Here is a 57,493-nt window from a genome sequence, read left to right as displayed (position 1 = left end):
CTGCTTGACCTGCCCCACAACGGCCGGACCCGCGCCCGCGTGAGTCTGAATGCGGACGGGATCGCCCGGCGGCTGGAAGGCGGTACGGCCAATCTGGAAGCCCGTTTGCGGGCGCTGCGGAAGCTGGCCCTGCCGCGCGAACAGGGTGGGGGGCAGTATCCGGTCGGCGTGGTGCTGGCCCCGATTATGCCCATTCCGAACTGGCGCGAGCACTACACCGATTTGCTCGACCGGCTGGCCGCTGCGCTGGATTTCGATTGTGATCTGACGGTGGAGTTCATCACGCACCGGTTTACCGCCGGGAGCAAAGACGTTTTGCTGGAATGGTATCCCAACACCAGCCTGGATCTGGCGGAAGAAAACCGGGCTCAGAAACGGAATAAATTTGGGGGCGTCAAGTATGTCTACCGCCCGGAAGAGATGATCGCGCTTCGGTCATTTTTCTACGACGCATGGCGTCAACGTTTTCCGAAGGCCCCGATTATGTACTGGACCTGAGGACTTTGCAATCCCATCCCGTCGTGATAAAACCGCAAAACCGGCCTAAAGCCGGTTTTGCGGTTTTGAAGATGCGGTTTTTCCGGGTGGCTACGTCTTGGTTTTTTTGATCGTATACGTCCCGACTTCCTCGCCGTCGTCCCGAATCATCCGCAGATTCAGTTCTTTGGCGTTGGCGTGCAGCTTGATCAGCGTGCGGTTTCCTTCCAGCGGCCCTCCGCCGATGACAAGCGGGTACGGATGTGTCGCGTCCGGGTTGTGAATCCCGTAGCGGTGCGTGTGCCCCGACAGCACCAGATCGACTTTTCCTTTGGCAAACAGGGGCGCAAACAACGCGCGGTTGTGCAACGGCCCGTGCCAGTCGCCCGAATGAAAAGGCGGAATGTGAATGATGACAACCCGGTACGGCGCTTTTTTGAACGCGTCGGATTCGATCTCCTTTTCCAGCCAAGCGCGCTCTTTAACGCGGTACGGGTCATAAGCCGCCAAACCGCTGTACTCCCAGTTGTCGTCGGTTTTGTCCTCGCCCGAATCCATGATCACAAACCGCACCGGCCCCTGCGTAAAGGCGTAATAATAATCGTCCGTCGGATACTTGAAATAATCCGGAAGGTTGCGCGAAAAAGCACCCCGGGTTTCGTGGTTGCCCTGCGTCAGAATAAACGGCGTTTCCTTCGCAAAACAATCGACGGCGGGGCTGAGCAGGTGCTCGAAAACCTGTTGCTCGGTGTTGACATTGTCGAAGCAATCGCCGTTGAACACCACGAAGTCAAAATCCGGTTTGTTGCCGCTATAGCCGTGCCGGTAGAGGAGGTACGGAATGGTTTGCGGCCGGTCGTGGATGTCGTTGAAGATGACCAGCTTTACTTCTTCGTCGTTCAGCCCCGGGGTTTTAAAGGAATACACCGGACTTTTGATCGGTTCGGCGTACTCCACCTTGTGCGGCTGGAAATTCAGAATTTCGGACGACACGATCCGGTATTTGTACGCCGTACCCGGTTTCAGGTCGGGAATCGTAATCTTGTTGATTGTATTGTTGGCTTCGATGTGACCGTTGCGGTGCCGGTAGGCCTTCAGGCTCAGGCTGTTGCCAAAACCGTATTCCACCCAGCTCAGGCTGTTGTTTCTGGTCACCCACATCACCGTTGCCTCCGTCGGGCAAACGTGCTGTAAATAAGGGCCGGTTACAAACGCATTGGCTTCCTTAACGGACGGAACCGCGCCCAGGGCCGTGGGCGAAAGAGCCCCAAGGGCGCCGATTTTTGAAGCTTGTTCGAGAAACGATCGTCGGTTAAAGGACATAGGAAGTACGAGTAAAGAGTTGGCTCCGCTAAGGTAGGATGCGTCTGCCAACTCGTCACGGATAACGTATCATTTTTCACTCTTCAAACGCCAGTTCCCGCAGCATGTCCATCGTTACGTACTTCAAAACCGCCTGGTGGGTGCTGGCCAGCAAAACCGGGGGAGCCACGCCCGCTTCGTAGGCTTCGCGCCAGCGCAGGATGTGCAGGCACCAGCGGTCGCCGGGCTTCAGACCGGGAAAGCGGAGTTCGGGGCGGGGGGTGGTCAGGTCGTTGCCCCGTCGGCGCGAAAACGACAGAAATTGCTGGGTGACAATCGCGCAGACGAGGTGTTGACCATCGTTTTCTTCATCGGTACGGCAGAAACCGTCGCGGAAAAAACCGGTCATGGGTTTCTTACAGCAACAGGCCAGCGGAGTGCCGTAAACGTTGGTAGCAGACATACAGGGCGCAGGATGATAAGCGCCCCAAGTTAACGGATAACGGCCTTGATCACAACCGGCTGGTGGTCCGACGGATACCGCTGGTCTTTGGCATCCGTCAGAACGCCGTATTTCAGGACGTCGATGCCTTTCTTTACGAAAATATAATCGATGCGGTTTTTCATCGGCGCATCGTGCTTGAAGCTGTTGAAGGTACCGACGGGGCCGTAGGGTGGCTGGACCGTTACTTTGTAGGAATCATTCACGATCGTTTCGAGGGTTTTCACCTGTTCGGTTTCGGGCGTCGAGTTGAGGTCGCCAACCAGAATAACCGGTTCGTTTTTCGCGATTTCTTCAATTTTCTGTACCATGAGCTTGCCCGACTGCCGACGCGCTTCGACGCCCTGGTGATCGAAGTGAACGCTGAAGAAGTAAAATTTCTTTTTCGTCGTCTGATCCTGAAAATACGCCCACGAACAAATGCGGTTGCAGCAGGTCGCATCCCAGCCTTTGCCCGGTTTGTCAGGCGTTTCACTCAGCCAGAAATCGCCGGATTTCAGGACTTTAAAACGGTCTTTTTTGTAGAAAATCGCCGAGTGTTCGCCAGCCTGCTTGCCATCGTCGCGACCGGCGCCCAGAAACGCAAATTCATTGAGTTCGGCAATGCCGTCCAGCTGTTCACGCAAGCCTTCCTGCGTACCGAACAGGTCGATTTCGTGGAAACGGATCAGGGCTTTGACGTCCTCCTTGCGGTTGGGCCAGGCGTTGATGCCGTCGTTCTTGGTATTATACCGAATGTTGTAGGTGGCAACGGTGATCGGCGTATTTTTCTGGGAAAAACCGTCCTGGGTCATCAGGATGCTCGTTAGCAGGATTAGGATCGTTAGTTTCATAATTTGACGTTAGTTTTAAAAAATGTTTCGCGGAGAGTAGTGGAGCAAAAAGGAGGTTAGCAGCGTAAAATAAAACTTCGCTTAACTCCCTTTTTCTCCGCTACTCTCTGCGAAACAACTCGTTTACGCATTACCAACCCGGATTCTGCCCGATGGCCGGGTTCAGCAGCCGGTCGTTTTCGGGAATGGGGTAGAGGTAATATTTTTCATCCCATTTGCGCGGGATGTTGCTCAGCCAGGTCAGTTCGCCGGACGTGTCGTTCGACAGACGTTGCGGGTTCGGTACGCCGTTGACGGTTTCGGCCACGTTGATGTACGTCACGCCCGCCAGTTGCGTGGCCGGTTTTACTTTGTAGAACACCACGTCGTTTTTGCCGTCTTCGTTCAAATCCAGGGGTTTATCGAGCGCCGGAACGTAAAAACCGTTCCAGACCTGCTCCATCAACGCCCCGCGTTTCCAGCGAATCAGGTCCGGAAACCGGAAGCCTTCGAGCGCCAGTTCGATGCCGCGTTCGCGCCGGATTTCGAGCAGCGCTGGATCGGCAATGCCCGGAAAATAAGTGGCCTGCAAATACGGGTCGGCAACGGTCGGTTTGGCCGTCAGTCCGCCCGTGATTCCGGCCCGTTTCCGCAGGGCTCCGATGGTTTTGGTCCAGTCGGCGTCGGTAAAGGTACCTAACTCGGCTTTCGCTTCCGCAAAATTCAGCAAAATTTCGGCGTAGCGCATGATCGAGATCGAATTGTCGTTGCGGGTTCCGCCGTCGGCGTACGTGTCGTCGAGCGTCCATTTGATCGGCATATAGCCCGTGTAGGTGTACGAAAAAACCGGGGGAGCCGCTTCAACCGCCCCGCCGTTGATGCGGGTGTAGCCCGGTGTCCGGATGGTTTGCGAAAGCCGCTTGTCGCGTCCTTTCACTTCTTCCACGAACGTCAGCGTTTTATAACCCGGTTTGCCCGTAAACGGCGTTCCGTCGAGGTTCAGGTAGGTGTTGACAAACGTGCGGGTCAGGCTGACGCGGGCGCCGTAGGTGGCGCTGGTCCACCACCAGTTGGCGTCGTTGAACACGCTCAGGGCCGGATCGACCACCGCCGACAGCATGATTTCGTTGGTCACCGGCGTTTTGTTGATGAACAGTTGTCGGTACGATTTGTCGGTGCCGCCCGCTTCGTTCAGCGTAAAACCGCCTTCTTTCATCACCGCGTCGGCCGCGCTGGCGGCTTCGGTCAGCCACTTTTCGGCCGTGCCTTCGAGCTTGTAGGTGGTCTGGTATTTCCGGAACGTTCCTTCAAACAAACACACCCGCGACTTGAAGCCGTTGGCCACCGCTTTCGTAATCAGGGTGCGGGAGTTATCGGCGGTGGTGCGGATGTTTTGCGTGGCATAATTCAGATCCGCCAGCACCGAATCCATAACCATCACGCGCGAATCGCGGCCTTTGTACAAATCCTGGTCCGACACGCCCATGGCTTTGTTGATCCAGGGTACATCGCCAAACCGCTTCACTTTGTCGAAATAAAACAAGGCGCGGAAAAACCGGGCCAGCCCGATGTAGTGCCGCCGAACATCCACCGGAATGGCCGGATTGGTCGCGTTCTCAATGAAATAATTGATGTTCCGCAAGGCCGTCCACGACCAGCCCGTGCTCTGGCGGGGACCGTAAGCGCCGTCGCGAATCAAATCCGGAACCTGCGTGCGGGCCGCGAAATCGGCCATTTCGTCGCTCCGGATGATGTCGTTAGCGGTTGGCAACGCATCGTAAAATGAGTTGGCGTACAATTCCAGCCCTTTTTCACTGCCGAAAACGGCATCTTTGGTGGCCGTCGATTCCGGCACCTGTTCCAGTTCACTGCATCCGGCAAAGACCAGCCCGGCCAGGATAAGTCCTATATGTTGTAATTTCATGATGTTGCTGATTGGGGATTAAAAGGTAACGGACAGGCCCATCGTAAAACTCTTCAGAATCGGGTAGTTGTGCCCGTTTCCGCTGCCGCCGTCGGTCAATACCCGGTCGGAAGCGGTGGCGCTTTCCACGTCCAGGTCCCGCGTGCGTTTGTAGAGTGCGGCCCAAGTCCAGATGTTTTCGGCCGACACAAACACCCGGGCGCTGGTCATCCCGGCTTTGCTGATCAGCAGTTTCGGCAGGTTATAACCCAGTTGAATGTTTTTCAGCCGCAGGTACGCCAGACTTTGCAAATACCGGGTCTGTTCCTGCCGAAGCTCTCCCGCGCCGTTTTGGGCGACGTAACCCCGGTAGCGGGGCAGATACGCGTTCGGGTTGTCTTCCGACCAGATGTTGTCCAAATGCCAGGTTGGCAGGCGGTTGTACGGGCGGTTATACTGGCCCCAGAACGTGCCGGCTTCGGCACCCGGCCACCAGTCCTGCTTGCCCACGCCCTGGAAGAAGGCCGAGAAGAAGAAACTGTTCCAGTCGGCATTCAGCATAATTCCGTAGGTGTAGCGGGGCGTCGAGTTGCCGATGACCCGGCGGTCGCCCGGCTTATCGACGGTATTGTCGCCCGGATCGATCACGCCGTCACCGTTCAGATCGCGGAATTTAATGTCACCCGGCAGCAGCTGGTTCGTGTTCGACGCCTTGAACAGCGTCTGCTTCGCCGAGTTTTTAATGTCGTCGGCGGAGGTGAAAAAACCGTCGGTCGTGTAGCCCCAGATTTCACCCACGGTTTGTCCGGCGTAATAATCCGTCAGCCGGCGGTTCGGGTTGTTGAACTTGTCGATGCGCGCCGTATAATCGGCCATCGTCAGGCGCACTTCGTAGCCAAACGGTTTGGCGCCGACCGTGGCTTTGTCCCGCCAGCTCAACACCGCTTCCCAGCCTTTGGTGGTCAGGTCGGCGTAGTTGCCTTTTGGCACATCGGTTCCGAAAACGGCCGGCAACGTCATCCCGACCGTAAACATATCCGTCGTCTTCCGGATGTAAGCGTCGGCGTTCAGCGTCAGGCGGTTATTGAGCATGCCCAGGTCCAGACCCAGATCGGCGGTGGTGGACGTTTCCCAGGTCAAGCCGTCGGGAATCACGCTCGGCTGACCGGTTTTCTGGGGCCGCACACCGTTCAGAATCCGGCCGGATTGCGATATTGCAAATTTCTCCTGGAAAGCGTAGGAAGCGATGGTGCCGTTGCCCAGTGAACCGTACGAGCCTCTGATTTTCAGGTCGCTGATCAGTTTCGGCGACACTTTCCAGAAGGGTTCGTTGATCACGCGCCAGCCCGCCGAAACCGAGGGGAAGAATGCATACCGCTGGCCCGTCGGAAACTTCGATGAGCCGTCGTACCGACCGTTTACTTCCAGCAGATACCGGTCTTTAAAACCGTAGTTCAGGCGGTAAAAACCGCCGACAATGGCCCAGGTTTCGCGACCACCGCCCGTTGTGATGGCCTGGCCCAGCGCCAGGTTGAGGTCGTTGGCATCTTCATAAATCAGACCGTTGCGAATAACTTCCAGCCGCCGGTAGTTTGACGTTTCGTAGTTGTAACCGACCAGCGCCTTCAGGTAATGGTTTTCGTTGATCTTCGGCTCGTATTCGGCATACAGGTTGGTGGCCGTGTACAAGGTTTCCCGGTAAATGTTTTGCAGGTCGTTGGTGTTGGTTCCGACGTATTCGATCACCCCCGGTTTGCGGCTGTACGGCACCGGTACGCGCCGACGGTATTCGTTGTCGTCGGTATTCTGGAACGTGAAGTTACCGTTGACCCGGAACTGGTTATCGAAGAAATTGGTCGCAAAGTCGGCCGTGTTCCGGAACACGCGCTTGTCCATGTCGATGCCATTCTTGCCGTACCAGAAATCGCCAACGGTGTAAGCCGCTGAGTACGACAAGGTTCCGTCGGGGTTGAACATCGGTGACATGTTGTGGCCTTCGTCCGAAATGTTTCGCCAGATGCTGCCGCCCTCGCCCACGTTCAGCGGGTTGTGGTACTTCATCGACGAAAAGTCGGCGTTGTTCGACACCCGCAGCCACGGAAACACCTGCACCGAGCCTTTGGCCCGCAAACTCAGAATGTTGTAATCGTCGGAATTGTAGCGGAACAAACCGTCCTGCGAATAATACCGGCCGGTTACGTAGAAGTCGGCTTTGCCGCTGCTGCCCGACACCGACAGGTTGTGTTCCGTGGCGCTGTTGTTGTTTTTGTACAGCTCCCTGTACCAGTCGGTGCTGTGGTAATAGACGTATTCACCGCTGGTCGGGTCAACCTCGGTGCGCGGCAGGCTCGGATCGTTGTTGCGCCGTTCCAGTTCGGCCAGGTACGCGGGCGAAAACCGCACGGTTTTGTTTACATTCTGGGGTGTTTGCGAATAATCGTTCCAGGCCGACCAGCCTTCGTTGAACATTTTGGCAAACGTGTAGCCGTTCGTGACAAAATCCGGTACGCTCGTCGGGCTTTTGATCGAGTGATTCAGCGAATAGGTGACGCTGGTCCGGTCTTTGGCCGGGCTTTTGGTGGTGATCAGCACCACCCCGAACGCGCCCCGCGCTCCGTAAATAGCCGCCGAAGCCGCATCTTTCAGCACCGAAACCGAGGCTACGTCGTTGGGATTCAGGCGGCTGGGGTCGCCTTCCACGCCGTCGATCAGCACCAGCGCGTTGCCGCCCTGCCCAATCGAGGTGGTTCCCCGGATGTTATACGCGGGCGATTGCGTCGGTTTTCCGTCGCCCATGCGCAGGTTCAGGTTCGGAATCGTACCCTGTAAACCCTGCGTCAGGTTCGGCAGCGATCGGTTGTCGAGCACCTCACTCGTCACCTGATCAACGGCGCCGGTCAGGTTCACTTTCTTCTGCGTGCCGTAGCCCACCACCACAATTTCGCTCAGCGTTTTGGTATCCGGTTTTAGGGAGACGTTCAGGCTGGTGCGGTTGCCCACCACCACTTCCTGCGGTTCGTAGCCCACAAAACTAAACACCAGCACCGCGTTGGTTTCGGGAACGGCCAGCCGGTACGCGCCTTCTGAATCCGTGGTCGTTCCTTTCGATGATCCTTTCAGAATGACGCTGACGCCGGGTAATCCCTCGCCTTTTTCGCTGTCGGTTACGCGCCCTTCGAGGGTTACGTCGGCAGCGGCCGTTTGAACCGCCGTCTGCTCTTTTGACCTGGCCGATGCCAGGGGCTGACTATAGCCGTTAACCAGACAAGTGGTCAGCAGCAACGTCAGCAAGCACGAATTTCGTACCGGTTTTTTCATCGTGAGTGTGATAAAGAATGAAGTAATAACACGGATAAATTGAAGCCCAACCTGGGGCGTTTTCAGTAAAACAAAACTAGGTTTTACTAGGACTATTTTTTGTAAGTGCGCTCAATTATTTTCCCTGAATTTTATAAACAGGACAGGCTGAGCGCGTTGTAATTGCATTTTGATCCGGAAATAGATCAAAAGTAGCAACTGTCTTTTTAGTTAGTATTGAAACGGACCAGTTGGATAGTCAAAGAGGGACAGGCTGGCGAACGGGCCGGTTGAATCCGGTCGGGTTTAGTAATTGCGGTGCGAAGAAAGCAGATTGCTGGCGGTTCCGGTCGGTGGAGCGGGTTAAAAAATTGTGATTTTAAGCAGACAAAAAATTAAGAAATAGTAACGTGCCAGCGGTCTGCCGGTACGGATTAGATCCGGTTTTTGGAATCGATGAGGATGGTGACGGGGCCGTCGTTGACCAGGGCAACTTTCATGTACGCGCCAAACTCGCCGGTTTCGATCGGTTTGCCCAGATCGGCCGAAAGCTGCTGAATCAGTTGCTCGTAAAGCGGAACGGCGGTTTCGGGCCGGGCGGCTTCGATGAAGGAAGGCCGATTGCCTTTTTTAGTGTTGGCGTGGAGCGTAAACTGGCTGATGAGCAGGATGGACCCACCGACGGTTTTGAGATCCAGGTTCATTTTGCCCTCCGCATCCCCGAAAATCCGCATCCCGACAATCTTCTTGCTCAACCACTCGAGGTCTTCGCGGGTGTCGGTGTGGGTAATGCCCAGCAAAATGAGAAAACCGGTGTTAATCCGGCCTTTAACCCGACCGTCGATGGTGACGGATGCTTCGGAAACGCGCTGAATGACGGCAATCATGACGGTATTCGGTTTACGGTTTTTGGTTTACGCCGGGCCGTCGCTATGCCGGGCCGTCGTTACGGTAACGGACGCACGAAGGTGATCGGCTGAGTAAGAACGCATCAGTCCCGGCGGGCCACCGAAAACCGCATCCTGGAAACCGGAAGCGTTTAAATACTCAATATCAAACTGGCAATCAGGAAATAAACACCGATGCCGATCAGGTCATTGACGGTGGTGATGAAGGGGCCGGAGGCAATCGCCGGATTGATGCCGAACTGGTTGAGCACAATCGGGGTGATGGTTCCCATGAACGACGCGAGCAACACCACCGTCAGCAGGGCCAGCGACACCACCGGCACCAGACGCGGTTCGCCGATGAGCAGGCAATAGGAGCCCGCCAGCGAGCCAATGATCAGGCCGTTGATCAGCGCGACCAGCACCATTTTCGCCAGCCGCTGCCCGACGGTGGCGCTCAGGCCGGATTTTTCGGCCAGACTCTGTACGATGAGCGAAGCGGTTTGAATGCCGACGTTCCCGCCCGTCGATCCGATGATCGGGATGAAAGCCGCCAGTGCCGCGATTTTGCTCAACTGCGAATTAAACGTGTTGATGACGGTGGCCGCCAGCAGACTCCCGACCGCTCCGGCAATGAGCCAGGGCAAACGGGCGCCCACCAGTTTCCAGATCGTGTCGTCTTCTTCTTCCACGTCGCCCGTAATCCCGGTGATGGCCTGCATATCCAGTTCGGCCTGCTCGGTAATCACGTCCACCACGTCGTCGATGGTGATCTGGCCCAGCAGCCGCCCCTGCACATTGACCACCGGCACGGCTTCCAGGTCATAGCGTCGCATCACCTCGGCCACTTCCTGCACCGGGCGGTAGGTTTCGACAAAGATGATATCCTCTTCGTAGATGTCCGCGATTTTGGCATTCTTGCGCGCCAAGACAATTTTCTTCAGCGATACCCGGCCCACGAGTTTCTCGGCATCGTCAATGACGTACACCGAATACACATTTTCCACATTCTCCGCCTGTTGCCGGATTTCCTCGATGCACTGGTTGACCGTCAGGTTGAGGTTGATTTTGATCAATTCCTTCTGCATCAAACCGCCGGCCACGTCTTCGTCGTAGTGCAGCAGGTCGAGGATAAACCGGGCCTGTTCGCGGTCGGTCAGGAGGGCAATGACTTCTTCGCGGGTCTGGATGGGCTGTTCGTTGAGCAGATCGACGGCATCGTCCGAATCCATTTCGTCCACGTAATGCGCCAGTTCGTCGGACGTAAAACTTTGCAGAAACTCCCGGCGGTCGATCACCTCCAGATTCGCCAGAATTTCGGCGCCCACCTGTTTGTCGAGCAAGGCCAGCAGATACCGGGCTGATTCGGTATCCAGTTCGTAGAGAATTCCGGAAATATCGGCCGGATACAGCTCCTCCATCTCAGTCCGCAACGTGCTGTCGTCCTGGGTGTCGATGGCCGTCTGAATGTGCTCTACGTATTCTTTGGTAAGCTCGAAAGTCATTAGCTGAATGATGCATTAAAAAGGATGAACGATGAAGGCAAAGCGAATAAATTCATCGTTTATCATTCAGGGTTCATCATTAAAGTCGTTAGTTCAACAAATTCCGCTACGCCGAGCTGTTCGGCGCGTTTGTCCAGCAGGGGGTGCGACAGCAGGCTCTCCGGCGGGTTCAACGGTTTCAGGGCGTTTCGGAGCGTTTTCCGGCGGTTGTTAAAGCCTTGCTTAACCACCTGCAGGAATCTCTTTTCGTTGCAGGGCAGGGCCACCACGCTGTTCCGGCGCAGGCTGATCACGCCCGACTGCACGTTGGGCGGGGGCGAAAAAACGCTGGCATCGACCGTAAATTCGTATTTGATGTCGTAGTAGGCCTGCAGTAACACACTCAGAATCCCGTAGGCCTTATTCCCCGGTGGCGAAGCAATCCGCTGGGCCACTTCCTTTTGCAGCATACACACCACCTCGGGCACCTGCTGGCGGTTTTCTAATACTTTAAAGAGAATTTGCGACGAAATGTTATACGGAAAGTTGCCAATGATGGCCACCGGTTCCGTAAAAAGCGTCGACAAGTCCATCTGGAGAAAGTCGCCTTCCCGGATGCGGTTTTGTAAAACCGGGAAATGAGCGTTGAGGTAGGCAATGGATTCCGTATCGATTTCGACGACGTGCGTGGTGTACGGTTTGCCATCCTTCAGTAAAAACTGCGTCAGCACCCCCATCCCCGGGCCGATTTCCAGGACGGTTTGGTAGCCGTTATGCCCCGTCAGCAGATCGGCGATGCGTTCGGCAATGCTGAGGTCTTTTAAAAAATGCTGACCCAGGTGTTTTTTAGCCCGGACGGCATCATCTTTCCGGGATGCGGACCGGTCGGGCGGGGTTCGTTTTGATTTTTTTCCGTTGAAAGGCACAGGCATGTCCAGATCCGTTAAGAGTACAAAGGTATAGTTCTGCGTGATGAACGGCATAAAATTGATGGCATTTGCTGGTAGTTTTGGTTAATTTTACGACTTTCTGGCCCATAGTTAGTTATTCATGCAAAGGGGGGTTATCCATTATGATGAGTTGACCGAGTGCGGACTGTTCAAAGATGCCAGCGGGCACATCCACATTTTCCGAAAGGGTGATCCGGTTTATCATCACGTCTGGACCTACGGAACACCGGAAAAACCGCCCGTTGGTGCCCTGGTGTCATCCGGGCGGCTGGCACCGGTTCCGGCGCCGGTCGTTGAAAAACCGCCCACGGCAGCACCCCGAGTCAGTTCGACCGGCATGCCGGCCAACCGGATCGGTTTTCTCAACTGGGCCGGCCTGGCTCTGTCGGGCCTGGCGCTGCTGTTACTGATCAACATCGGGGGCGAACCCCGCAAAGACGGCACCGGCACCAATCCCAAACTGATCGAATCGCTGTGGGCGGTTGCGGCCGGTGGATTGCTGTTGATTGAACTCATTTATTTCAGCGTGGGCGCGGCCCGCTGGCGCATACGTACGAATTACTGGGGAATCGTCGTTTGTACAGTATTTGCCAGTCTGCTCATGAAAGGCTGCGATCATTATCAGGCCGACAAGGTTGCCGACGTGTACACCATTGTGCTGACCGTTTTGTTGCTGGTTGTCTATGTATTGCCCAAGCAGAAAAATGGGTGATTGCGTTTAGTAATTGGTTGCTAATCAGAGTCGGTTTTCAAAACCGGTTTCCCAAAACATAAAAATCCGACGTGCACAAACGAATGAATCTGTCATTTTTCCGGGCGAAGGGCCTTTTCGTATTCGTTCTTCTTGTCGTCCTTCAGGGGTGTGGCCGGAAAGAAAAAAAAGCCGAGAAACAACCCGAAGCCAAACCCGCCGGAATCAGCAACATCCTGTTTTTTATGGAAACCTCCGCCAGCATGGGCGGTTACCTGAAGGGAGAAACAAACTTTAAGGTGGCGGTTTCCGAAATTGTTACAAAACTGAATCAGGTGGCACCGGTCGAAGTCTGGACCATTGCCGGAAAACCGCAGCCGTTTGTGGGGGGCTACAATCAGTTCGTGGTCAATCTGGCCACGACACCGCTGGCCAACGAGCGCAGTTCGGAACTGCACAAAATTTTCAAACAGGTGGGCGAGAAGGCCAAAGGCAATACCGTCGCCCTGCTGGTGTCGGACTGCATTCTCTCGTTTCCGGATGCCGACATCAAAAAGAATCCCGAAATCAACCGCCAGAACGCGGAAAGCGTACTGAAAAGCCAGGTGAATGACCAGTTTGCCGCCCTGAAAAAGCTAGGGGTCAGCGCGACGGTGTTTGCCTACAGCTCCGGATTCAACGGGACATACTACGACTACCAGAACAGCAAACACAAACTGGCCGGCGAGTCGCGGCCGTTCTACATCTGGGTGATTGGCAAGCAGGAGCTGGTCAGCGATCTGAACCAGAAACTGAATGAGCTGCTGATTACCAAACCCGCCAAACAACTCGATTTTGGGGCCAGCGGTGCCCTGAAACAGTTCGATCTGTTTTTTGCGCTGAACAAAAAAGGCGACTGGCGGGCCGAAAAAGCGGGCCTTTCGGATGTGTCGGTGAAGCCCGCAGCCCCGGCCGAGTTTGCGGTGGGCGTGAACCTGGGCGGTTTGCCGGCCTACGCGCAGGCGGAAGAATACCTCAAGCAGAACATCGTCGTAACCGCTCCCAATGCCACCGTCAGGCTGGTCAACGTCCAGAAAAAAGAAAAAGTCCCGACCGAGCGGATCAAAGATCGCGAACTGAAACTGCTCAACCAGAATACGCACGTTTTGACGTTCCGGGTGGAAAAACTGTTTGACGAAAAAGCCGATGTCGCGATTAAATTGCCGGTCCGGTTTGATGACTGGTATGCCACCGGCTGGTCGACGATGGACGACCGTTCGGCCACGAGCCGGTTTAACAAAACCTTTGCGCTGGTTCACCTGATGAACGGCGTCAAGGAAGCGTATCAATCATCGACCAACGATTTTCTGGTCCTGAATCTTAATCTGGCGAAATAAATTCCCAACGGTGCCGCGACACCCAACTACTAACCTTCATCCCCATGTTTGTAACGCTCTATGAACTCTGGCTGGGCCAGAACAACGACCCCATCTACGCCGACGAAATTTTTACCCCGGTCGGACTCATTACGCTCTTGTTCTCACTGGCATTAGCGGCTTTGTTTTACCTGATTCTGGGTCGTTGGAAGTCGGTTTTTTACCGCACTTCCCACTGGGTTATTACACTGGTCGTGGCCGGTATTTTTGGGTATGCCTACGCGCTCTGGTACGCAATGGACGCCACCGACGCCGAGGATACCGACAGCTACATGCAGGGGTTTGGCGGGGTAAACTTATTGTACGCACTAATTTACTTCTTTCTTTTTTCGTTACTCCTGAAGCGGTTTTCCATTTTTGCGAAACGAACTCCTTTTTAACTTGTCTGAACCCGGATTCCACGATTTACCTAAGATGGCTACGCCAGAAATTTTTATCTCGTAGTTAATCCTTTAATCCGTGGAATCCGAGTTCAGAAATCAGCTATGAAACTATTTATCTTCGGTATTGGCGGGACCGGCGCCCGCGTTCTTCGCTCGCTGACCATGTTACTGGCGGCCGGTTCCAAAGCCCCCGCCGATCTGACCATTATTCCCATTCTGCTCGATATGGACATGCAGAACGGGGATACGGAACGGGCCTTGCGCGAAGTGGAGCTGTACCGTGCCATCCGCCGGGTGGCTTACAAAGACACGGCGGCCAGCCAGGGCACCCAGACCGAACGGCGGACCTTTTTTGCCACGCCCCTGCAACCGCTCGGCACGCTCCAGGCCGAAAACGCCCAGGAAAAAATCGGCGACTCGGTATTGCCGAAACTGACCGACCACGAAGGCACGTTTGAAGAGTTCCTGAGTGTCAGCAACATGGACGACATTGACCGCGAATTGCTGAAACTGCTTTACGACAACTCGGCCAAACCGACCAGCGCGGAATTGAAACTCAACCTGTCGGTGGGTTTCAAGGGCAATCCGAACATCGGCAGTGTGGTGTTCAATGCGCTGGAAGATTCGGCGGTGTATAAATACTTTACCGGTGCGTTTAACGACCAGACCGACCGGATTTTTCTGATCAGTTCCATCTTCGGCGGAACGGGTTCGGCCGGTTTTCCGCAACTGGTCAAGCTGTTGCAGCACCCCAGTCAGAAAATCCAGATTCGCAATGCCAAGAAGGGCGCCGTCACGGTGATGCCGTATTTTGCGCTGGAGGAAAACAGCCAGAGCGCCATTGACCAAAACCGGTTTTTGTCGAAAACCAAGGCGGCTTTGTCCTACTACCAGACGCAGGTGAACCTCGACGCGCTGTATTACATCGGCGACCGGCCCGGCAGCAAACTGTATCCGAACGTGGAAGGCGGGGCCAAACAGACCAACAACGCCCACGTCGTGGAAATGCTGGCGGCTGCGGCCATTCTGGATTTCGCCAACAAGCCCGACGGTGAATTCGGCGACGCCAAGCGGTATTTTGAATACGGCCTGAAGCGCAACGACCGCACGCTCGACCTGCCGCACTTCCACGACCAGACCTACAACGGTTTGCTCGAACCCCTCATCCGGTTTGCCTACGCGACCAAGTTTTTCACCGACTTTGTGCCCAACAACCTCGGCGAAGCGTTTGCCAAAAATCTGTCGCTCTCGCAGAACCTGCGGACGAACACGTTTTACACCTCGCTGGACAACTTCATGACGCACCATTTCAGGAACTGGCTCACCGAAATGGCCCAGAACGACCGGGCTTTTTATCCGTTCGACATGCAGAACGATTTCAACGCCCTGGTCCGCTCGAAACGGATCGAAACCGGTTTTTTCGACAAAGGCATCAGCGAGAAATTCCTGCGCGATCAGGCCGGAAAAATTGAAAACACGCTGCAACCCTCGTTTCCGGAACCGGAGAAGCGGTTTATGCAACTGCTCATCGAGGTAGCGGAAAAAAGCCGCGAAAAGCTCGGCCCGCTGAATCGGCAATTGTCCGATGCTGCTGTGTAAACAAGTGTTCGTTGTTTCGCAGGGGTAAGCGGAGGGTATCAGAGTTACGCAGAGAAAAATAAAAACTCCGTTAAACTCTCTTTTACTCCGCGCAACTTTGCGAAATAGTTTAATTCAAAGCTATGCCCCATATTCTCAGAATTGATAACGACCCCAACGTCAGCGAGCAGAACCACCAGGATTGGACCGGTTCGCACACGGGTCTGACGGGAAACCGCATTGAACACATTCCCGACACGTTATCCGGCGCGGCCGGTGGTGCGGCCGGGGCTGCCGCCAAGGCCGGAACCTCGATTCCGTCGCCGTTTGCGCGGCTGTACCTGTTCGATACGGCGTTCCGGATGGTGAAGAACAACCAGTTGCCGCGCGAATTGTCGTTGTATCACGTGCTGGTGTCGCACGCCCTCGACATGCTGGAACTGCTGTTTCAGGCCGGCAACAGTGCCGATCTTACCTACCGCGTCTGGAACCGCGCCGAACGACTCGATGCCCTGCGGAAAAAAGCGACGAATTCGACTACCACCCGGCATTCGCACCAGATTCTGGCCAAAGCGCTGGAGCTGGATTTTCGCAACGAACTCGGCGGTATTCAGCAATTCACGCTGATTTATTACAAAGGCGCTTTGCTGGGCGGCACATCGCCCCTGTCGCTGGTTTTTACCTCGCCCAACTGGGAACAGGAGCGCCAGAACAAGTTTATTGATCCGCCGAAAAGCACGACCGGCCGGACCTTGTTTCAGAATGAGTACATACCCTTGCAGGACCGCGATACGGCGTTTGTGACCTACCTGCGCCGGCTGTATGATCAGTACAGGGAGTATCTGCCGCCCAAAGGCGGTTTTTCGGAATTTCTGTACAAAGCGTTTTTCGACAATACGATCCAGTTGCCGGTGGAGGCCAATACGACCCTGGCGAATTTCGAGCCGATCCAGATTGGGGGCGAGGGCAACTCGACCTTGCAGGTGCTGCCGGGACTGATGTTGTACAAAGTGCGCGAAAACGACGTACTGGACGACATCGAGGAGAACAGCGATTTCGTGATGCAACCGACGGTTTCGTATTACCAGCAGGAAAGCCGCAACGGAGCGCCCACCAATGTCCGGAAACCGCTGGCGCTGGCGTCGCGGATGGACGTGGCCGGGCGGTACGTCAAAAATACCAACTGGAATCCGCAGACGGTCATCATGCGTTCACTGCTGAACAACCTCAGCGAAGGCGGTTTGCTGGCCGAACGGTATTTGCCGGGCGTCGACAACGTGCGGTATCCGTTTCTGACGACCGACGATTTTCTGGAGGATTTTCTGATTCAGGTGCCGTTCAAGATCAACAACAAGCGGTTTTTTACGGGCACGATTGGCGAATGCGAATTTCTGCTGCCGGTTCGGAAAGAGTATTTCAATTTTTTCCGGATTGAGGATTTGCAGCGGCAGTTCAACTTTTCGGCCGAACACCGGGGCACGGACAAAATCATTACGGCCACGCTGCGCATACCGATTCGGAACAACCGCACCATCGAATTCCGGAAAGAATACAACCTCAGTCGCACCGAAACCGTCATTGACTTCCGGGCCGGTCTGGCGTTTTTTCCGTTTTACCGCCTGACGGTGCCGGATTTGCAGAACCTGAACCAGTACCACGTCATGCTGGCCGACGTGAGCGATCCGAACATCGGTTTTCGGGCGCACAATTCCGTTCAGTTTTTTGAATTACCGAACATCATTGCCGGAAAACCGCTGAATGTCACGGCGCCCGAGCCGCGTTCGCCCAAAGTCGATCCGCTGCCCGCGTCGTATTATTACAAAGTGCCGCAGGCCTTTGACGTGATGGAAATCCGGCTGGAACGCAGCGGAATTCCGTACCGGGGGCTGGTGCTGCCGCAGTTCACGACGATAACGGAGAAAGGGTACAAGAACTTTACGTTTGCGATTGATTTCGGAACCTCCAATACGCACATTGCCTACACCGATGCGGCCATGGGCGACGTGGAACCGAAAGCCTTGACGGTGAGCGATCAGAATACGTTTCTGGATAAAGACGAGTTGCAGATGGTGCTCTTCAACAAACCGTATGAAGGCTACGAAGCGCAAACCGTCTACGACAAATACGAGAAGCGGGTCAGCTTCGGCGGGCTGGTGCAACTCGATCAGCTGGTTCGGCGCGAGTTCGTTCCGGCCATTATCGGCAAAGAATTTGGCTCGCCCTTTTCGTTTCCGCTGCGAACGACGGTTTACGAAAAAAGCGGTTTTACGGACAGCACCAACAACCTCTTTTCCAAAGTCAATCTGGGTTTCAACATCGACCTGGAAGAAGGCAGCACGGGCGTCAACCACTACGTCACGAACCTGAAATGGCTGTTTGAAAACCAGCCCGGCGACACGCTCAACCGGCCCCGGGTGCGGGCTTTCTTTGAAACATTGCTGTTACTGATCCGCAATAAAGTCATTCTGAATCAGGGGAATGTACAGCAGACGGCGGTGGCCTGGCTGGCGCCGTCGAGTATGCGGGCCGTGACGGAAGACAACCTGGTGCAGGAGTGGGAGCAGGCTTTCCGGAATGTGTTTGGCACGACGAGCAACTTCCGGTCCCGGCCGGTTCCGGAGTCGCTGGCGCCGTACTTTTATCTGGTGAAGAACGGGGTCAAATCGTTTGCCGATACCGTCAACGTGGACATTGGGGGCGGAACCGCCGACATTATGTTGTTCATGAAGCAGCAGGGCCGCTACCTGAATACCTCGTTCCGGTTTGCCGGGTACGACATCTGGGGCGGTGGGCTCGATGAGCAGGGCCATCCGTCGCACCGGAAGGACAACGGGTTTGTCAAAAATTACCTGGCCTACCGCCGGACGCTCAACCAGTCACCCGCGCGCGAAGATTCCATTCTGGATACGTTCCTGAACAAACCGGAGCTGACGGCCGAGGACATTGTGAGTTTACTGTTTAAATACGATAGTCACTTCAAGTTTACCCAGTCGATTCAGGACGGGAAACCGGCCCTGCGGATTGTCCTGTATCTCCACTACAGCGCCATTGTCTACCACCTGGTACAACTGCTGGAGTCGCACAACCTGACGTTGCCGCGTTACCTGACGTTTACGGGCCGGGGCAGTCAGTACCTGGCGATGCTGGGCTCGCGCTCGCGCCTGATTCAGTTCACAAAAATGCTGTTCAAGGCTTACTCCAACCAGTCGGTTCCGCCGGATTTTGAAGTGATTTTGTCCGACAATCCGAAAGAAACGACGGCGAACGGGGCGGTTTTGTACGAAAATGCCGGGGCCGAAAAAGTGCAGTACGAAAACCGGGAAACCACCAGCTACTGGGGCCACGCGCCCGAACCCGCCGAGGAGGGGAAAGAACCGGAGCCTAAGTTTGCGTTTGAATACCGCCGGACGAAAATTGGCGAGGTGAGTCCGCAGCGCGATTTTCACCACTCGGTTTTGCACAACATGCAGCGGTTTCTGGAACTGACGCTGCTCGACCGCGACATTGCGTATTTTCTGAGCGAATACAACATCCAGACGCCGGAACGCTACATCGATTACCTCGTCGGGACGGATATTACGCGCGGAGGGCGGCTCTACGACAGTTACATGCTGGCGCGGATGGGTTTTGAACAGCGGCCGAACGATGCGCTGGCCGAAACGTATTTTTTCCTGCCGCTCAAACATGCACTGTATGAATTATCGAAGCATATTGCAGAATCGTAAGTAACCAACCAAACCTTTGCTCAACGGATGATTTATCAAACGACCCGCTGGCTTTTGTTGCTGGGCGTCCTGTTTCTGAATCGAACGGTTTTCGCCCAGACGGATACGCAAATTCGGGAAAAGCTTCATCAGGCTGCTTTTCAGATGGTTAAACGGACGGTTGAGTTTCTGGCAACCGATAAAGTGACTTTCCCGAAAGTTCAGACAACGCAATGCGGCTGTGATTCGTACGATAGTTTGAAGGCTTTTATCCGGCAAAACGACCTGGTTGGCGCGGATAAACTGGTGGAGGAAGCGCAGCGGAGAGCAGCCCAGAACATTGCCCAGATCAACCAGCCCCGAACGGCGCTGACGGAAGTAAAGGAGTACCTGATCGTGAAAATCGCGTCCGGAAACCGGGCCGAGCGCCGGAATTTGCCGGGTTATCCGGCGTTTGAAAGCGACCTGGATAAAATCATTGACAGCGGTTTGTCGGCCAATCCGGCCGCTCCGGTAACACCGCCCACCACGGTCGCATCGACAGATGATGACCAGCCCGTTCCGTCGGAAGCCGCGTCCACGACCTCAACAACACCCACTACAAACCCCCAATCAAACTGGATTTCTATGGATGGTATTGCGCTTTTTTTATCAATACTTAGTCTGGTAGCCGTCGCTTTTCTGGCGTACATCGTTGTAAAAGGGCAGAAGCCCCAGCAGTCGGCCCGCGATGTACAGTTTGATTCTCAATTAGCGAAGCTGGCCGATCGGATCAGCAAACTGGAAGTCCGTAAAAACCAGCCGAACGAAAATTTTCAATTGAACGCCCAACTGGAAGCGCTGGAGAGGTCGATTCGCCAACTGGAGCAAAACCGGGCGGAAAAACCGGCGGCCGCCGTGGCGAAGGTACCCCTGGAAGTGGTGAAACCGATGCTGGAGGAAGCACCCGAATCGGAATCGGCCGGCCGGCCCATGAACCGCTACCGCACCCCCTCGGTCGAGCCGCCGAAACCAATGGCCTTCTACGCCCGAACGGCCGATTTGGGTGACGGTTTCAGCGCCGGCGGGCTGCTGACCACACCGGAACGCGATACGGTTTTTGATATTACGCTCCAAAACGACACGCTGGCCGCTTACCGGGTTTCCGAAAATGCGGATGCGCAACGGCTGGCGCTGAGCGATCCGTATTCGTACCTGAACGATGCCTGCGAATACCTGACCCAGCCCAGCCCGAACAGCCGGATTCGCACCGAACAGCCGGGCCAGTTGGCGCTTCAGGGCGATAAATGGAAGATTGTCGAAAAAGCAAAAATTAGATTTATTTAGTAATTTAAGACCCTACCGGGCTGGATTTGGTATCAAGTCAATAGAAAGTAGAACTCTTTTGGCAAACGATCGCTTAATTACCGGTCTTCGAGCTATTCGAGCAACGTATGTACGGGTATCATGACACTGGAAGAATTACGGGATCGTATTAAAAATGAAGTTGTCCTGTACGAAGGCGAACTGGCCGACTGGCAATGGCGCCAAAAAGGACTGGTGGACGAAGCGAGTGCGCTGGGTATAAGCGATTTCACCCGTTTAGTCAATGACATTAGCCGTCAGGTAAACCGGGATTTTGGTAAAATCCTGGATCTCAAAAAAAAGATCGTTACGGTTGCGTTGCAGCGTCAGAAAAAATTGACGGATGCCGATCTCAATCAATTTATAACGGAAGCCGAACGGGTGCAGTTGTCCCGGGCGTTTGTAACCGAACAATGGATACCGGCCATTCTGTCGGCCCTTCCGGAAACCGAAACGTTGTCCGGCAATCCGGCTCCGACCAGCCCGGCAGAACCGGTTAAACTGCCGCAACCCCCGCCCGTTCCGGCGACAGCCCCCGCCGTCGAACCGGTTGATGCCGTCCGGCGAAAAATCAAAAACATTCTGGACGATTACGACAAACACATTCAGGCGCAAAGCCTGAACTTCCTGTTTAAAGCCGTTGATTATGACGAGGCTGCGCTGGCGGAAGAGATTCGCCGGTATCTGTCGGAGCATTACTACGCGTCCGTGCATCCGCCCAGAGGCAACACGCTGAAGGAAAAACTGATTTCGACGGACTGGCGACACCTGAGCTGGTGGGAAAAGGATTCTCCCAAAACTCCGGAGTACGTGAAAACACAAACCGGATACACCACGACGCCCTCTGTGGCAGTGACGGACCCGCCAAACCGGCCCGCTGCCGGGGCGTGGGCGTCGCCCGAAAAACCTCCGCAAACCGTGCCGCCCCCGGTACAACCCCCGAACACTCCCCAGAAAAGCGGCCTGTCGGATGCGGCATTGATTGGATTGGCCGTTTTGTCGGCATTGATTTTGATCTGGGTAGTATTACGATTGACGCGGGGCGACGAAGAACCGGAACCCACGCCCAAACGTTCGAAAAACCGCACCAGTCAGTCAGTGAGTCCGGAGGCATTGGAGAGTCGAGCTGCTTCTTCCAAAAAGAAAAAACAAAGTACGCGCGGAAAAGAAACCGAAGGCACGAGAGCTCACAAGACGGAGCGCCGATCTGCGGATTCCGGAAAAAACACACGCACCCAACCCGAATCGGAAGAAGGCGATTTTGATCATGTTGACGAAACAGTGGGCGACTTCGGACTCCGGCCGGCCCAGAAGGGAAAGTTCTGGGGATACATTGACAAAAGGAATAAATGGACAATTGAGCCTCAATTTGACCTGGCGACGCCTTTTAACAACGGAAAAGCAAGCGTGGAAATGGACGGAAATCAATTTTTTATTGATCGGTATGGCAACCGGATCCGAAATAGTAACTAATTCATAAACAGAATTATAGTTAAGCGGTGTACGTTGACGTTTCTTTCATATACCGCCACAGAATTCCGGTGAACAGACCGAACAATAAACAGACAGTTGGATTCGCTGTTATTTAAAGTAGACGGGAAAAACCGGATACGCAAAAAATTATGAGGAGACTTTGACTTTTTGTAACTTTTGGGAGTCTAAATGAATGGGTTTTCTCGAGGAGTAAATTAGAAGTGAAATGATTGATACCATTCGGCAGAAAATACAGGAGGCTTTTGTGCGCTATGATCATCGTGTTCCGGCCGATGTGATCAACCGGCTGTTTGCGACCATTCCGTCCGATGAAACGACATTGACGCAGGAAATCATGGGATACCTGCTGGAAAATAACTACGAAGCGCTCCGGACACCGCAGGGAGAAACCCAGCGGGATCGGCTTATTTCGACTGATTGGCAGCAAAAGGAGATTAAAACCTGGCTGACCACCCCCGAAACCCTGGCCATGCCGGTGTCGGCTGATGTTTCGCTGCATCCCATTGCGACGCCTTTTAGCCAGTCCAACAAAGTGCTGATTGCGCTGGTCATGCTGTTTGTGACTATTCTGTTGTGGCTCTGGAAAGGGAAGCTGTCGGCCATCGATAACGTGACCAGTCGCGATGATTCGACGGAAACCGAGCAAACGGTCAGCGGAAACCCGCAACCGGCGAAACCCGTCGAAAGCCAGTCGGTTGGGGCGGTTTTAAAGCAAAAAGCAGAGACTTTTCCCATTGCGGGGGCTCCAGCCGCAAAAAATAACAATAATTTAACGGCCCCCGTTGCCGTGATGGGTCAGTCAATGACCAAGGAAGATCCGGCTTCGGAATCATCGGCAATTGCGGAAACGGTAAAACCGTATGACGCCGTTGATAACCAAGTTGGCGATTTCGGTTTGCGGGCGGCTCGCAAAGGCGGCAAGTGGGGGTATGTTGATCAAAAAGATCAATGGCAGATTAACCCGGTTTTTGATGACGTGATGCCCTTTCAGGATGGAAAAGCACTTGTTATCCTCGACGGGCAGCAAATCAGCATTGACCGCGACGGCGCCCGCATTCGCGACGAAAATTAGCGGGAACCCGCGCTGACAATCAGGTTTTTGAAGAGAGTACCGTCGGTGGTTGAAACAAACCCCACACCATTGCCCTGGTAAAGCCGAAACTGATATGGGCTGGTCGGAATCTCGCGGCCATTGAGGTAAAAATGAATCTGATCCCCTTTTTTTCGCACCGTCAGGGTGTTTTTGGTCGCTGAAAGCGGTATGCCCGCCGGAACGTATTCGCCCCGCATGTAGATGGTGTAACTCAGGCCGTTGATAACGTACTTGACGGAAACCTGATTTTTATTATTGATCCGGAAGTGGCAATAATTCAGCGAGTCTTTCACACCCACCAATAAACCGGCATCGGGAATAATGCCGGTTGGTCCCGCAATATCCACCTGCACCATAAACGTATCCACCTTATTCAAATTGATGGCCGTCGGCACCGGGATAAAGCTAAAGGCGGCTGTTTGGGTATTGCTGGCCTGTTTACGAATCCGGTACGAGTTCTGGTGAAGATCGAAGGAATAAGCCCCCCGCTGACCGATGCGCCACCGGTTGTGGTTATCACTGAAATCGTCGGTAAACTGCCGGGTTGTGGCCGATGCCGCATTTTTGGGCTTGATCTTCACGTAGACCCAGGGGCTGGAAGCCGAATACACACCAACCTGCGCCTGAATTTCGCCGATCAGACCGAACAGGATGCCCACAAGGATCGCTAAGCGCTTCATATGCAACGTTAAAATTTATACTGGAACACCGCCACCGGGGCCCCGGATTGATAACCGGGCCGCAGACTCACCCTGGGGTCTGCGGTTTTGGCGCGCTGTTTCTGATTCCGAACTCCTTTGATAAACGTCGCAACAACGTCCGTAATCCAGATGGCACCCGCTACCCGCGTCGCCAGGAAATACCGGTGGTGGTGGGTGTTGGCCCGGTCGTAAAACGGCTGCGCAATGGTCCGGTTGCGCTGCTGTTCGTAAACGGCGTATTCATCGCGCGACTTTTTCCGTTCCACCAGCCCATACAGCAGCAGACCATAGCAGGCCGCCGTTACGCCCAGCCGGTGACCGATCACGGGTCTGGGCGACTGCACAAAGATGTTGCCAACGCCGGGAGCCACCATCGACAATAGGGCAAATTCCGGTCCGCCGGGGCGGTATTTTTTTCGGCTCGTGGTATCCACGACCGATAGAACAACCGGGTCGGTTTTTCGGGCGGCACCGGTCGCAATTTTAACCAGAATGGTGGCCCGGATATTTTCGTCGAGTTCAAAACCGTTTTCGAGCGCACGCCAGACGATGCGCCGGTTCGGTCCCGGCTGAACATCCTGCCCCCAATCGCCTGAGATATACTGAGCCGCCGGATTCAGCAAACCGTTGGTCTGGCTCCGGATGCGAAGGTAAACCGAGTCGGCGGGCTGATTGCCCGCCAGATCGTACAAAATCTCAACCGACGAATCGGTAATCGTACTGATGCGAATATTGGTAACGGCTACCTGACTGAAGGCGGGAAACGCGAAAAGCAGCAGCCAGAAAATAAAAAACCGGTTCAGCCAGGATGGAGTCGAGTGCGCAGGCATGGGCAGAGAAGGCTAATTGGCGACCGTCACCAGACGCGAAATGGTGAACTTATCATCGCACTGATTGGCTAAAACCATCGAAACGTTGTAGGTGCCCGGTTTGTCGTAGACGACCGTAAACTGGGTACCGGAGCGGTTTCTTCCGTCGCCCAGATCCCAGCCCACCGCTCCAATATCACCCCTCTGATTTTCCAGGAAAAAAGTAACTTCCAGCTTCGCGACCGAAAAGCCAATGGAGCCTTCCGGTTTTTCACAAACCGGAAAACTTTTCTGATCCAGGTCGAAGGGTTCACAACCAAAACAGCACAGGCTAATCAGAATCAGTGCGATAAAGACTTTCATCAGGATAATCAATGAGCATGCGAAACTAATCAAATTACAGGAAAGGTACTTCCAAAATAATGCCATTCCGGCAACCAACCAAACCTTTATCACATTGACGGTATTTTTTTGTAAATTTATCCAGTATTGTTACCGCTATTGCAATACCCTAAATAGAGCTCTTAGCGGTATTCGGGCGGCAATCCGTTAACACCCACACTTTTTGGAAATGTCCTGGTCTGCAAAAACGAAAGATGAACTGATCGCCGAGATTCGGCGGCTGAGTAAAGAAGTCGGAATCCGGAATTCCCTCGACGGAAATCCGCAACCGCAGCATGCGTCGGTTTTTGATGTCACCAAAACGGTTGATCAACTGAATCTCATTGGCTTAACCATTGAGGCAGACGGTACCGTGACTTTTTGTAATCAGTATACCCTGCGCATTACGGCCTGGCAACCCGCCGATGTCATCGGCAAGAATTTTTTTGAAGTCTTTATTCCGGCCGCCGACCGGGTGCAGATGCAACGGGATTTTAACGAAGCCATTGCGCGGGGCGGAGTAGTCGAGCAAAAGGAGGTCAACCTGCTGGCCAAGAGCGGGGCTGTCCGGAATATTCACCTGAACTCGTTCATTATCAATAGCGTTGCCGACCGTTCGGCGGTGGCTTCTTACACCATCATTGGCGAGGACGTCACCAACAAAAAGCGGGTGGCGTCGGCCTTGTCGTATTCCAATTCGCAGTTGCAGGATCTGGTCGATAACACCAGCGATTTGATCCAACTGGTGACCCTCGACGGGAAGTTTCTGTTTGTCAACCGGGCCTGGCGCGAAGTTCTGGAGTATAGCTCGGACGAAATTGCCTCGCTGACCCTGCAGGACGTGCTGCATCCCGATTACGCCGACAGCACCCTGATGCGGCTGCAACGGGTGCGGGATGGCGAGAAATTTCCGTATTTCGAGACGGTTTTTCAGAGCAAGAAAGGCAAAACCATTTTTGTGTCCGGGAGCGTCAACTGCCGGTATGACCAGGGAAAACCGACGGCCTACCGCTGTATCCTGCACAATACGACGAGCCGCATCCGGGCGGAAAAAGCCCAGAAGCTTTACTACAGCATCGCCAACTGGACGCTCAACGCCACCGATCTGGACGAATTGTACCAGAATATTCACGATGAACTGAGCAACATCATCGATGCCCGCAATTTCTTTATTGCGCTGTACGATCAAAGCAAAAGCTTCCTGTATTTCCCGTATTACATCGATGAATATTTTACGGGAATGCGGTTTACGAAGCGAAAATTGGGCAACGGCCTGACCGAGTACGCCATTCGGGCCAACCGGCCGCTGTTTCTCTACGAACAGGATATTCAGCAATTGGCCGACACGCAGAATCTGTATCTTTACGGGCAGATTCCGAAAGCGATGCTGTGCGTGCCGCTCCGGATTGGCGACCGGATTACGGGAATCATCGGCGTAAAAGCCTACGACAAAGCCGATGCCTACAACATTCGTGACCTGGAATTGCTGGAGTTTATCTCGGGGCAGGTGGCCCTGGCCATTGCCCGGAAACAGGACGAAGGAGCCATTAACAAACAAACCGCCCGCCTGAACGCCATTTTCGACAGCAGCTCGCACCTGATCTGGTCGGTCAACAAAAGCTTCCAGTTAACGTCCTTCAACCGGAACTACACCCGCCTGATCGAGAACCAGTTGGGCGAAGTGCCGCAGTTGAACGTGACAACCGAGAAGCTGGGCTGGCGGATTATCGGAGCGGAAAACCGGAAATTGCTGGAAGAAAAATACCGGCTGGCGTTTCGGGGACTTCCCCAAACCGTCGAGTTACATTTTCAGACGCAGAAAGGGGAAGCCTGGCTGGAGGTTCACCTGAATCCTATTCTGCTTTCGGGCGGAGTGATCGAGGAAGTTTCCGGGATAGCCCGCGACATTACGGCCCGGAAACGGACCGAACTGGAACTGCGCGGCAGTGAGGAAAAATTCAAGGGCATCTTTGTCAACCTGCAGGATATTTATTGCCGCGTCGACCGCGAGGGGCGGATCACCATGATCAGTCCGTCGGTGCTCAAACGGACGGGCTATACACCCGAGGAGGTGATTGGCCAGCCCATCACGAATTTTGTCGACAAGCAGGACATTCACCGGGCGTTGATGCGGCTGATTCGCAACAAGAGCCTGCGGAATTTTGAAGCCACGCTGCACCGCAAGGACGGAACCGTGCGGCAGATCATGCTGAACATGTTGACGCTGAACGACAAAAGCGGTCGGGTGGATGAAGTGGCCGCGCTGGCCCGCGACATTACCGAACTGAAGCGCAACGCCCAGGAACTGATGAAAGCCAAAGACGAAGCCGAGCGGTCGCTAAAGGTGAAGGAGCGGTTTTTGGCGAACATGAGCCACGAAATCCGGACGCCGATGAACGGCGTGATCGGGATGATCGATCTGCTGAACGATACCCCGCTGGATCAGGATCAGAAGGATTACGTGCAGACCATTAAAAAATCATCGGAAACGCTGCTCAACATCCTGAACGACATTCTCGATTTGTCGAAAATTGAAGCCGGCAAAATGGTGCTGCACGAAGCCCCCATTTTGTTCCGCGAAGTGTTCGACAAACTGGTTTCGCTTTTTGGTCAGCAGGCCAGTGTAAAAGGCAACACGCTGCGCTATAATCTGGCTGAAGATCTGCCCAAGTTTGTCATTGCGGATCAGACGCGCCTGTTGCAGATTTTGTCGAATCTGACATCGAACGCGATCAAGTTTACCGAAAACGGGGCGGTTACGGTCAATGCGTCGCTGGTCGGCAAAAAAGGCAAGTTCAACCGGATTAAAGTGGAAGTGAACGATTCGGGCATCGGGATTGCCAAAGACGATCTGGGGCTGTTGTTCAACTCGTTCAGCCAGGTCGAAATGTCGTCGCGCAAATCGTTTGGCGGCACGGGCCTGGGACTGGCCATTTCAAAAGAGCTGGCCGCGCTGATGAAAGGCAGCATCGGCGTCGAGTCGTCGGCGGGGCAGGGCAGCACGTTCTGGTTTACGATTGAATTAAAAGAAACCCTCATTAGCCCAACCGCGCAAAAAGCCGATCAGGCGGAGGTTTCGTTGCAGAACGTATTCAAGGATCATCAGCCGTATCTGCTGCTGGTCGACGACAATGCCGTTAACCGGAAAGTGGCCACCGAAATTCTCAAGAAATCGGGTTGCCGGGTCGATATGGCGTCGAGCGGACAGGAAGCCATCGAAAAAGTAACAGCGGCCCTGGCCACGAAAGGGCAGGCGTATGAATTGATTTTTATGGACATTCAGATGCCCGACATGGACGGCGTGGAAACGACCCGGCGGCTTCGGGATCAGTTCGGCATGCAGTTGCCGCCCGTTATTGCCATGACGGCCTATTCGATGCGCGAAGACCGGGACCGGTTTTTGAGTCAGGGGCTCGACGATTACATTGCCAAGCCCATTCGGGCGCAGAGCCTGATTGCCAAAGTGAAAGAAGTGGTGGAGGCCCGCAAGGAATTCCGGGAGGCCGCCCAGATGCGGTCGAAACAACTGGAGACGATCCGCGAGCTGGCCGCACCCATGATCGACGCCGAGATTGTCGCTCAACTGGAGCAGGTGGGCGGTTGGGATCTGGTGACGTCAATTTACGAAGATTTTGAAATCGAAGCGACCACGCTGGTGCAGGAGTCGCTGGACGGTTTTGCGATCGGCGATATTCCGTCCGTCAAAAGTCACCTGCATACGCTCAAAGGCAGTGCTGGAACGATTGGGGTCGCCCGGATTGCGCAGATCGCGCGGGAAGCGGAGGCCAAGCTGAAAGTAAGCGACAGCAGTTCGCTGGCCGATGATCTGCATCTGCTGGACAAGGAATTCAAGATTTTTTTAAGTGATTACAAAACCGCACTGGACAAATTAGGGGCGGAAAAAGCCGGATAAAGCCAACGTTTATGTCATCTCGTCAACTCATTTCTTCGGGCTCTCCCTGGGAGCCCGTCGTCGGCTACAGCCGCGCGGTTCGGATTGGCAACGTCATTGAAATTGCCGGAACAACGGCGATGGACGGCGACCGGCTGGTGGGAAAAGGGGACGTTTACGAACAGACCCGGTTTATTTTCCAGAAGATAAAAGCGGTTCTCGATGAAGCCGGTGCCTCCCTGACGGATGTGGTGCGTACAAGGATGTACGTTACCGACATTTCGCAGTGGGAAGAAGTGGGGAAAGCACACGGCGAGTTTTTTAGGGAAATTCGGCCGGCGGCATCGATGGTGCAGGTTAGTGCGTTAATTGATCCTGACCTGCTGATAGAAATAGAAGTAACGGCGGTAATCAGTCCGACAATTTGACCTCATTCTAAATAAGCATCTATTTTATAGAAGGTATACGACTTAGCGTTTAATAACGTATTTTTGTTTAAAATCAATCTTAATAACCTACTAATCAGTGCATTACGCACCTGCAAGTAAGTACCTAGTTACGAATGACACCTGAATTGAATCAAACAAGCGAGAAAGTAATCACAGCTGAACTGGTTATTAAAAAAGCAGTAGAAGTAATCTGTGGTAAATGGCGACTGGTAATCATTCATCTGCTGCGTGAAAAGACCTTACGATACGGGGAAATCAAACGATCAGTGCCCGGAATCAGCGAGAAAGTCCTGGTGCACGAATTGAAACAATTGGTCGAATTAGGAATGGTTGACAAGCAATCGTTTGGTGAGGTTCCGCCCCGGGTCGAATACCGACTCAACGACAAAGGCCGTACGGTTCTGCCGGTTATTGATCTCCTGAGAGAGGTCGGACAGGCCTTTATTTAGGTTTTCTTAACGGTAAGACAGGCGCTTTCCCGGATGAAATCAACGCATCCGGGTTGAAAATCCATTGTCAAAAATTGACCAGTTTGTAGCCAACGGCCAGCGTTGCATAGCCGATAAAACCGGTGATGCCGCTGTCGTTGAACACTCCCCCGACCGGTAAACCGTAGCGGACATCGACTTCAAGACGTTTCAGGAGCGTGATGCCCGCACCCAGCTCAATGCCGAAGTTGAAGTTTTTTACCTGTAAAATACCGGCCTGTTCGGGATCTGTCAGGTCGACCTGATCACGGATGTTTGCGATTGGCAAAGCCGGAAAATTGATGGCGGGGTTGGCTTCAACCTGTCCCGAAGCCGTGCGGGCGGCTTCGGCCTTTTGCGTAAAGAAAAGGGTGGGGCCGCCGTAGAAACGCCAGCGGTTTTCCCGGCCCTGTTTGCCAATGAACAGGGGAATGTAAACGGTATTCAGCAGCGGGTCAGACGTGGTATTCAGCCGGGCATACAGCGTACCCGGCGGCAGACTGATCGGCAGACTGACGCCAAATTCGGACGCAGCGGCCACGTCGATGCGGTCGATGGTGGCCTGCTGTTTCAGCTTCAGCGACGAAAAACTGAGTTCGGCCTGGAGGAAAAACCGGTCGAAATTTTTCCGGACCCAGGCGCCGGCTACGTAGCCGGTCCCAATGCCATTGCCGGAATTGCGAATGCGTGGCATCTCCAGCCCCGGCGAAAGCGTCTGCGCCGGAATGATCGTATAACCGTGGGTGAACGTGGCGCCAGCCCGAATGCCTGCTTCCATTTTCCCTTGTGCCTGCGCTGCGAGTGAGGTTGCCAGCAGCGCAACCCAGCCAATCCCGTACCTTCTCATTCCCGATGCCCGATTATAATTTGCTCCAGATTGGTCCCAACCTGCCGCAAGAACGGAAAACTCGGCCAAGTCATAAAAAGAATGTAAATATTTTATTGAAACGGATTACCAGTGCCGCCTTTTGCCGTCTAAAATAGGATTGTGTTGGTGACCGGGTATTTTAGGTCAAACAGTTCCGGTCTCTTCACAGTTGTTCTAGTTTAAACCCAATCATTGTACTCAAAAACACAAACTCAAATGGGACTTCTCAGTTTTTTCAAGGGTGTCGGTGAAAAAGTATTCGGCAAGGAACACGAAGCACCGGCGGCCGAGCCTGCCAAGGCCGCCGAAGTAGAACCGCTGAAAGCGAGTGCATTGCTCAATCACGTCAAGCAACTGGGCTTGTCGTACAAAAAATTGACGGTTAAAACCGCAGGGGATACGGTGGTGCTGGAAGGCGAAGTGGCCAAGCAGGAAGATGCTGAAAAACTGGCGCTGGCCGTCGGTAACGTCGAAGGCGTTCATCAGGTCGATAACCGCCTGGTGGTGGAAACGCCGGAGCCGGAAGGGCAGTTTCACACCGTGGAATCGGGCGATACGCTGTCGGCGATCTCCAAAAAGGTCTACGGTGACCCGATGAAATACGGGATCATTTTCGAAGCCAACAAACCGATGTTGAAAAGTCCCGACCTGATTTATCCCGGTCAGGTGCTGCGCATTCCGAGGCTGTAGACTACCGCTCAACATCATTCGCAAAAAAGGCGTCTCCGTTGGGAGACGCCTTTTTTGCGAATGATGTTTCAATCAGTCTGCTTCAAAGTGCGGGTTCTCGATGATTCCCAGCACGTTGCCGAAAGGATCTTTCACGCTGGCTACCTTGATGTCTCCGCCAACTTCCTCAATACCGGAATGCACGCTGGCACCGTGGCTCATCAGATGTTCCCAGGCTTTTTCGATGTTGGGGACGCCCCAGTACGTAATCGTACTGCCGTCGGAAGGGTTGACGGCCGGATCCAGACCGAGCTCGTATCCCCCCACCGAAAAACCCACGTAAAACGGTTCGTCGAAATATGGGTTGACACCCAGTATTTTGGCATACCAGGTTTTCGCGTAAATCAGATCGGGTGCTGCATAAATAACAGTCCGTAGGCCCAGAAAAGCGGATGCCATATAGCGGGGGAAGTTGCCCAGTCCGGTCGGGACCGAATGGAAATGAAACGGAAAAATAACAAAAAAGATTAAATAGCGTGTACAGAATTTCTTTTGCGGTTGTAAGCGTTGGTGCGGGTGGCTGGGAAAGCGCTTACTTTCTGATTTGAATCCAAACCGGACAGCCCCGGCAAGGTATTTGCAGGCTTGTTTTACAATGCGCGGGGGCGGATCGTAAAACAAGCCCCTCTCATTTGACCGCCAACCCGTATGGAAATTTGGTGGAATCTTGCCAAATTTACAGATGAGTTTTGTGCCGAAAGATTGTTTTACAAAACAAATATAAGCTTGCTGCCAAACTGACTTGCCTGGTTCGTATGTCAAAAAAAAATCAATCCTCATCGGGTCAAAAACCGCCCGTCCGACCCACCTCCAGCAGCCCCAATAAACCGGCTCCGCGTCCGGCGGCTGCGGTTAGCCGCCCGGCTGTTGCCAAACCGGCTCAGGCCGTTTCCGAACCGCTGGAAATCCGATCCGTTCAATGGCTCTGGGCCGGGCTGATTGCGGCTGTCGGCTTTGCTTTGTACGTCAATACGTTCGGTCACGGGCTGGCGCTCGACGACATTGCGGCCATCACCCAAAACCTGTTTGTGCAGAAAGGAATTGAAGGCATTCCGGACCTGCTAAAAACGGAATTCTGGCATTTTAGCAATATTTCGCTTGGCTACTACCGGCCGCTGGCGCTCATCACTTTTGCGCTGGAAAAAGAATATTTTGGCGGGGATCCCCACATCAGCCACATCATCAACGGAATTTTGTACGGAATCACCGGTTTTTTTCTGGTTGTTCTGCTGCAGAAATGGATGCCGGGCCGTACGGTCGTAACCACGCTCATGGCCTTGCTTTTCATGGCGCACCCGCTGCACACCGAGGTGGTGGCCAACATCAAAAGCCGGGACGAAATGCTGAGTTTCCTGTTCCTGACGCTGGTGATGCTGACGTACTGGAAGTACCTGGAAACGCAGCAGAAGGGCTGGGTAGTGTTTTCGGCCTTCTGGATGTACCTGACCTACCTCTCCAAAGAGTCGTCGCTCGTTGGCTTGGGGCTGATCGTGATCATGCAGTACACGTTTGCCAGGCGAAATTTCTGGCAGTCGCTCCTCAGCATCTGGCCGTACTTACTGGTGACGGCGCTGTTTTTCTGGCAGAAAAAAGCCATGATTGGCACCCTGAGCGGCAATCCGCCGGTCGATTGGGCCAACTACCCGTATGCCCTGCAAAACACCAAGTTTCTGACGACCTTCAAATTCTTCGCCCAGTACCTGCGGCTGCTGATTTTCCCGCTGCATCTGTCGTATGATTATTCTTACGACGTCATTCCGTCCGGCAAACTGAGCGACTGGGAAACCCTGCTCGGCCTGTTTTCCTTTGGCGGATTGCTGTGGCTGGCGTGGAAGGGCTTCTGGCAGCGCGCCGTCTGGGGCTTTGGACTGACGTGGATGTTTATTACCATGACGCCGGGTCTGGGCTTTGTGCTGTTTCGGGGCGGCATCCTGGCCGAGCGGTTTTTGTACGCGCCGATCCTGGGTTTCGTCATTGCCCTGATTGCCGGGCTGGATCTGGCGTTCGCCAAACGGCTGGACTTGTCCGAAAATGCGCCGGTTTTGAAGCGGTACGGGCTGCTGATCGGCCTGTGTGTGGTTGTGGGGAGCCTGTTCAGTTTCCGGACGGTGGTTCGGAACGAAGACTGGAAAGACAATTTTACTCTCTTCAACAGTGGATTGGATTATGCATCCAATAGCTGTCAGGTAAACCGCCACGTGGCTAATGAGTGGATCAACAAGTGCGCGGTGGAAAAGGACCCGAAAAAGAAGCGGTATTATTTCAACAAAGTCATCTACCATTTGCAGCGATCGACGGAAATCTACCCCGGTTTTGGCGAAGCCTTTTTCTCAATAGCCTATTCGTACCAGAAACTGATTCCAAACCGGGATTCGGCGGTGTATTACTACAAACAGGCCATCCGGGCGTCTTCGAATTATGCCCCGGCCTACAACAACCTCGGCGTCATCTACCAGAACGAACGGCGGTATCACCTGGCATCGTATTTCTACAACATGTCGATGATGGTCAATCCGGCTTATCAGGACGGGAGAAACAACTGGGAGGGGTTGAGAAAACAATTGGGTCTCGATGTCAAGATTTTGCCCGATAGTTTAAAAAACGAAGCGGTTTTGCCGGGCGTTTCAACACCGACCACCGTGCCGACACTCCGTTTTCCGGTACGATAAGCGGGATACGGTTTTCGCCAACCCGGCGAAAACCGTATCCGACTACAGCGGTTTTTCTGAACAATTAGCGAAAACCGGGTGCTTACCGCTTGACCGTAACCCGCAGGAACGTCGCCGGAATCGAGGTGGTTCCCGGGTCAGCGCTCTGGTTTTGGCTGATAAACAACGCTTCCAGTTCCTGCTGAAGGTCAGCCGTTTTTCCGTTCTTTTCGGCGGCTTCAAACGCGTTCATGGTGGGGCCGTAGTAATTCCGGAAGCGGCTCAGAAACTCAGCCGGTGGAAAAGGCGCGGTAAAGGTGTAGGTATCCCGTTCAAAGGAAATGTTCTCCGCCGGTATACCCGCCTGTCCGAAGCGTTCCAGCACCTGACTTTCCACTCCCCACAGCATCGGACTAATAAAGCCTTCCGGGGGGGCGGGCGTATAGGCCGAGCTGGTCTTCAGGATTTGCGCCACCAGGGTAGGGTCGCCAGGAATCCAGTTGCCCATCACAATGCGGCCCCCCGGCCGGGTTACGCGCACCAGTTCCCGGGCTACATCGAACGGTTTGGGCGCGAACATGGCGCCGAAAATACTGACCACCAGATCAAAGGACTGATCCTGCAACCCACTCAGGTCGGTGGCGTCGCCTTCCTGGAAAGTGCAGTTGGTCAACCCTTCCTGCTGGGCCCGTTTGTTACCCGCTTCGACCAGATTCCGGGCGATGTCAACGCCGAGAACGTTGGCCCCTAGTTTAGCGGACGGGATGGCGGTCGTGCCGTCTCCACACCCCAGATCCAGAACGTCCAGCCCTTTCGTAATGCCCAGTTTGTCAACGAGAGCGGCCCCGCTTTCGCGCATCGTTTCGGCCAGCCGGGTGAAATCACCTTTTTCCCATAATGCTTTGTTTGGATTCATGATTTGTTGTTTAAAAAGTAAAGTGAAAATGTTGGTTTGAGTTTTAGAAAAGAAAACGGCTGAAACAACGACTGGGCTGCCTGTCAGCCTGCTTTCCTAAACTTGTGCAAAGGTAGCGGCCCCATCAACCGGAAAAATCACCGAAATCCGTGATTTTCTGTCACGGATTTCGGTGATTTTTCATTTTTATCAGGCTTTGAGTGCCGCTATAAGCCGGTTTTCCCAAAAGTAGCAGGACTTGACTCATTTGTGACAGGCTTTTGGCGCCCTGATGCGGACCTTTGATTCATTCAAACGGACACAAAAATCAAAACTACATACGCCATGAAAACCGCCATCAAATCCCTGCTCGTTGCCTTCGCCTTTACCATGACCAGCTTCTCGGTTGCCCAGGCCGACGTTTACAAACCGCTTAGCCGGACCAAAAAAGCAGCCGCTTTTCAGAGCAGCCTGTATACCACCCAGGAAGGGAAACTCCAGATTGCCGTTAACAAAGAGATGGGAAACACCGTCCAGATTCGGCTGGTCAACGCGGCCGGTAAAGAATTTTTCGTTCAGCAGATCGGTAAACACCAGCAGGCAGCCCGGCTTCGGCTGGATGTGAGCAACCTGCCCGACGGCAACTACCAGGTTGTCATCTCGAATGGTGTCGAAACCACCACGCAGCAACTGACCCTGGCTACCCAGCCACCCGTTGCCGCGCCCCGGTTTGTGGCCGTGAATTAAGGAAGAGAAAGAAGCGTACCGGTTCCTGAAGCCCGGAAACAACAGAAAACCGCCCGGTTTTGTCGTCAGACGACAAAAACCGGGCGGTTTTCCTTATTCAAGACGGGCGAAATTATTTCGCGTAGGCAACCGAGCGCATTTCCCGAATTACGGTAATTTTGATCTGGCCGGGATACTGCATTTCCTTCTCAATTTTCTGCGAAATATCGAACGAAAGGGTGTTGGCTTTTTCGTCGCTGACGTTTTCGGCATCGACCATTACCCGCAGTTCGCGACCGGCCTGAATGGCGTAGCACTTGGTCACGCCGGAGAAGTTCATCGCCAGTTCCTCGAGTTCTTTCAGGCGTTTGATGTACGATTCCATCATCTCCCGACGGGCACCCGGCCGCGAACCCGAAACCGCATCACACACCTGAACGATGGGGGAGATGAGCGTGGTCATCTCGATTTCGTCGTGGTGGGCGCCGATGGCGTTGCAAACTTCCGGATGTTCCTTGTACTTCTTGGCCAGCTCCATGCCCAGGACTGCGTGCGGCAGTTCGGCTTCTTCGGGCCAGACTTTCCCGATATCGTGCAGCAAACCGGCGCGTTTGGCGAGCTTGGCGTTCAGGCCCAGTTCGGCGGCCATCGTGGCGCAGAGCTTGGCTACTTCGCGGGAGTGTTGCAGCAAGTTCTGGCCGTAGCTGGACCGGAACCGCATCCGGCCAATCATCTTGATCAGTTCGGGATGCAGGCCGTGAATGCCGAGGTCAATTACCGTCCGCTCCCCAATTTCCACAATCTCGTCTTCGATGTTCTTGCGGGTTTTAGCCACAATTTCCTCAATCCGGGCGGGATGAATCCGGCCGTCCTGCACCAGCCGGTGGAGCGACAGACGGGCAATTTCGCGCCGGACGGGGTCAAAACCGGAAATAATAATGGCTTCCGGGGTATCGTCCACGATAATTTCCACGCCCGTTGCCGCTTCCAGCGCCCGGATGTTTCGCCCTTCGCGGCCAATCACTTTCCCCTTGATATCGTCGCTTTCGATGTTAAAAACCGACACGCAGTTTTCGATGGCGTGTTCCGTCGCCGTCCGCTGGATGGTTTCGATCACCACTTTCTTCGCTTCTTTCGTGGCTGTCAGTTTGGCTTCTTCCACCACGCTCTTAACGTAGGACGAAGCGCGCGAGTCGGCTTCGGCTTTCAGGGCGTCGATGAGTTGGTCGCGGGCCTGGTCGGCGGTGAGGCTGGCAATTTTCTCCAGGGCTTCGACCTGTTGCTGGCGCATCCGTTCGGCTTCTTCCCGGCGTTTGCCGATGCTTTCCTGCTGCTGATCCAGTTTGGCTTTCTGCTGTTCGAGTTCGGTTTCCCGGCGTTTGCTTTGATCGGCCTGCTGCTGGAGTTGTTGTTCGCGCTGCTTGAGTTTGTTTTCGTTGGTAATCAGGATGTTTTTCTTGCGATTGGTGTCTTCTTCAAACTCGGCTTTCAGTTTCAGGTACTTTTCGCGAGCCTCCAGAATGCGGTCTTTCTTGATATTTTCAGCCGTCAATTCGGCGTTCTTGATAATCTCGGCCGCTCGTGTTTCGGCATCCTTTTCGCGCTGGGCAAACAGCCGGCTGAGGAGCTTCCTGCCGATGTAGATGCCCACCGCGATCGAAAGGACATCCGACAGGAGCATCACCCAGAAATTAATGTTATTCATGTCCGTAGACGTTTGTGTGAAAAATATAATTCGCACAGACAGCTACTGGGCCGAAAATGAAGCAGGCCGACGTTTGCAGTCAGCAATTGAATGGTACGGAAGGCGGTTTTTGCGTTTGTTTTCTACCCAATACGTCATCGGGTAGTCAACGTTGAGTCAATCAACTCGTCTAAACGATTGATCCGTTGCGTTATCTTATCCTGCATGGCCAGGTTCTCACTGGTTGCTTCCAGCCATCGGACCGTGTGCATCAGGGCAACAACGGCCAGGAGATCAAGCTCATCGCGCTTTTTTTTCTTGTTCTTTTCATCAAAAAAGCGTTCAGTTATAAGACGCGCAGCCTCCCGGGCTGTTTCTTCTTCTTCAGGAAGAACGCTTAGCGGGTAACTTCGGGTACCAATTCGGATATTTATTGACAATAACTCTTCCATCCGTACAGCTTGTCGATCCGGGGTCGGAAAACGGTTTACGTCGTTCAAACCACCGGCAAATGATTCATGACAAGTCATTCAAATAGGCAATACACCGATCCAATTCTTCGATATACGCCGTCAATTGTTGCTTCAATTCAGCAGTAGCCCCTGCGTCATTGTGTTTGTTATTTACAATCTTAGGAATATTTGTTGGTTTTGAAAACTCTTTTGGCGAATTAGTCGTCAATTTTTCCAATTTTTCCAATCGATTCTGCTGTTTCACCAGCTTATCCGCCAGCTCCACGTTCTCTTTCTGCAAAATTTTATTCGCCTGTTCCAGCTCCAGAATCCGTTCCCGATCCTGCCTGATCTGCTCAACCAGGCGGAACGCTTTGGCCTCAAAAGAGTCCAGCTGCGAGAAAACCGGCGATGTGCTGTTCATGACGGGTTTAAAATTTCCAGTTTGAAATTACCATTTCATTTTGATGAAAAACGAAAGGGCAAGCCATCGATCAACATTTATTTTCGGATGACCGCGCCCAGCTCCCGTTCAAAGGCCGACATCAGGCGGTTCATCGTTTTGTCAATTACCGCATCGTTCAGCGTTTGGGCGGTATCCTGCAGAATAAAACTGACCGAATACGATTTTTTGCCCTGATCCAGGTTTTCGCCTTCGTACACGTCGAACACGTTCAGGTCGCGCAGCAGTTTGCGCTCGGTCTGGTAGGCCAGCCGGCTGATTTGCGCGTACGTCACCCCGGTATCAAGCACCAGCGACAGATCGCGCCGGACTTCCGGGAACCGCGACACTTCGTCGAAGGCCACTTTGCCGTTGTACAGCTTCAGGACGTACTGCCAGTCGAAATCCGCGTAAAAAACCGGGGTGTTTTTCAACTCCACCAGCTTCGTCAGCCCCGCCCGGACCAGCCCCAGCGACACCAGCGGTTTTTTGTTTACCAGCAAAGTCAAGCCATACTGGAAGATAGCCGGGTCAGCCGCTTGGTTGTCAGTAACTTTTATCCGAAAGGCGGCCAGAATCCGTTGCACCACACCCGCCAGATCGTGGTAATCGACGCCCGCGTCGGCGGAGCGTTGGTGACTGGTCAGCCAGCTTTCCGACTGCATACGCCCCGTCATCCAGAAGCCCAGGCGCGGGCGTTCGTGAAACCGTTCGCCTTCGCGACTGTAGGTTTTGCCAAACTCAAAGATTTTGAGGTCTTTTTGCCGCCGGTTCACGTTATAAACCAGCGTTTCCAGCCCGGAGAACAGCAAGGTCTGCCGCATCACCGAGAGTTCTTCGCTCAAGGGGTTCAGCAACTGCACATCCGCGTGGGGCAGCGTAGCCCGGATGGCATCGTGGAAGGCCGGACGGGTCAGCGAATTGGTCAGAGTTTCGAAAAAACCGTTGGCCGCCAGCAGCTGACTCGCGCGCTCCTGCAACTGGTCGGGATTGGTTTCGGGCGATTCGGAAAGGAAATCGGCCGCCAGGTGCTCCGAAAGCGGAACGTTGTCGAGGCCGTAGATCCGCAGAATCTCTTCGATGATGTCCGATTCGCGCTCCACATCGACCCGGTACGGCGGCACGATGGCCGTGAAACCTTCGTCGGTTTTGTCCTGAATCTGAATGTCCAGACTTTCCAGAATCCGGAGCATGTCGGCCCGGTCGATGGCAATGCCAATCAGCCGGTCAATGTTGCGGTAGCGAACCAGAACCGTCCGTTCCGAAACCGGGTTCGGGTACAGGTCGGTTAGCTCCGAAGAGACCGTTCCACCGGCAAGTTCCTGAATCAGCAAAGCGGCCCGTTTAAGCGCAAAAACCGGCAGGTTCGGGTCGGTGCCCCGTTCAAACCGGAACGACGCATCGGTTTTCAGACCGTGGTGCTGCGACGTGCGCCGAATCCAGGCCGGACTGAAATACGCCGATTCAAGGAAAATCCGGGTGGTTTGCGCCGTAACGCCCGATTTTTGTCCGCCAAACACCCCGGCGATGCACATCGGTTCGCGGGCGTTACAGATCATCAGGTCGGTGGCCGCCAGTTTGCGTTCCACCCCGTCGAGGGTCACGAACGTGGTTCCCTCCGGTACGGTTTTGACAATCACCTGATGGCCCGTAATCTGGTCGGCGTCGAAGGCATGCAGCGGCTGCCCCAGTTCGTGGCAGACGTAATTGGTGATATCGACCACGTTGTTGATCGGACTCAGACCGATGACGCGCAGCCGCTGTTTCAGCCAGTCGGGCGAATCGCTGACGGTCAGGCCGTCGATGGTCAAGCCGGTGTAACGCGGAGCCCCCTCCGGCGTTTCGACCGAAACCGGAATCGACCGGTTTTGATTGTCAACCTTGAACGCATCGACCGACGGCCACTGAACCGGGCGTTGCAGCACGGCTTTCAGATCGCGGGCCACGCCCAGGTGCGAAGCCGCATCGGCGCGGTTGGGCGTCAGACCGATTTCAATCTGGTAGTCGGCTTCCAGGCCGAAGTAATTGACGGCGGGCGTACCGTTGGGCAGGTCGGTGTCCAGCACCATCACCCCGGCATGGGAGGTTCCCAGACCGATTTCGTCTTCCGCGCAAATCATGCCTTCCGAAGCCGCTCCCCGAATTTTCGCCTTTTTAATCGTGAACGGTTCTCCGCTGACCGGATACAGGGTCGCACCGACCAGGGCCACCACCACTTTCTGGCCGGCCCGCACGTTGGGCGCTCCGCAAACGATGTGCAACGGCGCTTCCTGGCCCGCATCGACCGTCGTCAGGCTCAGTTTATCAGCTTCCGGATGTTTTTCACAGGTCAGCACTTCGCCGATCACTACACCCTCCAAACCGCCCGGGACGGATTCTTTTTTTTCAATGCTTTCAACTTCTAAACCCGTCGAGGTCAGGATCTTACCGACGGTCTCCGGGCTTTCACTCAGGCTGATCAACTGATTCAGCCATTTATAGGAAATTTTCATACAGCAACGGGAAATGGATTGCAAAGATAACGACGATTACGGTGATATTAACGATGAATTATGCACGCTAAACTACTGACCACCGGCAGGCTGTCGGTCATTCGCATTCATCGTTCATCCTTCATCATTTACTTTCAGAAAATCTTTCGCCCGCCCGAACCGCGACGGGAAGCGTATTTTCGGCGGGGGGTACCGGGCAGGCGTAGTCGTAATTGTAGGCGCAATACGGATTGTAGGCTTCGTTGAAGTCGATGATCAGCCGGTTTTCCTTTGGGTCGTCGGGACTGAAATCGATGTAGCGCCCTCCGCCGTAGGTTTCTTTGCCGCTGGTTTTGTCCTTAAACAGAATCGACAGCGTGTTTTCGTGTTTGAGCACCAGCAGCCGGCAAAGCTCGTCCTGAAGGGTAAAAACCGCATGGGCGTATTTCTCGTATACTTCCTCGCTGCCATCCGTTAACTTAACCACCACCTTTTTGCGGTCGGCAAACGGCTCCAGCCGGGCGGCTACGCGGTAGGCCGGGTCGGGATTGAAATACGTCAGGGCCTTGAACTTGGCTTTATCGGTGAACGGGGATTCGCTGCTGGTCCGGAAAAATTCTTCCTTGTCTTTTCGTTTCTGCGCCACCTCCGTGCGGTAGCTCTCCGGATTGGTCACGGTTGGTGAGTCCGTATTGTCCCCGTCAAAAAAAGAATAGTAGATGATCGCCAGCACAATCAGAAAAAGACCCACCAGCAAAAAACGATTCCGAAGCATAACCGAATGATTTAGGGCGTGAAATTACGGATTCATTTAGTGATTCTGTTGCAGAATTTTAGCAGTTTGGTCCACCTTTGCGGAACGGAACGGCAAAACCGGAATGGGCAGATTCCGCTGCGAACCGTGGGTGCTTTGGTAAAATTGGTCTACTTTTCGCTATACTTATCCTGCAAAGGCTTTTTTATAAAGTCCGTTTATGGCTCGATTGTTACAGCTGGATACCTTTTCTTCGGACTCCGGCGATCTGACCGTTATTGAAAAAATCCTGCCGGGTGCCATCCGGCGGGTTTATTACGTTCACGAAATCCGGGAGGAGCAGCGGGTGGGCCGGCGGCACCGCCAGGCCTGGCACGTGCTGGTGTGCCTGAACGGGAGTTGCCGGATTTACTGCCACGACGGCATTCGGGAGCGCTGGTATGGGCTGGAAAAACCGCAAACCTGTCTGGTGCTGGAACCCCGCGACTGGTATTTCCTGGATGAACTGGCACCCGGCGCAATTTTACTGGTTCTTTCCAATGAGCCCTCCACTCCGGACGATGCCGTGTACGCGCCGTATCCGGCGGTATCGTAAGGAATTCTTATCGGCTCCATCCTGTTACCCCAGTAAATCGGTGCAATCCCTGTTCAAAAAATGTTTACCGGAATTATTGAAACAACCGGCGAGGTAATCGACATCACCGCCGAAGGAACCAACCTGACCTTCCACCTGAAATCCAGCCTGGCCCCCGAGCTGAAAGTGGACCAGAGCCTGAGCCACAACGGCGTTTGCCTGACCGTGACCTCGGTGAGCGGAGAAACGTATACGGTGACGGCGGTGGACGAAACGCTGAAAAAAACCAATCTGGGTCAGATCAAAACCGGCGACCGGGTGAATCTGGAACGGTGTATGCCCGCCAACGGTCGCTTCGACGGCCACATTGTGCAGGGACACGTCGATCAGACCGGCGTTGTGACCCGCATCAGCAACCAGAACGGGAGCTGGCTGTTCGACTTCCGGTATGGGCTGGCGTCGGACGAACCCGATCAGAACAATATTACCGTCGAAAAAGGCTCTATCTGTATCAATGGCGTGAGTTTAACCGTTTTCAATTCGGAACCGGATTCGTTCCGGGTCACGATCATTCCCTACACCTACGAACACACGACGTTCCGCGATCTGACGGTGGGCGACGTGGTGAATCTGGAGTTCGATGTGGTGGGAAAATACATAAAAAAAATGCTCGGGTTGCATCGATAAATGCCCGGTAACTCTTACTATTGCGGCTTAACGAAAGCACGAACCTTTTGATTTCATGGCGAAAATCAGCACCCGTACGACGACCGACCTGCTGACCCACATGGGGGTCATGCTGGGCCTGGTGGCCGTTTTGTTTTTAGGTTTTTTCTTTCTGTACCTGCCGTTTACGACGCACCACGGGCACACCATCACGGTGCCGGAACTGACCCGGATGAGCACGGCGGAGCTGGAAGAATTTCTGAATGATCACGACCTGCGGTACGAAATCAGCGACTGCACCTACGTGGCCGGTGCCGAGCCGCTGACGGTGGTGGCGCAGTATCCGAAACCCGGTTTTAAAGTCAAGGAAGGCCGGAAAATCTACCTGACTATTACGACCCAGAATCCGCCGATGATTCCGATGCCGAAACTGGTGGATCAGACCTACGTCAGCGCCCAGTACGCCCTGTCGAGCAATGGATTACAAATGGGTAAATTGAAATACGTGCCGGATCTGGCGCAGGGTACGGTTTTGCAGCAACTCTACGAAGGCAAGGAAATCCTGCCCGGAACGCGCATTGCCAAAGGATCAAAAATCGACATTGTGGTGGGCGACGGACTGGGCAATACTATGTTTGCCGTTCCCGACGTTGTAGGTAAACCCCGCGACGAAGCCGAGATGTTAATTCGGGGGTCGAACTTACAGGTTGGCACGATTCTTCCTGTAGAAGACCCTGAGAAGGAAGTCGGAACCGTCGTCCGGCAAAATCCGGCGGCCAAACCCGGCGCTACCATTCGGGTCGGCGACGTGATCGACCTCTGGGTGGTCGGGCCGGTCGAAAATGATGATTCGCAGTAATAATGAAACACCGTTTAGTAAACAGCAGCCGTAAAATTGGTAAAAACCGTCGGCAAGAGGCTGATCAGTACCGGTTTAAGCAAATCTGGTGTTTACTGTGGATCCTGGGTTTCGGGTATTCGACGGCTGTTGCCCAGATTCGGATTGTACCGATAGAATCTTTTCCTAAACCGGCTTCCGTTTCCCGGCCCGAAACCGCCGGCGCCCGGATTCAGGCGGTGAAGCTCCCCTTTTTCGATGATTTCGCCACGGCTACCGACCGGCCCGACCCGGTTTTGTGGCAGCGCAGCAGCGTATACATCAACAACACGCTGCCCATCAATCAGCCGTCCCGCAACGTGGCCACCTTCGACGGCCTGAAAGCCGACGGTACGCCCTACGATTTTACCAATCAGGATGCCACCGGGCCAACCGATACGCTGACGACCAATCCCATTGATCTGGCGGGCACCTCGGCGGCCGATGCCATTTTCCTGAGTTTTTACTGGCAACGCAAAGGGCTGGGCGAACTGCCCGATGCCGAAGATTCCCTGCGACTCCAGTTTCTGACCAATGCCGGCGCCTGGGAAACCGTCTGGAAACAGGTGGGCGACACGGCCAGCAATAATTTTACGCCGGAGATTCTCCCCGTTAATCAGACCCGGTTTCTGCACGCGGCTTTCCAGTTCCGGTTTCAGGCATTTGGCCGTACGTCGGGCGCGTTCGATACCTGGCACCTCGACTATATTTACCTGAACCGGGGGCGCTCGGCCAGCAATCTGTACATCAAGGATGTGGCCACCCGGCAACCCGTTTCGCCGTATCTGAAACGGTATACGGCGATGCCGCTGACACAATACCGGCTGAACCCCGCGGCCGAAACCGCCGACACGATTCGCACGGACATTGTCAACCTGTTCAACAACTTCAACTTTACCACCTTCCGGGCCGTGATTCGCGACCGGCTGACCGGCACGGTTTTGCAGCAGTATCAGTCGCCTTCGGAAGGCATTGCTGCGCTCAGCTCGCAGCCGAAAACCATGAAACCGCAGCCGCTGCCCTCCGGTTTTTCGGGCCAGCGGGCGGTTTTACAGACCCAGTTTGCCGTTCAAACCACCGACACCATTCCGGGCGTCAACCTCCGCCGGAACGACACCATTGCCACCGAAACCGTGCTGGATAACTATTACGCATACGACGATGGTACCGCCGAAGCCGCCATTCAGAACACGCAGCGGCAGGGGCGGGTGGCCATCCGGTTTTTGCTGAACAAACCGGATCGGGTGTCGGCCCTTCGGGTTAGTTTTGCGCCCGTTAAAACCAACCTGAGCGGCCAGCCGGCGGTTTTTAGCCTCTACGCCGACGACCGGGGAAAACCGGGTCGCACCCTGTATCAGAAGGCGGCTTTGATCGGTTACGCCAGCGCGCGCAACGGCTTTGTCGATATTCCCTTCGATTACGGCGTGGCCGTCACCGATACCTTTTACGTGGGTTGGACGCAGGTGAGCGAAGACTACATTACGGCCATCGGTTTCGACAAAAACAGCCCGTTTGGCAACCAGGTATTTCAGGGAAGCGGCACGAGCTGGGACCCCGTCAATCCGGGGGGCGTACCGATGATCCGGCCCATTATCGGCGGGGGAACTGATGCGCCCATCACGGGTGTTGAGGAAGAACCGTCGCTGGATACGCAGCTGCTGGTGTTTCCGAACCCCAATGCCGGGCGGCTGATCTGGCAGAATCCGGCGATCCGGCAGATTGAAATCGTTGATCTGAACGGTCGGGTGCTGGTAAATGTTCGGCCAGCCACCGGACAAAATCAATTGGATGTCAGTCAGTTGGCGAACGGTTTTTACCTGGCTCGCCTGTCGGACGGCAAAAAGACGGTGGTACAGAAATTACTTATTCGAAAGTAAGTCTATTTTTGCTTTTCGGAGGAACATTAAATCAAATCAGCAATGGACATTACCGTACAGGAACTAAAAGAACGGTTGGACAAAGGGGAAAAAGTCAATCTGATCGATGTTCGGGAACCCAACGAATACGAAGAAGACAATCTGGGGGGCGAACTGATCCCGCTCGGCGATTTGCCGTACCGCATCGACGAACTCGAAGACCGCCAGAATGAAGAACTCATCATGCAATGCCGTTCGGGTGCCCGCAGCGCCCGCGCCCAGCAATACCTCGAGCAAAACGGGTTTACGAACGTTCGGAACTTGACCGGCGGCATTCTCGCGTACCGGGACCTGGAGCGGAAATCGCAATAGCGAACGTCCGGGCATCGACTGACTGGCGAATAACGAAGGCCGAAAAACCGGGTCGTTATTCGCTATTTTTTTTACCCCTGCTTTGGCCTGAATCAGTAGAATTGGCGGTTTTTGGGTTTAGATCGGTATCGACCCCTTTGCACTCCCATGCCGAATCGTAGAGATTTTCTCCGGCAAACCCCATCGCTGCTGGGGTTGCTGATGAGCATTCCGGCCCTCGCCCGGCCCCGTTCGGCGGCCAAACCGCCCGTTATTCTGCTGCGCTCCTCCTGGCAAACCGTCAACATCGGCGACATTGGTCACACGCCGGGCGTCCTGACCTTGCTGGAAACCTATTTGCCCGGTGCCGAATTGCGGTTGTGGCCGTCGAGCGTGGGCAATGGCGTCGAAGCTTTGCTGAAAAAACGGTTTCCCAAGCTCGTGATGGTGAAAACGCCGGACGACATTGCGGCCGCGATGAAGGAATGCGATTTCTTGCTGCACGGTTCGGGGCCATCGCTGGTGGCGCGCGCCGATGTGGCCCGCTGGCGGAAAGAAACCGGAAAACCCTACGGAATTTATGGCATTACGTTTCCGGGCGTCTACAGCGACGACCCCAAAGCGGTGGTGAGGGCGAATCCGCTGGATGTCGAACTCTTGAGCAACGCCCGGTTTGCGTTCTTTCGGGACTCGGTTTCGCTGGAAATCGCCCGAAAAAACGGCGTGACCTGCCCGATTATGGAATTTTGCCCGGATGGCGCTTTTGCGGTTGACCTCCGGAACGAGCAGGCGGCTGACGATTTTCTGAAAACCCACGACCTGAAAACCGGTCAGTTTCTGTGCGTCATTCCCCGGCAACGGTTTACGCCCTACTGGGAAATTCCGAGTAAGAAAACCCCCTTCGACGAGAAAAAGAACGCCCGCAACGAAGCCATGCGCGAACACGACATGGCACCCTTGCGCGACGCCATTGTAGCCGTTGTGCGGCAAACGCCGATGAAAATTCTGATTGTGCCGGAGGACGAAACCCAGGTGAAAACCGGGAAAGAAGTGCTATACGACAAGTTACCGGAGGACGTCAAAGCAAGGGTCGTCTGGCGCGACCGCTACTGGCTGACCGACGAAGCCATCAGCACCTACCGGCGGTCGGCGGGGCTGTTCGGACTGGAAATGCACTCGCCGATTATGTGCATCGGCAACGGCGTGCCGGCCATCGTGGGGCGGTTTGCCGAGCAGACCAGCAAGGGCTTCATGTGGCGTGATATTGGCCTGGGCGACTGGCTGTTCGATATGGACAATGAGCAGGAGGTTGCGGGCCTCGTTCCGGCGGTTCTGGCGATGGCCAAAGATCCGAAAGCGGCCCGCGCCAAAATCAAAAAAGCCCGGCAGTACGTGAAAGAACGCCAGCGCAACACGATGGACCTGTTGAAAAAGAACCTGCCCGCGTAAGGGATTATGCGGTTTTTTGAACAGACAGAACCCGGGCATCGTCCAGAAACCAGGCAATCATTGGCGGTTTTCCGGTAACGGAGCAGCACAACCCCCGGTGAACCCCAGCCCGAAGGAAACTTTTTTCGCTATGTTTGCGGATGACCATTAATCCAGACCAACGATGAACACCGCGTGGAGTGAAGATGATTTAAAGGAAGTGGCCCGGCAACTGGGTCGACCGGAGGGCGAAAACGGGCTCAAAACCGGGGAGATGATGAACTTCAGCAACGCCAACATGACGAAGCGGGCCGTTGAATCGCTGGTCGTCTCAGCGGGTGAAAAAGTCCTGGAAATTGGACCCGGCAATGCCGCTTTTGCCGAATCGGTGGTCCGCGCGGCCCCCGGTGTCCAGTATACCGGAGTTGATATTTCGGAAACGATGGTGCAGGATGCCCGGCAGCGGAATGCGGCCCTGGTAACGGCCGGAGCGGCCACGTTTGCGTTGTCGGATGGGCAGACGATACCCTTTCCGGATGATGCCTTCGATAAAATCCTTACGGTGAACACGGTTTATTTCTGGGAAAAACCGCTGGCGTACGCGGCCGAAATCCACCGCGTTTTAAAACCCGGCGGGCGGTTTGCACTGACGCTGGCCGACAAATCGTTCATGGAAAAACTGCCGTTTACGAAATACGGTTTTCAGCTGTACGACCGAACCGCAGCCACGGAGCTGCTCACGGCAGCGCAGTTTGCCATTGACACGGTTTGGGAAGAAATCGACGTGACGACCAGCAACCTCGGCCACGCGGTGGAGCGACCGATTTTGATTGTGGTAGCCGAGAAAAGGGCGTAAACCGGACGCTTCGAAGCGTCCGGTTTACGGTTATCTGGAACCTAAACCCGCAGCGAACCCCGGAACGCCCGGGCGCTGTAGTAGGATTGGGCGCCGTTGTGGTACACGAAAACCTGGCCGTAGCGGAAGTCGCCGAAGATGGCACCGCCGAGTTTCCGGATCGGCGCCGGGGTGGCCAGCCAGCTCGACGTTTTGGCGTCGAAACTCCCGAGTTGCTGCAACGCCCGGTACTGCTCTTCCGTTAACAGCTCGATGCCCATAGCCGCGGCCAGATCAACGGCGTTATCGTCGGGTTTGTATTCTTTCCGCGATTCCTGCCCTTCGGCGTCGTAGCAGACGCTCCGGCGGCCTTTCGGACTTTCCGCTGAACAATCGTAAAAAAGAAATTCGCCCGTCTTTTCGTCCTGACCCACCACATCCGGTTCTCCGCCCGTCCGTTCCATTTCGTTGAGCGACCATAGTTTATCGGTATTGGCTTCCAGTTTTGCCTGTACGTTAGCCCACTCCAGCCCCTGGTGGCGGTTCCGGTTTTTTTCAAATCGGGTTTTTAAGGTGCTCAGCAGCTCCTGTTCCTGTTCGAGTGACAACTCTTTTTCCGGATTGTTCATGTTGTTTATGCGTTTAGAGTAGTGATGTTGAAGAATTGGGTCAGGCCTGTACTTTCCGGTCCGCCGGTCTGAAATACCACGATACGACGGTCAAAATCAGTAATAAACCGGGTCCAAAATACGCCTTGGCGTCGTCTCCTTTAGCCAGGTGAGAAAAAATGGCGCCCGACATGGCAAAAAAGAAACCGGCATAGGCCCACTCCTTCACCAACGGAAATCGGGGAACGAGCACGGCTCCGACGCCCAAAAACTTCCAGACGGCCAGCATCGTTAAAAAATAAACCGGGTAGCCCAGGTGAGCGAAAAGAGCCACTTCTTCTCTTACGTGCAGAGCCTGCACGATCCCGGTCGATACCATGCCCAGGGCCAGCCAGAGGGTGGCAATCCAATAGATGAGTTTGTTTCGCTTGGTCATGGGGCTGAGTTCAACTGGCTGATGATTTCTTCCAGACGGTTATGGGCCCGGTTGATTCCCTGCGCAAAGGGGAGCCGCAGCATCTGGTCCCGGAGCGCAACGGAGCGGTAGACGATGTGCATCGTGAGTTTGCTGGTGGCGTCAGTGCGTTTTTCAAATTCCAGAAACTCAAGCTGGGCCTCAAAAGGCGTGTTTTCCATCTCGAAGGTCCGGGTGATTTTCTGGTTGGGGACAAACTCGTGGATGACGCCACTGGTCTGTAACACCACGTTTCCCTGCGCATCGCTGGTTTCAAACTGCCAGCCGCCGTGCTTTTTGTTTTCCAGTTTCAGCACTTTTGTGCCCATCCACTGTTCCACCAGGCCGGGCTCGGCGTACGCTTTGAAAAGGAGTTCCAGCGGCAGATCAAATTCCCGCGTGATCACCAGTTCCTGCTTGCCGTTTACGGCCATGATTTTCGTTTTCCGTTCCATCGCGCTAGTCGTTTGACTGATGGGTTTTCATGATGGCTTCCAGTTTCGAAAACCGCTCCTCCCACATGGCCCGGAAGGGCTCAATAAAGTCGGCTATTTCCTTCATTTTCCGGGGATTTAGGTGGTAATAAATCTCCCGGCCGGTTTGCTCCTGCGCCAGCAGTTCGCACTCGGTCAGGATCTGCAGGTGTTTGGAAACGGTCGGTCGGGCGGTATCGAAATTGGCGGCTATGGCGCCCGCCGTCATGGCCTGGGTGGCCACCAGCGCGAGAATCGCCCTTCGGGTTGGGTCGGCAATGGCCTGGAATACGTCGCGTCTTAAGTTCATCGTGTAGTTATTTGGCTACAAATATATGTGTAGTTATTTGACTACGCAAATTTTCGGAGGTTTTTTTCGCGGTCATTTCCGCCTTTCCTGCTTGTTCGATGAACTGCTGAACCGTTTTTTGCCAATCCGCTTTTCCGGGCAAAGTGAGAAGGGGCTATCAGGCGAACGACTCCGGAATAGCTTCCCGGATGGAGGAATAATCGTCGGCGTTAAACCATTGGTAGTCAGCCTGGTGTCGAAACCAGGTTAACTGGCGTTTGGCGTAGCGCCGGGAGTTGCGTTTGAGCAGACGGACCAGCTCGGCGGTATCGTAGTCGCCGTCCAGGTATGCAAAAACCTCTTTATAACCAACGGTTTGCAGGGCCGTCAGTTGCCGGAAGGGCAGGAGCGAGCGGGCTTCCTCCACCAGGCCGTCGGCCAGCATCTGATCCATTCGCCGGTCAATCCGGTCGTAGAGTTCGTCGCGCGGGCGGTCGAGGGCGATAAAAACCGTCTGGAACGGGCGCGAAACCGGGCCGTCGGACGCCTGTTTTCGAAACGACGAATACGGTTTTCCGGAACTCAGAATCACCTCCAGCGCCCGGATCACGCGCTGGGTATTTTGCAGATCGGCAGTTTCGGCGTACACCGGGTCGAGTTCGCGAAGTTGCCGTTGCAGTGGTTCGAGTCCTTCGAGCCCGAGCCGGTTCATCAGGTCGGAGCGCAGGGCCGGGTCAGCCTGGGGCACATCGTCGAGGCCGAAGCAAACGGCGTTGATGTACAAACCCGTGCCGCCCGACAGAATCACCCGGTCTTTTTTCCGAAACAACCCGTTGACGACCGCCAGCGCTTCGCGTTCGTACTGTCCGGCGCTGACGGGTTCCAGAATGCTGTGAGAATCAACGAAATGGTGCCGTACGCCCTGCATTTCTTCGGGCGTTGGTTTGGCGGTGCCGATGTTGAGTTCACGGTACAACTGCCGGGAGTCGGCCGATACCACCTCGGTCTGCAACGCCTGCGCCAGCCGGACGCAGAGACTGGTTTTTCCGACGGCGGTGGGACCGGCAACGACAATCAGGAGTTTATTCGTCATGAACTGAAAACTAAAACCGGTTTTGCGCGTCTTAACTGAGTGCAGATCGCCTTGGGTAGAACTGCAAAAGTCTGTACCTTTCGTCAACTATCCAACTCATCTATGGAGTCGAATACGTTATTAGTGCTGGTTACGCTGTTGTTAGGCGGTTTTGGCGGGGTAGCCATCTCGAACTGGTGGCGCGGCAAAAAGCCGGGGGCGGTTTCGGACGTTCGGCAGGAGTCCACGGTTTTGCTGGATCGAATCGAGAAGGTGTTCAAGGTGGTGATGGCCGAAGGGTACTTTACGGAAATTCTTAGTTACCAGGACGATAAAAAGTTTTTGTATTTCATTAACGATCCGAAAAAAGCGTTGATCATTGCGAAGGCCAGGGTGCTGGTCGGGTTCGATTTTGCCAAAATACGGTTTCGGCAACCGGAAGCGGGGCAGAAGAAGCTCATCATCGAGTCGTTCCCCGAACCGCAGGTGTTGTCGATTGATACGGATTACAAATTTTACGACATTGAACCCGGGTATCTGAATCATTTTCGGAGCGAAGATTACACGCGGCTGCTCGACGAATCGAAGCAAACCATGCTCGATCGGGCGATGGAAAGCGATTTGCCCCGGATTGCCAACAACCAGATTCAGTTTATGATGTTCCAACTGGCCGACTCGATGGGCTGGCAACTCGAACTGCCCGAAGCCGAACAGCGCAAACTGCTGGAACTGACGCAGCAATACGATTCATTGAAAGCCGAACCCAAAGTCCTGCCGGGGGATGCCTTAGCGGAAGATAAAGAAGGATGAAAACACGGTTTACAGAGAAACTCAGGAAGGGTATGGTTGGGGGCTGGGCCCTTTTCTTGTGGAGTTTAACCACCACCGCCCAGCAACTTGACCCCGGCATTGCCGCCTGCCAGCACACGCGGCTGAATTATTTTGGGTTGCAGGCCACCGCCAACCGCTCGGCCCGGATTCAGTATCCCGGCGATGCCACGATCGACGTTACCTACTACAAACTGGATCTGAAGATCAGCTATTCGCCCAACTACCTGCGCGGGGCTGCTACCGTCGGCTTACAGGCAGTTGCGGCCAACCTGAGCCGGTTTTATCTGGATCTGAGCGATACCATGAAAGTCGATTCGGTGAAAACCGGAACGCAGAAACTGACTTTTTCGCAGCAGAACAATCAACTGACCATTACGCCCGCGCAACCGCTCGGCCCGCGCCAGTCGCTGCTGGTGACGGTTTTTTACCAGGGAAAACCGGACGCCAGCGGCATGGGCAGTTTTGTGTTCGATACGCATGGATCGCAGCGCCAGCCGGTGATCTGGAGCCTGAGCGAACCCTACGGCGCCCGCGACTGGTTTCCGTGCAAAGACACGCCCGCCGACAAAGCCGATTCGTCGGACGTCTGGATTACCGCCCCGAAGCAGTTTGTTTCCGTCTCGAACGGCAAGCTGGAGCAGACCCTTGACAACGCCGACAGCACCCGCACCTACCGCTGGCGAAACCGCTACCCGATTGCCAACTACCTGATTTCGGTGGCCATGACCAATTACGTGCTGTACGAGCAGACGTTCCGGGCGCCGTCGGGCGAATCGATGCCGCTGACGCATTACCTGTATCCGGAAGCGCTGACCGACAATATGCGCCGGACGCTCGACGAAACCAGCTCGATGCTGACGGTTTTTACGGATTATTTTGGCCCGTATCCGTTCCTGAAAGAGAAATACGGTCACGCCCAGTTTGGCTGGGGCGGGGGCATGGAGCACCAGACCATCAGTTCGATGGGGGCGTTCAACACCGACATCATCGCGCACGAACTGGCCCACCAGTGGTTTGGCGACAAAATCACCTGCCGAAGCTGGGAGCACATCTGGCTCAACGAAGGCTTTGCGTCGTACGCGGAGCTGCTCTACCAGCAGGTCAAAAGCGGCCCGTCGGCTTTCTACTCGTACCTGAACCCCTACATGCTGCTGGCCCGCCGGGCGCGCGGAACGCTGTACGTGGAGGACATTACGAACGTCGATAACATTTTCGAGGCCAACCGGACGTACTACAAAGGCGCGATGGTGCTGCACATGCTGCGGGGCGTGGTAGGGGAGCAGAAGTTTCGGGAGATTTTGCGGACGTACGCGGCTTCGGAGTTTGCCTACGGCACCGCGACGACCGAGGATTTTGCCGCAATCGCGTCGAAAGTGTCGGGCCAGTCGCTCGATTACTTTTTCAAACAGTGGGTATACGGCGAAAACTACCCGACCTACCGGGTGAAGTGGAGCAGCGGGGCCATTGCGGGCCTGACCAACATGTACAGGCTGCAGGTGCGGCTGGAGCAAACCACGAATACCCAAAAACCGGCTTTTTTCACGATGCTCGTACCAGTGAAAGTGCTGACGAGCACGGGTGATACGCTGATTAAGGTTTTGAACAACAGCGCCGACCAGACGTTTGAGTGGACCGTCAAAGGCAAACCGGAAGAAGTTCAGATTGATCCGGATAACTGGATTTTGAAACAGGTCGAAGTTGCGGAGGTGATCACGGCCGTTGACGACCCGGTTTCGGCGACGCAGCTGACGGTTTTGCCCAACCCGGTTGGCGAACAACTGACGGCGCAGATCGACGTTGCCAGCCCTATTGCCGGCCGGCTGGTTTTACTAAATCTGGCGGGGCAGGAAGTAGTTGCCACCGCCGAACGGCCTTTTACAACCGGACGCCATACGCTCAACTGGTCGGTGCGGCACCTGCCCCCCGGGCGCTATCACCTGATGCTGGCCACGGAAAACCGCCGGTTGACAAAAACCGTCCTGATCACCCGATAAACGAACCATGCTAAAACAATTCCTTTTGCTTTCCGCCCTGCTGTTGAGCGGCCGTACGGTTTTTGCCCAATCACAACCCGCTTCGCTCGGCATTGTCGGGCACAACCACCTGGCGTTGCAGGTGAAAGACATTCAGACGAGCGCCCAGTTTTACCGCGATATTCTGGGACTCAAACCCATTCCGGTGCCCGACAACCTGAAGGCCATCCGCTCGTGGTTCGACATGGGCAACGGACAACAGATTCACCTGCTGGCAGGCCGAACGGCGTCCTTCGTGCACGACAAAGATGGCAGTCACATTGCGCTGTTTGTCGACGATATTGCCAAATCCGAGCAGTTTCTGACCCAGCGGAATATCAAATTCCACAAACAGGTCCGCTTCGACGGCGTAGTACAGATCTATTTCCCCGATCCCGACGGGTATTTGTTTGAGCTGAACGAGAAGAAGAAATAAATGAGAATGTTGAATGTAAAAGGTCGAATGTAAAAGTGAAGATGCTTTGCGCAGCCACCACTTCTACATTCGACCTTTTACATTTATTATTTATCATTAAAACCGCCTGCTCTACTTAACCCGCACCGGTTTTTCCAGATCCGCTTTCATCTCCGCCGGTAACTGAAAAACCTGCCCCTGCTGGTTGCAGAAATACAGGAACGAAGCCGACGGTTTTCGGGCGTCGCCATCGGCCCAGAAGGCGTAAAAACCGGGATGAGCCGCCACCGGCCGCCGGGGATAGGTATGATTCCGAACGCTGTTCTGCGTAACGGCTTTCGTCTTTTTCCACGATTTTCCGGCGTTGCGGCTTTCGAGAATGGCGAGTTCCCCGCCCGTACCGTACGGCTGCGGCCCCGCTTCGACAGCCCCCAGGATTCGCCAGGTTTTTCCGTCGACGTACAACGAGCCCATGTCGTAGTTATGATCGCCCTGCGCCACGGTATGAACGGCCCACTGCTGGCCGGTCCAGTGCGCCACGTGCCATTCGTGCGGGCCGTTGGCCGGTCCCGGTTCGGGTCCTTTGCTGGTGATGTACAGAATGATCGGCCGGTTTTCAGCATCGTAGTTAACATCACTGATGTAGACATTCCGACCCAATTTCCGATAGTCGTTCACCAGGGCCGGATTGAGCGTGTCTTTGAGGGGCAACGTAAGGGGCTGGCCGTCGGCGGTGTGCCAGCTTTTGCCAAAATCGTCGGTTTCCACGTAATACAGGTTGGTTCGGTAGTCCAGTCCGGCGCCGGTTTTGGTGTTGGGGTGGTAGTTGAACGCGCTGCCGATTTTGCCGCCCTTTTGCCCGCTGCTCTGGTAATGCCCTTCTTCAATGATCGCCAGGTCCTGCCAGGCCGACCAGTGGATGCCGTCCGGGCTGGTGAGGTAGGCAATGGTCCGGCGGGGTTTGTTGGCGCCGTAGATCAGCACATTGCGGTCGTAATGCGTCATCAGGTTGAAAAAACCCTGTCCGGGCTGGTAGTACGTTTGCAGGTAGGAAAAGTTGTCGAACGGCACGGTTTGCCCGTTCGCATCCCGGCGCGTGGCTTCGATGCGGTCGAACGCGCTGATGTCGTGCGGTTTTCGGCTGCGGTGAATGAATGACGGGCGCTCGGTGCCGTGCGAGGTAGAAAAAATCCAGAGATACCCCTGATCGTCGAGTTGAATTACTGGATTGTCGTGGGCGTCGTCGGTCTGTTTGTTGAGCAGGCGCGTGGGCCGCGACACCAGGCCGGTTTTATGATCGAAAAAACCGACCATGTGACCCAGCTCGCGGGAGGTGGAATCGGTGACGCCCCCGTAGCAGAAAAAGGTCCGCTCAACGGCGGGCGCGTACACCGAGAAGGGGTAATGATTGGCCGGATACGTTCCCAAACCGCCACTGTATTTGTAGGCGTATTCATTTTTGGTGGGACCGATGAAATACCAGATGCCCCGGTAGCCCGCAGCGGGCTGATTAAGGGTTTCGACCTGCGCCCGGGTGCTGAGCGATAGAGACAGACTGCTGATAATCAGGAAAATACGGATGCTCATGGGGTTAGGAAGGGGCGGTTTTTTCGTCTTTGGGTTCGACCAGAATCACTTCTTCTTTGTCTACTTTCACCTGACCGGCGGCCAGCCCTTTGGGCTTGCGGACAAACTTTTTGGGGGTCACAATGACGGGGCAGAGCGAGTCCGTCCGGCGTTTGGAATACCAGGCCGCCAGTTCGGCCGCCCGCTCGATCACGGTTTTCGGAAACGGTTTTCCGGCTTTGTATTTGATGATGACGTGCGAACCCGCAACGTCGCGGGCGTGGAGCCAGAGGTCGTCCTTGTAGGCATACTGCTGCGTGAGCAGATCGTTGTTTTTGGCGTTGCGGCCAATCAGAATCACAAACCCTTCGTGAACCACCTGCTTAAAAAGCGGAGCGGAGCCGTCGGCGGTTTTTTCGTCGCTGACGGGGTGGGCCTTGAGGTACTTTCGTAACTCCCGCAACGATTCAAGGGATTGGAGCGACTCGATCTGCTGCCGAATTTGCCCCAGTTCCTGCTCCCGGTTTTCGATTTGCTGCTGGAGCAGGTCGGTTTCAATTTTCTCGTTTTTGGATTTCCGGTAGTACTGCTCGGCGTTTTTTTGCGGACTCAGGTCGGTTTTAAGCTTGATTTTGATGGGCGTATTCCGGTAAAAATCCTCCAGTTCGACGGTTTCGGGCGAACGCGAACCCGGTTTTTCGGGAATCTGGTGGAGGTTGGCCATCAGGATGTTCGCGATTTCTTCGTTCTTCACGGCTTCGTCCAGCCCGACCAGCCGTTGCAGGTTGTTGTCGATGGCGGCCTGGGTACGTTTCAGCCGTTTTTCCAGCAACCGCAGGGCGTCGCCTTGCTCGCGATCCATCGTATTCTGGCCCATGTAGGCCGAATAAAACCGGTTGCTGGCGGCCATCGGATCGGTAAATTCCTGCCGGATCGGTTCGCCGTAGGGCAACAGCGAGAGCGCCGGTTTGTGCTGAAACGTCGTCAGGTAGTAGTGCGGTTGTTCCAGTTGGCGAACGACTTCCTGAATCAGCGCCCATTTCTCCTTTTCACCCGTTTCCTTTATGCCCTTCTCCTCCAGATACGCATTAACGACCTTCCCAAAGGTCGGAAACAATTTCCGGTGGTCGAAGCCGCTTTGCTCATACGCTTCCCAGGACTGGTCGAGCGGGCGATCGAGTCCCGAAAGCAGCAGCTGCGTGTCGGCGACCAGTTTGTTATTGAATAAATCAATGACGGCATCGTCCGAAAAAATCAACAGGTTGGGGCGGTTGCCAAAGAATTTAAACAGCAGCGTAACGCCCCCCTCCAGCGTAATTCCCAGACAACGCTCGTTTATAAATGAGCGAACGGCCCGCACCTCCCGGTCGTACCAGTCCTCAAACAGATCGACGCTGTTGAAGCGGGCGCGCTGGACGGTTTCGGGAAACAACAGGCCCGAAAAATCCGGCCGCAGGGTGGCTTTGATGAAAAACGGACGGTAAAAATTGATTTTTCCCCGG

Annotated in this window: 51 protein-coding genes (2 of these 51 cut by a window edge); 25 read left to right on the top strand and 26 right to left on the bottom strand. The window is 54.6% G+C overall.

Annotated features, from left to right (window positions below):
- Positions 1 to 498, top strand: the end of a protein-coding gene (locus ACYVHX_RS02720) for a spore photoproduct lyase family protein (RefSeq protein ID WP_460670054.1). 600 nt of this gene lie to the left of the window's left edge; only the last 498 of its 1,098 coding nucleotides appear in the window; its start codon lies beyond the left edge, outside the window; it ends in the stop codon at positions 496 to 498.
- 90 nt (positions 499 to 588) lie between these two features.
- Here the strand turns inward: ACYVHX_RS02720 and ACYVHX_RS02715 are convergent, their stop codons facing one another.
- From ACYVHX_RS02715 to rsmA, 8 genes are all read right to left on the bottom strand, one after another.
- Positions 589 to 1,800: a purple acid phosphatase family protein gene (locus ACYVHX_RS02715; protein ID WP_460670053.1), complete on the bottom strand. Its 1,212-nt coding sequence runs from the start codon at positions 1,798 to 1,800 to the stop codon at positions 589 to 591.
- A gap of 76 nt (positions 1,801 to 1,876) precedes the next feature.
- Positions 1,877 to 2,242 carry a DUF2237 family protein gene (locus ACYVHX_RS02710; protein ID WP_460670052.1) on the bottom strand — a complete coding sequence of 122 codons (366 nt, stop codon included), beginning with the start codon at positions 2,240 to 2,242 and terminating at the stop codon, positions 1,877 to 1,879.
- Positions 2,243 to 2,271: 29 nt separating this feature from the next.
- Complete coding sequence (locus ACYVHX_RS02705) at positions 2,272 to 3,114, bottom strand: endonuclease/exonuclease/phosphatase family protein (protein WP_460670051.1); 843 nt, start codon at positions 3,112 to 3,114, stop codon at positions 2,272 to 2,274.
- A gap of 130 nt (positions 3,115 to 3,244) precedes the next feature.
- The gene (locus tag ACYVHX_RS02700; protein WP_460670050.1) at positions 3,245 to 5,017 is read right to left on the bottom strand and encodes a RagB/SusD family nutrient uptake outer membrane protein; all 1,773 of its coding nucleotides are present in this window, start codon (positions 5,015 to 5,017) and stop codon (positions 3,245 to 3,247) included.
- Between the two features lie 18 nt (positions 5,018 to 5,035).
- The gene (locus ACYVHX_RS02695; RefSeq protein WP_460670049.1) at positions 5,036 to 8,314 is read right to left on the bottom strand and encodes a SusC/RagA family TonB-linked outer membrane protein; all 3,279 of its coding nucleotides are present in this window, start codon (positions 8,312 to 8,314) and stop codon (positions 5,036 to 5,038) included.
- Between the two features lie 413 nt (positions 8,315 to 8,727).
- Entirely contained in the window at positions 8,728 to 9,180 is a 453-nt protein-coding gene (gene dtd / locus ACYVHX_RS02690; RefSeq protein ID WP_460670048.1) for a D-aminoacyl-tRNA deacylase, read from the bottom strand.
- A gap of 152 nt (positions 9,181 to 9,332) precedes the next feature.
- Positions 9,333 to 10,685, bottom strand: coding sequence for a magnesium transporter (gene mgtE / locus ACYVHX_RS02685; RefSeq protein ID WP_460670047.1), 1,353 nt, complete (start codon positions 10,683 to 10,685; stop codon positions 9,333 to 9,335).
- A 62-nt stretch (positions 10,686 to 10,747) separates the two neighbouring features.
- On the bottom strand, positions 10,748 to 11,647 hold the full coding sequence (rsmA, locus tag ACYVHX_RS02680) for a 16S rRNA (adenine(1518)-N(6)/adenine(1519)-N(6))-dimethyltransferase RsmA (protein WP_460670046.1): 900 nt from the start codon (positions 11,645 to 11,647) through the stop codon (positions 10,748 to 10,750).
- Positions 11,648 to 11,714: 67 nt separating this feature from the next.
- On the opposite strand from rsmA, the gene ACYVHX_RS02675 reads away from it, so the two are divergent.
- From ACYVHX_RS02675 to ACYVHX_RS02640, 8 genes are all read left to right on the top strand, one after another.
- Positions 11,715 to 12,326 (top strand): hypothetical protein, encoded by a 612-nt coding sequence (locus ACYVHX_RS02675; RefSeq protein WP_460670045.1) that lies wholly within the window; start codon positions 11,715 to 11,717, stop codon positions 12,324 to 12,326.
- 83 nt (positions 12,327 to 12,409) lie between these two features.
- Positions 12,410 to 13,681 (top strand): hypothetical protein, encoded by a 1,272-nt coding sequence (locus ACYVHX_RS02670; RefSeq protein WP_460670044.1) that lies wholly within the window; start codon positions 12,410 to 12,412, stop codon positions 13,679 to 13,681.
- A gap of 44 nt (positions 13,682 to 13,725) precedes the next feature.
- On the top strand, positions 13,726 to 14,100 hold the full coding sequence (locus ACYVHX_RS02665; RefSeq protein WP_460670043.1) for a hypothetical protein: 375 nt from the start codon (positions 13,726 to 13,728) through the stop codon (positions 14,098 to 14,100).
- A gap of 105 nt (positions 14,101 to 14,205) precedes the next feature.
- Positions 14,206 to 15,702 carry a hypothetical protein gene (locus ACYVHX_RS02660; protein WP_460670042.1) on the top strand — a complete coding sequence of 499 codons (1,497 nt, stop codon included), beginning with the start codon at positions 14,206 to 14,208 and terminating at the stop codon, positions 15,700 to 15,702.
- Between the two features lie 122 nt (positions 15,703 to 15,824).
- Positions 15,825 to 19,406, top strand: coding sequence for a hypothetical protein (locus ACYVHX_RS02655; RefSeq protein ID WP_460670041.1), 3,582 nt, complete (start codon positions 15,825 to 15,827; stop codon positions 19,404 to 19,406).
- 27 nt (positions 19,407 to 19,433) lie between these two features.
- Entirely contained in the window at positions 19,434 to 20,711 is a 1,278-nt protein-coding gene (locus ACYVHX_RS02650; protein WP_460670040.1) for a hypothetical protein, read from the top strand.
- Positions 20,712 to 20,831: 120 nt separating this feature from the next.
- Positions 20,832 to 22,202, top strand: a complete 1,371-nt coding sequence (locus ACYVHX_RS02645; RefSeq protein ID WP_460670039.1) for a WG repeat-containing protein — start codon at positions 20,832 to 20,834, stop codon at positions 22,200 to 22,202.
- 226 nt (positions 22,203 to 22,428) lie between these two features.
- Positions 22,429 to 23,295 carry a WG repeat-containing protein gene (locus tag ACYVHX_RS02640; protein ID WP_460670038.1) on the top strand — a complete coding sequence of 289 codons (867 nt, stop codon included), beginning with the start codon at positions 22,429 to 22,431 and terminating at the stop codon, positions 23,293 to 23,295.
- Here the strand turns inward: ACYVHX_RS02640 and ACYVHX_RS02635 are convergent.
- The 3 genes from ACYVHX_RS02635 to ACYVHX_RS02625 are packed head-to-tail and all read right to left on the bottom strand — an operon-like array spanning position 23,292 to position 25,189.
- Complete coding sequence (locus ACYVHX_RS02635) at positions 23,292 to 23,996, bottom strand: hypothetical protein (protein WP_460670037.1); 705 nt, start codon at positions 23,994 to 23,996, stop codon at positions 23,292 to 23,294. The genes ACYVHX_RS02640 and ACYVHX_RS02635 overlap by 4 nt on opposite strands.
- 8 nt (positions 23,997 to 24,004) lie before the next feature.
- Positions 24,005 to 24,847 carry a hypothetical protein gene (locus ACYVHX_RS02630; RefSeq protein WP_460670036.1) on the bottom strand — a complete coding sequence of 281 codons (843 nt, stop codon included), beginning with the start codon at positions 24,845 to 24,847 and terminating at the stop codon, positions 24,005 to 24,007.
- A gap of 12 nt (positions 24,848 to 24,859) precedes the next feature.
- Positions 24,860 to 25,189, bottom strand: coding sequence for a PKD domain-containing protein (locus ACYVHX_RS02625; protein WP_460670035.1), 330 nt, complete (start codon positions 25,187 to 25,189; stop codon positions 24,860 to 24,862).
- A 208-nt stretch (positions 25,190 to 25,397) separates the two neighbouring features.
- Between ACYVHX_RS02625 and ACYVHX_RS02620 the strand changes: the two genes are divergently transcribed.
- From ACYVHX_RS02620 to ACYVHX_RS02610, 3 genes are all read left to right on the top strand, one after another.
- On the top strand, positions 25,398 to 29,120 hold the full coding sequence (locus ACYVHX_RS02620; RefSeq protein ID WP_460670034.1) for a PAS domain S-box protein: 3,723 nt from the start codon (positions 25,398 to 25,400) through the stop codon (positions 29,118 to 29,120).
- A gap of 11 nt (positions 29,121 to 29,131) precedes the next feature.
- A complete protein-coding gene (locus ACYVHX_RS02615) occupies positions 29,132 to 29,527 on the top strand; it encodes a RidA family protein (protein ID WP_460670033.1) in 396 nt (131 codons plus the stop codon).
- Positions 29,528 to 29,661: 134 nt separating this feature from the next.
- Complete coding sequence (locus ACYVHX_RS02610) at positions 29,662 to 29,997, top strand: winged helix-turn-helix transcriptional regulator (protein WP_460670032.1); 336 nt, start codon at positions 29,662 to 29,664, stop codon at positions 29,995 to 29,997.
- 67 nt (positions 29,998 to 30,064) lie between these two features.
- Here ACYVHX_RS02610 and ACYVHX_RS02605 read toward each other — a convergent pair whose 3' ends face one another.
- Positions 30,065 to 30,862, bottom strand: a complete 798-nt coding sequence (locus tag ACYVHX_RS02605) for an outer membrane beta-barrel protein (protein WP_460670031.1) — start codon at positions 30,860 to 30,862, stop codon at positions 30,065 to 30,067.
- 237 nt (positions 30,863 to 31,099) lie between these two features.
- Here ACYVHX_RS02605 and lysM point away from each other — a divergent pair, with 237 nt between their 5' ends.
- Positions 31,100 to 31,573 carry a peptidoglycan-binding protein LysM gene (lysM, locus tag ACYVHX_RS02600; protein ID WP_460670030.1) on the top strand — a complete coding sequence of 158 codons (474 nt, stop codon included), beginning with the start codon at positions 31,100 to 31,102 and terminating at the stop codon, positions 31,571 to 31,573.
- A 72-nt stretch (positions 31,574 to 31,645) separates the two neighbouring features.
- Here lysM and ACYVHX_RS02595 read toward each other — a convergent pair whose 3' ends face one another.
- The gene (locus ACYVHX_RS02595; protein ID WP_460670029.1) at positions 31,646 to 32,011 is read right to left on the bottom strand and encodes a VOC family protein; all 366 of its coding nucleotides are present in this window, start codon (positions 32,009 to 32,011) and stop codon (positions 31,646 to 31,648) included.
- 356 nt (positions 32,012 to 32,367) lie between these two features.
- Here ACYVHX_RS02595 and ACYVHX_RS02590 point away from each other — a divergent pair, with 356 nt between their 5' ends.
- Entirely contained in the window at positions 32,368 to 34,281 is a 1,914-nt protein-coding gene (locus tag ACYVHX_RS02590) for a tetratricopeptide repeat protein (RefSeq protein WP_460670028.1), read from the top strand.
- 82 nt (positions 34,282 to 34,363) lie between these two features.
- Here ACYVHX_RS02590 and ACYVHX_RS02585 read toward each other — a convergent pair whose 3' ends face one another.
- Positions 34,364 to 35,206: a class I SAM-dependent methyltransferase gene (locus tag ACYVHX_RS02585; protein ID WP_460670414.1), complete on the bottom strand. Its 843-nt coding sequence runs from the start codon at positions 35,204 to 35,206 to the stop codon at positions 34,364 to 34,366.
- A 294-nt stretch (positions 35,207 to 35,500) separates the two neighbouring features.
- Here ACYVHX_RS02585 and ACYVHX_RS02580 point away from each other — a divergent pair, with 294 nt between their 5' ends.
- Complete coding sequence (locus tag ACYVHX_RS02580) at positions 35,501 to 35,902, top strand: T9SS type A sorting domain-containing protein (protein ID WP_460670027.1); 402 nt, start codon at positions 35,501 to 35,503, stop codon at positions 35,900 to 35,902.
- Positions 35,903 to 36,014: 112 nt separating this feature from the next.
- Here the strand turns inward: ACYVHX_RS02580 and rny are convergent, their stop codons facing one another.
- From rny to ACYVHX_RS02555, 5 genes are all read right to left on the bottom strand, one after another.
- Positions 36,015 to 37,586 carry a ribonuclease Y gene (gene rny, locus ACYVHX_RS02575; RefSeq protein WP_460670026.1) on the bottom strand — a complete coding sequence of 524 codons (1,572 nt, stop codon included), beginning with the start codon at positions 37,584 to 37,586 and terminating at the stop codon, positions 36,015 to 36,017.
- Between the two features lie 134 nt (positions 37,587 to 37,720).
- Positions 37,721 to 38,017: a cell division protein ZapA gene (locus tag ACYVHX_RS02570; RefSeq protein ID WP_460670025.1), complete on the bottom strand. Its 297-nt coding sequence runs from the start codon at positions 38,015 to 38,017 to the stop codon at positions 37,721 to 37,723.
- A 64-nt stretch (positions 38,018 to 38,081) separates the two neighbouring features.
- On the bottom strand, positions 38,082 to 38,441 hold the full coding sequence (locus ACYVHX_RS02565; protein ID WP_460670024.1) for a hypothetical protein: 360 nt from the start codon (positions 38,439 to 38,441) through the stop codon (positions 38,082 to 38,084).
- 77 nt (positions 38,442 to 38,518) lie between these two features.
- Positions 38,519 to 40,951, bottom strand: a complete 2,433-nt coding sequence (gene pheT / locus ACYVHX_RS02560; protein WP_460670023.1) for a phenylalanine--tRNA ligase subunit beta — start codon at positions 40,949 to 40,951, stop codon at positions 38,519 to 38,521.
- Between the two features lie 124 nt (positions 40,952 to 41,075).
- The gene (locus ACYVHX_RS02555) at positions 41,076 to 41,705 is read right to left on the bottom strand and encodes a DUF1684 domain-containing protein (protein ID WP_460670022.1); all 630 of its coding nucleotides are present in this window, start codon (positions 41,703 to 41,705) and stop codon (positions 41,076 to 41,078) included.
- 199 nt (positions 41,706 to 41,904) lie between these two features.
- Here ACYVHX_RS02555 and ACYVHX_RS02550 point away from each other — a divergent pair, with 199 nt between their 5' ends.
- The 7 genes from ACYVHX_RS02550 to ACYVHX_RS02520 all read left to right on the top strand — a co-directional run bounded on the left by ACYVHX_RS02550 (position 41,905) and on the right by ACYVHX_RS02520 (position 48,292).
- Positions 41,905 to 42,279 (top strand): sugar 3,4-ketoisomerase, encoded by a 375-nt coding sequence (locus ACYVHX_RS02550; RefSeq protein WP_460670021.1) that lies wholly within the window; start codon positions 41,905 to 41,907, stop codon positions 42,277 to 42,279.
- Between the two features lie 60 nt (positions 42,280 to 42,339).
- Positions 42,340 to 42,945, top strand: a complete 606-nt coding sequence (locus tag ACYVHX_RS02545) for a riboflavin synthase (protein ID WP_460670020.1) — start codon at positions 42,340 to 42,342, stop codon at positions 42,943 to 42,945.
- Between the two features lie 55 nt (positions 42,946 to 43,000).
- Positions 43,001 to 43,783 (top strand): PASTA domain-containing protein, encoded by a 783-nt coding sequence (locus ACYVHX_RS02540; RefSeq protein ID WP_460670019.1) that lies wholly within the window; start codon positions 43,001 to 43,003, stop codon positions 43,781 to 43,783.
- 2 nt (positions 43,784 to 43,785) lie between these two features.
- Complete coding sequence (locus tag ACYVHX_RS02535; RefSeq protein ID WP_460670018.1) at positions 43,786 to 45,678, top strand: T9SS type A sorting domain-containing protein; 1,893 nt, start codon at positions 43,786 to 43,788, stop codon at positions 45,676 to 45,678.
- A gap of 42 nt (positions 45,679 to 45,720) precedes the next feature.
- Positions 45,721 to 46,029 carry a rhodanese-like domain-containing protein gene (locus ACYVHX_RS02530; protein ID WP_460670017.1) on the top strand — a complete coding sequence of 103 codons (309 nt, stop codon included), beginning with the start codon at positions 45,721 to 45,723 and terminating at the stop codon, positions 46,027 to 46,029.
- A 147-nt stretch (positions 46,030 to 46,176) separates the two neighbouring features.
- Complete coding sequence (locus tag ACYVHX_RS02525; RefSeq protein WP_460670016.1) at positions 46,177 to 47,457, top strand: polysaccharide pyruvyl transferase family protein; 1,281 nt, start codon at positions 46,177 to 46,179, stop codon at positions 47,455 to 47,457.
- Between the two features lie 163 nt (positions 47,458 to 47,620).
- Positions 47,621 to 48,292: a class I SAM-dependent methyltransferase gene (locus tag ACYVHX_RS02520; RefSeq protein WP_460670015.1), complete on the top strand. Its 672-nt coding sequence runs from the start codon at positions 47,621 to 47,623 to the stop codon at positions 48,290 to 48,292.
- A 41-nt stretch (positions 48,293 to 48,333) separates the two neighbouring features.
- Here the strand turns inward: ACYVHX_RS02520 and ACYVHX_RS02515 are convergent, their stop codons facing one another.
- The 5 genes from ACYVHX_RS02515 to miaA form a co-directional block, all read right to left on the bottom strand.
- Positions 48,334 to 48,900 (bottom strand): DUF4256 domain-containing protein, encoded by a 567-nt coding sequence (locus ACYVHX_RS02515; protein WP_460670014.1) that lies wholly within the window; start codon positions 48,898 to 48,900, stop codon positions 48,334 to 48,336.
- A 40-nt stretch (positions 48,901 to 48,940) separates the two neighbouring features.
- Positions 48,941 to 49,315, bottom strand: a complete 375-nt coding sequence (locus ACYVHX_RS02510) for a DoxX family protein (protein ID WP_460670013.1) — start codon at positions 49,313 to 49,315, stop codon at positions 48,941 to 48,943.
- A complete protein-coding gene (locus ACYVHX_RS02505) occupies positions 49,312 to 49,788 on the bottom strand; it encodes an SRPBCC domain-containing protein (RefSeq protein WP_460670012.1) in 477 nt (158 codons plus the stop codon). The genes ACYVHX_RS02510 and ACYVHX_RS02505 overlap by 4 nt, the downstream gene beginning before the upstream one ends.
- Before the next feature lie 4 nt (positions 49,789 to 49,792).
- Positions 49,793 to 50,116, bottom strand: a complete 324-nt coding sequence (locus tag ACYVHX_RS02500; RefSeq protein ID WP_460670011.1) for an ArsR/SmtB family transcription factor — start codon at positions 50,114 to 50,116, stop codon at positions 49,793 to 49,795.
- Positions 50,117 to 50,273: 157 nt separating this feature from the next.
- Entirely contained in the window at positions 50,274 to 51,188 is a 915-nt protein-coding gene (gene miaA / locus ACYVHX_RS02495; RefSeq protein ID WP_460670010.1) for a tRNA (adenosine(37)-N6)-dimethylallyltransferase MiaA, read from the bottom strand.
- A 102-nt stretch (positions 51,189 to 51,290) separates the two neighbouring features.
- Here miaA and ACYVHX_RS02490 point away from each other — a divergent pair, with 102 nt between their 5' ends.
- From ACYVHX_RS02490 to ACYVHX_RS02480, 3 genes are read left to right on the top strand one after another with little or no spacing between them, the layout of a single operon-like run.
- Positions 51,291 to 51,977 carry a DUF4230 domain-containing protein gene (locus ACYVHX_RS02490; protein WP_460670009.1) on the top strand — a complete coding sequence of 229 codons (687 nt, stop codon included), beginning with the start codon at positions 51,291 to 51,293 and terminating at the stop codon, positions 51,975 to 51,977.
- A 32-nt stretch (positions 51,978 to 52,009) separates the two neighbouring features.
- A complete protein-coding gene (locus tag ACYVHX_RS02485) occupies positions 52,010 to 53,992 on the top strand; it encodes a M1 family metallopeptidase (protein WP_460670008.1) in 1,983 nt (660 codons plus the stop codon).
- A gap of 7 nt (positions 53,993 to 53,999) precedes the next feature.
- Entirely contained in the window at positions 54,000 to 54,446 is a 447-nt protein-coding gene (locus ACYVHX_RS02480; RefSeq protein WP_460670007.1) for a VOC family protein, read from the top strand.
- 111 nt (positions 54,447 to 54,557) lie between these two features.
- Here the strand turns inward: ACYVHX_RS02480 and ACYVHX_RS02475 are convergent, their stop codons facing one another.
- Positions 54,558 to 56,012 (bottom strand): BNR-4 repeat-containing protein, encoded by a 1,455-nt coding sequence (locus ACYVHX_RS02475; RefSeq protein WP_460670006.1) that lies wholly within the window; start codon positions 56,010 to 56,012, stop codon positions 54,558 to 54,560.
- A 4-nt stretch (positions 56,013 to 56,016) separates the two neighbouring features.
- Positions 56,017 to 57,493: the 3' portion of an NFACT RNA binding domain-containing protein gene (locus ACYVHX_RS02470; RefSeq protein WP_460670005.1), read on the bottom strand. Its footprint extends 125 nt past the window's final position; only the last 1,477 of its 1,602 coding nucleotides appear in the window; its start codon lies beyond the right edge, outside the window — the gene reads right to left on this strand; the stop codon is at positions 56,017 to 56,019.

The sequence above is a fragment of the Larkinella ripae genome (genome assembly GCF_054780775.1).
Note: the sequence above shows the minus strand (reverse complement) of the source record. Positions and strands in the feature narration are given on the sequence as shown.

Bases quoted from the DNA above. Each gene is read 5' to 3' on its own strand.
- ACYVHX_RS02715 (WP_460670053.1), bottom strand. From the start codon at position 1,800: ATGTCCTTTAACCGACGATCGTTTCTCGAACAAGCTTCAAAAATCGGC.
- ACYVHX_RS02710 (WP_460670052.1), bottom strand. From the start codon at position 2,242: ATGTCTGCTACCAACGTTTACGGCACTCCGCTGGCCTGTTGCTGTAAG.
- ACYVHX_RS02705 (WP_460670051.1), bottom strand. From the start codon at position 3,114: ATGAAACTAACGATCCTAATCCTGCTAACGAGCATCCTGATGACCCAG.
- ACYVHX_RS02700 (WP_460670050.1), bottom strand. From the start codon at position 5,017: ATGAAATTACAACATATAGGACTTATCCTGGCCGGGCTGGTCTTTGCC.
- ACYVHX_RS02695 (WP_460670049.1), bottom strand. From the start codon at position 8,314: ATGAAAAAACCGGTACGAAATTCGTGCTTGCTGACGTTGCTGCTGACC.
- dtd (WP_460670048.1), bottom strand. From the start codon at position 9,180: ATGATTGCCGTCATTCAGCGCGTTTCCGAAGCATCCGTCACCATCGAC.
- mgtE (WP_460670047.1), bottom strand. From the start codon at position 10,685: ATGACTTTCGAGCTTACCAAAGAATACGTAGAGCACATTCAGACGGCC.
- rsmA (WP_460670046.1), bottom strand. From the start codon at position 11,647: ATGCCGTTCATCACGCAGAACTATACCTTTGTACTCTTAACGGATCTG.
- ACYVHX_RS02675 (WP_460670045.1), top strand. From the start codon at position 11,715: ATGCAAAGGGGGGTTATCCATTATGATGAGTTGACCGAGTGCGGACTG.
- ACYVHX_RS02670 (WP_460670044.1), top strand. From the start codon at position 12,410: ATGAATCTGTCATTTTTCCGGGCGAAGGGCCTTTTCGTATTCGTTCTT.
- ACYVHX_RS02665 (WP_460670043.1), top strand. From the start codon at position 13,726: ATGTTTGTAACGCTCTATGAACTCTGGCTGGGCCAGAACAACGACCCC.
- ACYVHX_RS02660 (WP_460670042.1), top strand. From the start codon at position 14,206: ATGAAACTATTTATCTTCGGTATTGGCGGGACCGGCGCCCGCGTTCTT.
- ACYVHX_RS02655 (WP_460670041.1), top strand. From the start codon at position 15,825: ATGCCCCATATTCTCAGAATTGATAACGACCCCAACGTCAGCGAGCAG.
- ACYVHX_RS02650 (WP_460670040.1), top strand. From the start codon at position 19,434: ATGATTTATCAAACGACCCGCTGGCTTTTGTTGCTGGGCGTCCTGTTT.
- ACYVHX_RS02645 (WP_460670039.1), top strand. From the start codon at position 20,832: ATGACACTGGAAGAATTACGGGATCGTATTAAAAATGAAGTTGTCCTG.
- ACYVHX_RS02640 (WP_460670038.1), top strand. From the start codon at position 22,429: ATGATTGATACCATTCGGCAGAAAATACAGGAGGCTTTTGTGCGCTAT.
- ACYVHX_RS02635 (WP_460670037.1), bottom strand. From the start codon at position 23,996: ATGAAGCGCTTAGCGATCCTTGTGGGCATCCTGTTCGGTCTGATCGGC.
- ACYVHX_RS02630 (WP_460670036.1), bottom strand. From the start codon at position 24,847: ATGCCTGCGCACTCGACTCCATCCTGGCTGAACCGGTTTTTTATTTTC.
- ACYVHX_RS02625 (WP_460670035.1), bottom strand. From the start codon at position 25,189: ATGAAAGTCTTTATCGCACTGATTCTGATTAGCCTGTGCTGTTTTGGT.
- ACYVHX_RS02620 (WP_460670034.1), top strand. From the start codon at position 25,398: ATGTCCTGGTCTGCAAAAACGAAAGATGAACTGATCGCCGAGATTCGG.
- ACYVHX_RS02615 (WP_460670033.1), top strand. From the start codon at position 29,132: ATGTCATCTCGTCAACTCATTTCTTCGGGCTCTCCCTGGGAGCCCGTC.
- ACYVHX_RS02610 (WP_460670032.1), top strand. From the start codon at position 29,662: ATGACACCTGAATTGAATCAAACAAGCGAGAAAGTAATCACAGCTGAA.
- ACYVHX_RS02605 (WP_460670031.1), bottom strand. From the start codon at position 30,862: ATGAGAAGGTACGGGATTGGCTGGGTTGCGCTGCTGGCAACCTCACTC.
- lysM (WP_460670030.1), top strand. From the start codon at position 31,100: ATGGGACTTCTCAGTTTTTTCAAGGGTGTCGGTGAAAAAGTATTCGGC.
- ACYVHX_RS02595 (WP_460670029.1), bottom strand. From the start codon at position 32,011: ATGGCATCCGCTTTTCTGGGCCTACGGACTGTTATTTATGCAGCACCC.
- ACYVHX_RS02590 (WP_460670028.1), top strand. From the start codon at position 32,368: ATGTCAAAAAAAAATCAATCCTCATCGGGTCAAAAACCGCCCGTCCGA.
- ACYVHX_RS02580 (WP_460670027.1), top strand. From the start codon at position 35,501: ATGAAAACCGCCATCAAATCCCTGCTCGTTGCCTTCGCCTTTACCATG.
- rny (WP_460670026.1), bottom strand. From the start codon at position 37,586: ATGAATAACATTAATTTCTGGGTGATGCTCCTGTCGGATGTCCTTTCG.
- ACYVHX_RS02570 (WP_460670025.1), bottom strand. From the start codon at position 38,017: ATGGAAGAGTTATTGTCAATAAATATCCGAATTGGTACCCGAAGTTAC.
- ACYVHX_RS02565 (WP_460670024.1), bottom strand. From the start codon at position 38,441: ATGAACAGCACATCGCCGGTTTTCTCGCAGCTGGACTCTTTTGAGGCC.
- pheT (WP_460670023.1), bottom strand. From the start codon at position 40,951: ATGAAAATTTCCTATAAATGGCTGAATCAGTTGATCAGCCTGAGTGAA.
- ACYVHX_RS02555 (WP_460670022.1), bottom strand. From the start codon at position 41,705: ATGCTTCGGAATCGTTTTTTGCTGGTGGGTCTTTTTCTGATTGTGCTG.
- ACYVHX_RS02550 (WP_460670021.1), top strand. From the start codon at position 41,905: ATGGCTCGATTGTTACAGCTGGATACCTTTTCTTCGGACTCCGGCGAT.
- ACYVHX_RS02545 (WP_460670020.1), top strand. From the start codon at position 42,340: ATGTTTACCGGAATTATTGAAACAACCGGCGAGGTAATCGACATCACC.
- ACYVHX_RS02540 (WP_460670019.1), top strand. From the start codon at position 43,001: ATGGCGAAAATCAGCACCCGTACGACGACCGACCTGCTGACCCACATG.
- ACYVHX_RS02535 (WP_460670018.1), top strand. From the start codon at position 43,786: ATGAAACACCGTTTAGTAAACAGCAGCCGTAAAATTGGTAAAAACCGT.
- ACYVHX_RS02530 (WP_460670017.1), top strand. From the start codon at position 45,721: ATGGACATTACCGTACAGGAACTAAAAGAACGGTTGGACAAAGGGGAA.
- ACYVHX_RS02525 (WP_460670016.1), top strand. From the start codon at position 46,177: ATGCCGAATCGTAGAGATTTTCTCCGGCAAACCCCATCGCTGCTGGGG.
- ACYVHX_RS02520 (WP_460670015.1), top strand. From the start codon at position 47,621: ATGAACACCGCGTGGAGTGAAGATGATTTAAAGGAAGTGGCCCGGCAA.
- ACYVHX_RS02515 (WP_460670014.1), bottom strand. From the start codon at position 48,900: ATGAACAATCCGGAAAAAGAGTTGTCACTCGAACAGGAACAGGAGCTG.
- ACYVHX_RS02510 (WP_460670013.1), bottom strand. From the start codon at position 49,315: ATGACCAAGCGAAACAAACTCATCTATTGGATTGCCACCCTCTGGCTG.
- ACYVHX_RS02505 (WP_460670012.1), bottom strand. From the start codon at position 49,788: ATGGAACGGAAAACGAAAATCATGGCCGTAAACGGCAAGCAGGAACTG.
- ACYVHX_RS02500 (WP_460670011.1), bottom strand. From the start codon at position 50,116: ATGAACTTAAGACGCGACGTATTCCAGGCCATTGCCGACCCAACCCGA.
- miaA (WP_460670010.1), bottom strand. From the start codon at position 51,188: ATGACGAATAAACTCCTGATTGTCGTTGCCGGTCCCACCGCCGTCGGA.
- ACYVHX_RS02490 (WP_460670009.1), top strand. From the start codon at position 51,291: ATGGAGTCGAATACGTTATTAGTGCTGGTTACGCTGTTGTTAGGCGGT.
- ACYVHX_RS02485 (WP_460670008.1), top strand. From the start codon at position 52,010: ATGGTTGGGGGCTGGGCCCTTTTCTTGTGGAGTTTAACCACCACCGCC.
- ACYVHX_RS02480 (WP_460670007.1), top strand. From the start codon at position 54,000: ATGCTAAAACAATTCCTTTTGCTTTCCGCCCTGCTGTTGAGCGGCCGT.
- ACYVHX_RS02475 (WP_460670006.1), bottom strand. From the start codon at position 56,012: ATGAGCATCCGTATTTTCCTGATTATCAGCAGTCTGTCTCTATCGCTC.